Below are 55,675 nucleotides of genomic sequence, written 5' to 3' on the forward strand. Positions count from 1 at the left end.
TGAGAAAATGGTTTTTCACCGAATTCAGCTTGGAGATGTCCTCTCTAACCTTCTTCAAATCATTTCGGACGGTGATCTCAATACAAACAACGCTTCCGTCTTGAAGGTCTATAAATCCATCAAGGTCGACTCCGGCGATGTGCTGTTTGCTGCAAGGGCGGCCAAATACCACGCTAGCGATATCGCGAACTTGGTTCTCGAAGTTGGTCCATTCCTTTTTCATAAAACGAGATTAGCCCCACCGAGCGTACACGCAAGCCTTTGAGTCATTGCTCCTGAAAACCCGAGAAGAGAGAGGCGTGTTTACTCCGCCGCCTCAGTCTCCCGAACCTTCCCCAGCAACGGCGCGAGATACTTCCCCGTGAAGCTCCGCGGTTCCTTCACCACCTCTTCCGGCGTGCCCTGGGCGACGATTTCGCCGCCCTTGACGCCGCCCTCGGGACCCAGATCCAAAATCCAGTCGGCGGTCTTGATGACGTCGAGATTGTGCTCGATCACCACTACGGTGTTGCCCTGCTCGACCAGCGCGTGGAGCACTTCGAGGAGCTTGCGGACGTCCTCGAAATGGAGGCCGGTGGTGGGCTCGTCCAAAATATACAGCGTGTTGCCGGTGGCCCGCCGTGCCAGTTCCTTTGCCAGTTTCACCCGCTGCGCCTCGCCGCCCGAGAGCGTCGTCGCCTGCTGGCCGACCTTGACGTAGCCCAGGCCGACCTCGGCCAGCATCGCCATCTTGTCGCGGATCGGCGGGACCGCCTTGAAGAACTCGACTGCGTCCTCGACGGTCATGTCGAGTACGTCGGCGATGCTCTTGCCCTTGAACTTCACTTCGAGGGTTTCGCGGTTGTAGCGCTGGCCGTGGCAGACGTCGCAGGTGACATAGACGTCGGGCAGGAAGTGCATCTCGATCTTGAGCACGCCGTCGCCTTGGCACGCCTCGCAGCGGCCGCCCTTGACGTTGAAGCTGAAGCGGCCCGGCTTGTAGCCGCGCGCCTGCGCCTCGGGCAGGCCGGCGAACCAGTCGCGGATGCTGGTGAAGGCGCCGGTGTAGGTCGCCGGGTTCGAGCGCGGGGTGCGGCCGATCGGCGACTGGTCGATGTCGATCACTTTGTCGAGATGCTGGAGGCCGGTGATCCGGTCGTGCTTGCCGGCGAGCAGGCGGGCGCCGTTCAATTGGCGCGCGGCGGCGGCATAGAGCGTGTCGATCGTGAAGCTCGACTTGCCCGAGCCCGAGACGCCGGTGATGCAGGTGAAGGTGCCGAGCGGGATGCTCGCGGTGACACCGCGCAGGTTGTTGGCGGTGGCGTTCTCGACCGTGAGCTTCTTGCCGGTGCCCTTGCGGCGCTTGGCCGGGACGGGAACCTCGCGGGTGCCGTTGAGATAGTCGGCGGTGACCGAGCCCTTGGCGGTGAGGATCTCGTCGAGCGTGCCGCGCGCGACGACTTCGCCGCCATGGACGCCGGCGCCGGGACCCATGTCGAGGATATAGTCGGCGGTGCGGATCGCGTCCTCGTCATGCTCGACGACGATCACGGTGTTGCCGAGGTCGCGCAGGCGCCGGAGGGTGGCGAGCAGCATGTCGTTGTCGCGCTGGTGGAGGCCGATCGAGGGCTCGTCGAGGACGTAGAGCACGCCCGACAGGCCGGAGCCGATCTGGCTGGCGAGGCGGATGCGCTGGCTCTCGCCACCGGACAGGGTGCCCGAGGTGCGGTTGAGGTTGAGATAGTCGAGGCCGACATTGTTGAGGAAGCCGAGCCGCTCGTCGATCTCCTTGAGGATCGCGCGGGCGATCTCCTTCTGCTGCGGGGTGAGCGTGCCGGGCAGCTTCTCGAACCAGCCGAGCGCGTCGACCACCGAGAGGCGGGTGGCGTGGCTGATGTCCTCGCCGGCGATCTTGACCGCCAGCGCCTCGGGCTTGAGGCGGGCGCCGTCGCAGACTTCGCAGGGGTGGGCGGCCTGGTACTTGCTGAGCTCCTCGCGCATCCAGGCGGACTCGGTCTGCAGCATGCGGCGGTTGAGGTTGCCGATCACGCCCTCGAACGGCTTCTTCACGTCGTACGACTTCTTGCCGTCGACGAAGGTGAGGGTGACGGGCTTGCCGCCGGTGCCGTGGAGGATGATCAGCTGGACCTCGCCCGGCAGGTCGCGCCAGGGCGTGTCGAGGCTGAAGCCGAACTCGCGGGCGAGCGACCCGAGCACCTGCATGTAATAGGGCGAGGGCGGGTTCGACTTGGCCCAGGGCACGATCGCGCCCTTCTTGATCGTCAGGTCGTGGTTGGGGACGACGAGGTCCTCGTCGAACACCAGCTTCTCGCCCAGGCCGTCACAGGCCGGGCAGGCGCCCTGGGGGGCGTTGAACGAGAAGAGGCGGGGCTCGATCTCGGGGATGGTGAAGCCGGAGACCGGGCAGGCGAACTTCTCGGAGAAGACGATGCGGTTGTCCGGGATGCCGGCGCCCTTGAGCTGGCCGCCGACTGCATTCCCCTCCCGCTTGCGGGAGGGGTCAGGGGAGGGCGTGTCGCCTTCCACTTCGAACGTCGCGCGTGCTTCCCGGACAGCCCCTCCCCCGGCCCCTCCCGCAAGCGGAAGGGGAGCGATTGCGGCCACCGTCGTATCCACCAGGTCGACATAGGCCAGCCCTTCCGCGAGCTTGAGCGCGGTCTCGAACGACTCCGCCAGGCGGGTGCCGATGCTGTCGGACACGACGAGGCGATCGACCACCACTTCGATGTCGTGCTTGTACTTCTTGTCGAGGGCGGGGGCTTCCTCGATCAGATAGGTCTCGCCGTCGATGCGGACGCGCTGAAAGCCGGCGCGCTGCCATTCGGCGAGCTCCTTCTTGTACTCGCCCTTGCGGCCGCGCACGACCGGGGCGAGGAGGAGCAGGCGGGTGCCTTCGGGCAACGCCAGCACGCGATCGACCATCTGCGACACGGTCTGCGCGCTGATCGGCAGGCCGGTGACCGGCGAATAGGGCACGCCGACGCGCGCCCAGAGCAGGCGCATGTAATCATAGATCTCGGTGACCGTGGCGACCGTCGAGCGCGGATTGCGCGAGGTCGTCTTCTGCTCGATCGAGATGGCGGGGCTGAGGCCCTCGATATGATCGACATCGGGCTTCTGCATCAGCTCGAGGAACTGGCGGGCATAGGCCGAGAGCGACTCGACATAGCGGCGCTGGCCCTCGGCATAGATGGTGTCGAAGGCGAGGCTCGACTTGCCCGAGCCGGAGAGGCCGGTGATCACCGTGAGCGTGTCGCGCGGGATGTCGACATCCACGCCCTTGAGATTGTGCTCACGCGCGCCGCGGACGGAAATGGTGGTAAGTGCCATGCCGGAGGTTCTAGCTTTGTTCTGATTGGGTTTCTAGTGGGATGTAGGAACGCCCGGACGGAAGCGCCAGTTGCGCGGGCCGGTCGATTGCCGGTCGAGCGTCGCGTGGCTAGGGTCCGGGCTGATTTTGAGCGGGGACTGATTTTCGAATGCCGATCTTGCAGTGGATGACGCGCGACCGCGACCTGAAAGCAGCGGACACCGTGCCCTATCGCCTGCTGGAACGCGACGCGGCGCTTTCCGTTGGCGAAGCAGCAAGTGGCAACATGCTGATCCAGGGCGACAATCTGGAAGCGTTGAAGAGCCTGCTGCCATATTATCGCGGCCAGGTGAAATGCATCTATATCGATCCACCGTACAACACGCGCAGCGCCTTCGAGCATTATGACGACAGCCTGGAGCATAGCGAATGGCTGGCGATGATGTACCCGCGGCTAGAATTGCTGCGCGAGTTGCTCGCCGAGGGTGGCAGCATCTGGGTGTCGATCGATGACAATGAGGGGCATTACCTTAAGGTCTTGATGGATGAAGTGTTCGGCCGGGCGAATTTTATCGATACAATCATCTGGGAGAAGGCGGATTCTCCGCGCAATTCAGCTCGGCAATTTTCATCGGATCACGATTTCATATTGGCGTATTCGCGCCAAAGTGCGTGGCAACCTTTTCGTCTGCCTAGGACAGAGGCGGCCAATTCGATCTATTCAAACCCCGATGACGATCCCCGGGGTCCTTGGTTGCCCGGCGATCCTTTCGCCAACAAACCATACTCAAAAGGGCTCTATACAATCGTGGGTCCTACCGGACGTAGCTTCAAGCCACCGGAAGGGAGATATTGGCGGATTTCCGAGGAGCGCCTGAGAGAACTAGATAGTGACGGAAGAGTGTGGTGGGGGCCTAATGGATCGGCCCGTCCGAGCCTAAAACGTTATCTCGCCGAGGTCTCTGACCTTGTGCCGCGAACGCTGTGGAAGCGAGACGAAGTGGGAAGCAACCGTACGTCTAAGAATGAGATGCGCTCTCTATTCCCTGATGAGGCTTCGTTCGACACACCCAAACCCGAAGCGGTAATCCAGCGTGTGTTGCAAGTAGCGAGCCGTCCCGGCGACCTCGTTCTCGACTCCTTCCTCGGCTCCGGCACCACCGCCGCAGTTGCCCACAAGATGGGTCGGCGCTGGATCGGCATCGAGATGGGGGATCATGCAGTCACGCATTGCGCGCCGCGGCTGCGCAAGGTGATCGAAGGCGAGCAGGGCGGTATCAGCAAGACCCTGGGCTGGCAGGGTGGCGGTGGCTTCGACTTTTATCGGCTCGGCGACCCTGTGTTCGATACAGACGGGACGATCGCGGCGGACATCGGCTTTGCCACGCTGGCGGCGCATATCTGGTTCTCCGAAACCGAGGTGCCTTCCCCGGCTGGTGGTGCGGAGTTCGGCGCTTCGCCGTTTCTCGGCGCATATGACGGCGCGGGGCTGGCGCTGTTGTACAACGGCATCCTGGGGGACAAGCGGGTTTCTGGCGGCAATGTGCTGACGCGGACGACGCTGGCGATGGTGCGCGCGGCGGCAGGCGACTTCGCGGGGCCGATCACGATCTATGGCGAAGCCAATCGCCTGGGCGCGGATACGCTGAAGGCCGAGCGGATCACCTTCAAGCAGACTCCGTATGATGTGAGGGCGCGCTGATGCTGCTCAAGAATTATCAGCGCGAGACGCTGGATATGCTGGCGCGCTTCTTCGAGGAGGCGCGCCTGCGCGGGGCGCAGGCCGCCTATGAGGCGCTCACCCGCGAGCCGGAACAGGCCAAGCGTCTCCATGGCTGGGGCGGGAAATATGCGCCGCTGCCGGGCCTCGAGGATGTGCCCTATGTGTGCCTGCGCCTGCCGACGGGCGGCGGCAAGACGCTGCTGGCGGCGCATGCGGTGAAGATCGCGGCGGACAAATGGATGGATTCGCCCGCGCCGCTGGTGCTGTGGCTGGTGCCGACCAAGACGATCCGCCGGCAGACCGTCGAAGCGCTCAACAATCCCCGGCACCCCTATCGCCAAGCGCTTGCCGAAGCGTTCGGCGAGCCGGTGCGCGTGTTCGACATGGGCGATTTCGCGCGGATGCAGGCCCAGGATCTCGGCCGGCACCCCTGCATTTTCGTGGGAACGATCCAGACGCTTCGCGTGGAGGACACCGAAGGGCGCAAGGTCTATGATCATCATGAGGCACTGGAGCCGCTGTTCGCCAAGGTGGACAAGCGCATGCCGGGCCTCGAGACGCTGGGCAGCGAGGTGGCGGAGAAGCTTGGTGCTGATCCAGCCGACATCCGCTACAGCTTCGCCAATCTGATGCACCTGCACCGCCCGCTGATGATCGTCGACGAGGCACACAAGGCAGTTAGCGGCCTGTCGCGCCAGGTACAGGGGCGCGTGAATCCCAGCGCGATCGTGGAATTCACCGCGACGCCCAATGCCAAGAGCAACATCCTGCATTCGGTGTCGGCGCTCGAGCTGAAGAACGAGCAGATGATCAAGCTGCCCGTGGTGCTGGCGGAGCATCGGAGCTGGGAAGGCGCGGTGACCGGCGCGATCGAGAAGCGCGCCGAGCTGGCCGACGAGGCAAGTCGCGACAAGGAAGGCTATATCCGGCCGATCGTGCTGTTCCAGGCCGAGGACCGCGACCGTGAAGTGACCGTGGAAGTGCTGAAGCAGCACCTGATCGATGTGCACCATATCGAAGCGAAGCGGATTGCCGTCGCCACAGGGGACCAGCGCGAGCTTGACGGGATCGATCTGTTCGATCCCAATGCCGACCCCTTGATCGACTTCGTGATCACCGTGGAGGCGTTGAAGGAGGGCTGGGACTGCTCCTTCGCCTATGTCTTCTGCTCGGTGGCCAACATCCGCAGCGCGACCGATGCGGAGCAGCTGCTGGGGCGTGTGCTGCGCATGCCCTATGCCACCCGCCGCCGATCGCCGATGCTCAACAAGGCCTATGCCCATCTGGTCAGCAAGGATTTCGCCGAGGCGGCGACCATGCTGAAGGACCGTATGGTCGCCAAGATGGGCTTTGAGGAACAGGAAGCCGAGGCGAGCATCGAAGCGCAGCCTGGCTTCGGCGAAGCGGATGAAGACGGGCTATGGGGTGAGAAGCGGCGGCCCAGGCCGTCAACGCGGATCGCAGTCGATGCGGGTATCGACGCGCTGGACAAAGCCAAGGCGGCGGTACCGGGAAAGATCGCGGTCGAGGCTGTGCAGGGCGGTCTGCCCGTGCTGCGTGTCACGGGATTCCTCCATGCGACGGAGATCGAGGCGGCGGCCCTCGCTCTTCCTGCCCCTGCCGCTACCCGTTTCCGCGAAGAGGTGGCCAAGTTTCACGCGGAGCATGCGCATCAGGCATCCCCGGCGGAGCGCGGCGAGACCTTCGTCGTGCCGGCACTGACCGCGCGGGTGCAGGGTGAGTTCGTCCTGGCGGACAGTGCGCGTTTTGCCGAGTATTTCGACTGGTCGCTCAGCGATGCCTCGGCCCAGCTCACGCCAGGCGAATTCGACGTTGCGGAGACATCGGACGGGTTCGTCATCGATCTGGACGGCGCGCGGCTGAAGGTGCAGCGCAGCGATCAGAGCGACCAGTTGATGCTGGACATTCCGGTGGCGGGCTGGACCGAATCGGGCCTGGTCGGTTTGCTATTCCAGCATGTGCGGGCGGAAGATGTCTCTGCTTCCGAGATGGTGAAATGGCTGGCCGAAGTGGTGGCCTGGCTCACTGGGCCGCGGCGGATCCCGCTGTCCGCGCTGATGCGCTGCCGGTTCGTGCTGGCGCGCCGGTTGAACGAGCGCGTGAAAGCGTTGCGCGAGGCGTCGCGCCGGCATGCCTATCAGACCTGCCTGTTCGCGCCCGATGCGGCAGTGGAAGTCTCGTTCGAACAAGGGTTTCGCTTCTTCGACGGGATGTTCGACGGCGTTCCCCGTTATCGCGGAAGCTATGGCTTCGCGAAACACTTCCTGGGCAACGATCGCATGCCGGCATTCGACGGTGACGAGGATGGCGAGGAGTTCAAGGCCGCGCAATTGATCGATGCGCTGGGCGAGGTGGAATATTGGGTGCGCAACGTTGCCAACCATCCCAATGCCTTCCGGCTCCCGGTGGCAGGTGGCTGGACCTATCCTGATTTCATAGTGAAGCTGAAGGACAGCCGGCTGCTCGTGGTGGAATATAAGGGTGAGCATCTGATCAAGGAATCCGCTGAGAAGCGTGCCGTAGGCGCCCTGTGGCAGGCCAGGAGCGGTGGGCGCGGGATCTATGTGCTTGCCGTCCGCAAGGATGACGACGGCCGCGACGTGCGCGATCAGGTGCGCGCGGCGCTGTAGGCCCGGCGCGGCGGGTCTGTGGTTGGAGGCCCCCTCCCTTTCCTTTCGCAAAGCTGCATGCACATTTCACACCCCGTTCAGCGGCGGAGGCGGAGATTTGCGGCATCATGCAGGAGGGAGCAGGGCGATGCGGTTCGAGAGGATGATCCGGCTTGCGATGCTGACCGGTGCGGCGCTGGTGCTGCCCGGGGCAGCGATGGCAGCAGGCGGGGTGGCGCCGGCGATAGCGAAGGCGGCGGGGCAGCAGGCTGCGGAGCAGTCGGCGGAAGATTATGCGTGGATCGACCGGGCCGATGCGCTGTGGGACGCAATCGGCGATGCGCCGCCCGACTTCGCCTTCTCCTTCGAGGGCGCCGAGCCCTGGGCGTGGCAGACCGCCGACGGCTATACGATCATCGTCGAGGATGCCGGCACGGGCGGGATCCGCAGTTATTATTTCGCGCCGGGCGCGCGCGGGCCGTTCCTGGCGGTCGAGCCGGGGATGAGCTTCGGCTATGACGCCGGGCGGCTGGCGATGGTCTATGACGCCGATGGCGAGGCCGCGCCGCGCGCCGAGTTCGCCGATTATGACGATCCCGCCGAGGATTTGTACGACCGCGGCGTACGGCTGCAGGACGCGCTGGCCGGGCGCGACTATCGCCCGGTCGATACCCAGGCGTGGATCGACGCCAGCCCCTATCTGTTCAGCTTCATCCAGGTCTGGGACGGCGGGTACAACCGCTATCCGGGCTGGGCGCGCTACCGGGCGCGGAGCGACGCGGCGGCCTGGCGCCACCGCTTCGACGGCGAGCAGCGCCGCCGCCGCGAGATGGCCGAGCGCTTCCGCCGCTGGCGCGAAGGCGGCTTCCAGGGCCCGCCGCCGGGCCGCTTCCATCATCCGGGCCGGCCCGACCGGCCGGGGACGGGGCCGGGGCGCCCGCACCAGCCGGGCTGGGGCTGGTCGAACCAGCCGGGCGGTGGCCGTCCGAACTGGCCGGGGCGGCCGGGACGGCCCGGGCCCGGAGGTACCGGTGCGCCGGGCAGCAATCCGCCGCGCCCGGGCGTGCCGAACGCTTCGCCCGATGGTCCGGCGGGCCCCAACAGGCCGCCGATGACGCGCCCGTGGAACGGCAATCCCGATGGTCCGCGCCGGCCGGGCGGCTGGGGCGGTGGACGGCCGGGGGCGCCGGGAACCGCGCCCGGCACCGACAACCCCGCGACTCCGCGCACGCGCCCGCCGCGGCCACGTCCTGATGGGAGTGGTAGCGGCTGGGGCAATGGTTCCGGCAATGGTTGGGGCCGGCCGAGGCCCCCCGTGCCGGGTGCGGTGACGCCGACACCTGCGCCGGTGCCGCCGGTGGTGACTCCGACGCCGCCCGCCACGGGCGAGGTTCCGCCGCCGCGCCCGGGCTGGTCGCGCCCGCCGCGGCCCGAAGGTGGCTGGGGGCGCCCGCGCCCGCCCGCAGCGGGGGAAGCGCCCGTGCGTCCCGATCGGCCGGAGGGCGGCTGGAACCGTCCGACGCCGCCGGGCGGTGCCGGTACGCCGGCCCCGATGCCGACGCGTCCGGTCCGGCCCGAAGGCGGGTGGCAGCGTCCGGTGCCGCCGGCTGGTGCAAGCAATCCGGCGCCGCCGCGGCCGTCGCGGCCCGAAGGCGGCTGGCAGCGTCCGACTCCGCCTGCGGCGAGCAGCCCGCCGCCGCAGCCGCGTCCTAGCTACACCCCGCCGGCCCAGCGCCCGAACTACACGCCGCCGCCGCGACCGAGCTACACCCCGCCCGCACCGCGCCCGGCACCGCCGCCGCGCGCACCCAAGATGAACCACGACATCGATTAGGCGGTGCGGAAGGGCAGCAGCGCTTCATAGGTGGCGAGCGGCGCGGCGCCGTGCAGGTCCGCGCCGCGCCGGAGCAGGAAGGCGTGGCGGATGATCTCGGCCTGCTGCTCGATGCCGTAGCGGGCGAACGGCCGGCCGGGCTCGAGCACATAGCCATAGCGGCAAAAGGGGTGGCGGCGGAGCGGCAGGAAGATGCCCGACTGGTGCTGCCAGACATGGGCCAGCTCATGGACGAACAGCCCCTGCAGCGCGAGCGGGGCGGTGGCGAAATCGTCGCGATAGAGACCCGAAGCCGGATTGAAATGGATCGTGCCGAGCGGCGCCATGGTGGTGTTGCGCGGCTGGAAGAACGCCCATTTGCGATTGGCAACCGCCGCGCGGGCGGGATCGAGCGCATCGCCGAACACGAAGCGGGCGAGCGCGGCTTCGCCTTGGGTGAGCGGGCGGGAGGCGGTCATGCGGGAGAAATGGCCATGATGGCGGTATTTGTCACGGGCGAGTCACGCGGCTGCGGATAGGTTGGGGCATGCCCTGGCTGCTTCCGATCGCCCTGCTCGCTGCCCCTGCCGTGAGCGTTACCCTCGCCCCGCATCGCTATGCGGTGATCCTGGCGGTGACCGTCGATGCCGAGGGCAGGCTGGTCGAGGTCAAGCTCTCCAGGGTGATCGATGCCGGCAGCGGCAGCACCGATGCAGTGAACGTGCCCGTACCGCCGCAATGGATGGACGCGGCGCGTGCCTGGCTCGCCAAGCGCGACCAGCCGCACGAGGCCAGCACCTATTACACCTATGCCTTTTACGATCCCGCCCGCCCGGGCGAGGTGCTGACCGGCAAGGACTGAGGCTTGTCATTCGCCTGCGCCTTCGCCAGATAGCGGGTTCCAGCATTCCCAGGGAGTTAGCCGCCATGCGCCAGGAAAAGACCATCGTTCGCCCGATCGTCTCGTTCTGCCCGCAGGTGCCCCATGTCCTTCGCAACCCTGGATATTCTTTCCGCCGCCACGCCTGAGGGCCGGCCGCTTTTCGACAATCTGACGCTGGCGCTGGGGCGGGAACGCACCGGGCTGGTCGGACGCAACGGTTCGGGCAAGTCGACCCTGTTGCGGATCCTCGCGGGCGAAGCGGCGCCGGCGGGCGGGAGCCTGGTGCGCACCGGCTCGGTCGGCGTGCTGCGCCAGGAATGGCCGGGCGAGTGGCGGGTCGACGAAGTGCTGGGCGTGCGCGTCGGGATCGAACGGCTGGCGCGGGTGCTGGCGGGCGCGGGCGACGAAGAGGATTTGGCCGAGGCCGACTGGACGCTGGAGGAGCGGGTGGTCGCGGCGCTGGCCGAGACCGGGCTGGACGACGTGGCACTCGATCGGTTGGTGGCGACGCTGTCGGGCGGCGAGCGGACGCGGGTGGGGATCGCCCGGCTGCGGATCGACGCGCCCGACCTGCTGCTGCTCGACGAGCCGACCAACAATCTCGATGCCGAGGGCCGCGCGGCGGTGACGGCGCTGATCGACGGATGGCGCGGCGGGGTGCTGGTCGCCAGCCATGACCGGGCGCTGCTCGAGCATATGGACCGGATCGTCGAGCTGACCCCGCTGGGCGCACGGGTGTTCGGCGGCGGCTGGTCGGGCTTTGCGGAGGCGCGCGAGGCGGAGCGGGGGCGGGCGGCGGCCGAGGTCGAGCGGGCAGGCGATGCGCTGCGCGGGGCCGAGGCGGGGGCCCAGCGCGCGCAGGAGCGCCAGGCGCGGCGCGACCGGGCGGGCCGCGCCTATGCGGCGAGCGGGTCGGCGCCGAAGATCCTGCTCGGGCGGCAGAAGGAGCGGGCGGAGAATTCCGCCGGGCGCGGCGCGGGCGTGGGCGAGCGGCTGGTCGGCGATGCCGAGGCGCGGCTGGCGGCGGCGCGCGAGGCAGTGGAGGTGATCACCCCGCTCACCATCGACCTGCCGCCGACCGGGCTGCCCGCCAATCGCCGGCTGCTGGCGTTCGAGGATGCGGCGCTGGTGCGCGGGGAGCGCGTGTTCGGGCCATGGCGGTTCGAGATCATCGGGCCCGAGCGGGTAGCGGTGATCGGGCCCAATGGCGCGGGCAAGACCAGCCTGTTGCGGCTGGCGGCGGGGGAGCTGGCGCCGGACCGCGGCGCGGTGCGGCGGGCCGCGGGGCGGGTGGCGATGCTCGACCAGCATATCGGGCTGCTCGATGCGGGCGCGACGGTGCTGGACAATTTCCGGCGGCTGCACCCCGGCGCCACAGAGCGCGAGGGATATGCGGCGTGCGCGCGCTTTGCCTTTCGCAACCGGGACGCGCTGAAGCAGGTGCGTGACCTGAGCGGCGGCGAGCGGCTGCGCGCGGGACTGGCCTGTGTATTGGGCGGCGCGGTGGTGCCGCAATTGCTGCTGCTCGACGAGCCGACCAACCATCTCGACATGGAATCGATCGAAGTGCTCGAGGCGGCGCTGGCGGGCTATGACGGGGCGCTGCTGGTGGTGAGCCACGACCGGGCCTTCCTGGAGGCGATCGGGGTGGCGCGGGAGATCGCGGTGGCTCGCTAGGCAACGGGCTGTCCCGCATTCGAGGCGTGTGACGTTTCTGTTACGACTATTCGATTGCCGGGGCCCTGCGCATGCCCCATAGCGCCCCATGACGACTCCCCCCGGCGACGGCGCCGCTCTCACACGGATTCAGGCAAACTGGCTGGCGCGACACGAACGGCGGCTGCTGATCTGGCTCTGCTCGAAGATGCCGGCCTCGGTGACGCCCGATAAGCTTACCGCGCTCGGGATGGTCGGTGCCCTTCTGGTCTTTGTCGGCTATGTGGCGAGCAACCTGTCCACCGCCTGGCTGCTGCTGACTTTGGCCGGCTATGCGGTGCAGTGGTTCGGCGACTCGATGGACGGCAGCCTGGCGCGGTTCCGCAAGATCGAGCGGCCCTCCTATGGCTATTTCATCGACCATAGCTGCGATGGTCTCGCCAATCTGATGATCGTCGCGGGGATCGGCCTGTCGCCCTTCGTGACGATGGACATCGCGATGGTCGCGCTGGCGGGATACCTGCTGATGTCGGTGCACGCCTTCCTCTCCGCCCGGGTGACCGGCGAGCTGCGGCTCTCCTATGTCGCCGCCGGGCCGACCGAGCTGCGCCTGATGCTGATCGCGATGACCGTGGCGATGCTGATCGTCGGGCCCGGCCGCGACCATATCGGCCCGGTGCCGGCATTCGACACCTTTGTCGGGGCGATCGCGGCGATCCTGATCACGCTGTTCGTCGTGCAGACCGCGATCATCGGCCGGCGGCTGGCGGTGTTGGAGAAGCGGTGAGCCCCGCCCTCAGGGCACGTACACCGCATAGATTGTGAGCATAGGCGGATCGGTGTCCGACAGCCGGGCGTGGAGTACGAGATCGCTTACCGGCTCGGCCACGGTAGTCAGATCGACGAGCAGCCGCCAATGGTTGTTCGCCCCGTCCCAGCTGTAGCAGGACCTTTCCCACACGGTCGGGTCCAGCGGTGCCAGCGTCTCGCCATAGGCGTCGATCGATTCCGCGATCCATTCCTGTGTCTCGGCATCGACCGGGGCGACGCCCTCGATTCCGCGCTCGAGGCCGAAATCCCCTTCCACGAACGCCGCCGCCACATTGGTGAGCAAGGGGCGCCATTCGAGGGGGATGGGATGTTCCGCGTCGTCTTTCTCAGCCATTGAGCGGCGGCTCGCCCAGGCCTTCCTGGACCATGTCGATCTCGCGGACGCCGCGGTTGCGGCGGGCGGTGTTGACCAGCTCGCGCAATTTCTCGCGGCGGACACGGGCCTGCGCCACGTCGCGGATCACCAGCGGCGCCTCGCGCGTCGTCTCGTCGGAGGAGGCGATGCTGATCGTGCCGATATCGGCGAGCTGGTTGACGATCGAGAAGTCGATGCGGACGTCCTTCACCCGGTAGAGCTCGATCTCGTCGATAGACTTCTGGAGGATGCCCTTGTGGAGGATCAGCCGGTCGTCGGTGATCTCATAGGCGATGCCGAGATTCTCGATCCATTTGAGGACCAGCACGACGATCGCGACGGCGAGCAGCAGCGGGGCGACCCAGGCGGCGCCGACCAGCGTGCCCTGCGCCAGGAAATAGAAGGTGCCGACCAGCCCGAGCAGGAAGAGCAAGCAGGTGCCCCAGCCGGCGAGCGTGCCGATCAGCCAGCCGAGCGTGGAGGAACGGAAACGGTCCAGGACTTGCGGCATTCGGGCACTCCCCACGGCGATGTGCCGGGAGGATAGCGCGGATCGCCGCGGCGGCAACTCACGTCGTATATTTGTCGCAGGTCGAGCGGGTCGCGGCGGGCGAGGGATTGTAGAGCTGGGCGAAGTCGCGGCGGTCGCGGACGATGAACGAGGCGACGTAATGGAGCTTCACCGGCGCCATGAAGGTGGAGCCGAACAGCCGCTGATAATCGTAATTCACTTCGACGAAGATCAGCCCCGAGCCGCTGGGGGCGGTGACGACCGCGCCGGGATCGCCCATGCCGGTGACGGTGGTGCCGGCATTGGCCTTGGTCGCGTCGGTCCCCGCGCTGGCGCCGGTGGTGCCATAGCTCGAATCATAGCCGGTGCCGTTCTTCAGCCCGAAGCAGCGCTGCCAGTGGATGCGCATCACCGGGGCGGTGTCGTAGCTCTGCTGGACATATTCGAGGCTCGACAGGATCACCCGGGCATTGGTGCCGATGCCGAGCGAGCTGCCCTGCAGGCGGGTGGCCTGGAGCGCGTTGTTGATGTCGATCTCGCGCAACTGGACGGTCGAGGACGAGCCGCTCATCAGGCCGAGGCGCGAGCCGTTGTCGGCGAGGTTCGAGGCGAGCTGGCTGACGCGCAGATTGGCGATGGCGAGGTTCGCGGTCTCGACGCCGTAGCAGCCGAGCACCAGCACCACCGGCAGCGCGAGCGCGAACTCGAGCATCGCAAGGCCGGACCGGTCGGCGGCGAGGCGGCGGAGCCGGGCGGGGATGGGCAGGCGCTTCATGTGCAGATCGTCGGCGGGGTGGGGATGTTCTGGGTGGCGTAGGGCTGGTTCATCAGCGTGGTGGTGGCGCTGAGCGTCGCGGTGCCCGGCCAGCCGAGCAGGCGCACCACGGGGAACAGGCGGGTATAGGTTACCGAGGCGGTGTAGACGGTCACGTCGTTGGCGCCGCCCTGGCCCGAGCGGCCGGCATCGGCATCCCATTGGCCGTTCCCGTTGATGTCGGTGTAGCACTCGCCCGCCTGGCGGGTGCCGTTGCCGTTGGTGTCGACAAAGGGCTCGGGCGCGACGGCGCTGAAGCTGGTGTAGCTGCGCCGCGCCGGATAGCCGTTGACGTAAGCGGCGGTGCGCGCGACGGCCTGGACCTGATTGAGCACCCGCGCGTCGATCGAGGCGGGCGTGGCGCCCTGGATGCCGCTGTCGCGCCCGGCCTTCTGCACCGCGCCGGTGAGCACCGACTGGACATAGGCCTGATAGCCGAGCTCGCACATGCCCATCATCAGGACGAGCATCACCGGCAGCACGATGGCGAATTCAACCACCGTTGCGCCGCGCCGGTCGCGGAGGAAGAGCAGGGCGTGCCGGATCACTGCGATACCCGCAGCATCGCCACCTGCTTGGCGATCGAGGCGAAGGCAGTCGCCAGGCCCGAGCCGGTGGTGGTGGCGAGCGCCTGGTTGGTGGTGGTGGCGCAGGACTTCATCTCGGTCGTGGCGCTCGAATCGATCGTCACCGTCCAGACCTGGATGTTGCGCGCCTTGGCCGCGCTGCACTCGGCGAGGAAGCGGGCGTTGTGATAGGCCTTGAGGTTGTTGAAGTCGCCGCCGCTGACCCGGCGGTCATAATATTCATTGCCGTACATGCCGTAGACGCCGGTGTTGGGCGCCATGTCACCGTCGGTGAGGAACACGATCACCCGGTTCGGCGCCTGGCGCGACGGCCAGGCGGCGGTGTCGGTGCCGAAGATGCCGGTGGGCGAGATCATGCGGGTGCCCCAGATCATGCCGGTATCGTGATAGGTGCCGCCGATCGGGCGGAAATCGCTGGCGTTGACATAGTTCGACACCTGGGTGCGCGTCATCACCGCCAGCCGCGAGACCGGCTTGCCGCACGAGACATAGCCCGCCTGGAAATAGGGGGTGGTGCCGATGTTCGGATGGCTCGAGCTGTCGCCGGTCGAGGTCGCGCTGCTCGTGCTGCCGTAATTGTTGCGGGCGTAGAACAGCTCCGGCCACATCGGCTTCCACTGGGTGTCGATGTTCGAATTGGGCACCAGGTCCGGATCGAGATCGGGCGGCAGCGCCGACTGGCTGAAGCTCGACGTGCCGGCGGTGGTGGCGCGCTCCTCGATGCAGCCGGTCCAGCGATTGGTGGCACCGGTGGTCTTGCTCGGATCGGTGACCGCGGTGCCGCTCACGAAGTTGCGGACGTCGAAGCTCTGCTGCTGGTAGCGCCAGGTCGGCTGGCCGTTGCTGGTGCCGGTCTGGTAGCGCGATTCATAGTTCCACTGGCTGTTCGCGCTGCCCGAGCCGCCGACCATATAGGCCGGCGACAGCGAGACGATCGCCTTTCCGGCGTTCACCGTCGAGGTGTAGGTGACGAAGCCGTAGCGGATATGGGTGGACGGATCCGCCGCAGAGGCCATCGTATCGTAGAAGCTCAGCACCGCCGAGCGCAGCGCCGCGATGCGCGAGCCGCTCTTCTCGGGTACGTAATAAGCGGTGCTGCCGGGATAGCCGGCGACGCTGTCATTGCCGCTGCCGGTGCCGTCCGCGGGGCGGCTGTAACTGGTGGTGCCGGCCGAGCCGACATAGTTGTTGCAGGTATTGTCGTCGTCGTTCGGCAGGCAGGCCATCGAGCCGGTGGTGTCGAGCACGAAGATCACGTCGGTATCGGCGACGTCGTAGCTCGCCTCGCAGGTGACGGTGAGCGTCTGGCTGGGCACGCCGAACATCGACATGATCGTCATCGGCACGGTCGCAGTGGCAGTGCCGGCGACCTGGGCGTTCGAAGTCTTGCTGGGCGTGAAGGTGGCCGCGGTGGTCTTGAACCAGCCGGTGCGGAAATTGTTGGCGAAGAAGGTCTGGGCCTGGGCGCTTGCGGTCGAATCGAGCGTGGTGTTGTTGAGCGAGCTGTCGGTCATGAACTTGCGGCCGGCGAGCACGCCGGCGTCGCAGGCCTGCTGCAGCCGCGTCTTGACGACATAGAGGCGTGCCGCATCGACGGCGCAGCCGCAAAAGGCGGCGAGCGGGACCAGCATCGCCGCCATCATCGCGAGCGTGTTGCCACGACGGTCCCGCGCGAGGCGGGTCATGAACCGCGATTCTTCCCGACCTTGTTTCACGCGCGACCACTCCGACCCGCAACCCGACGCGGGTCACCCATTGTCTGGGCTTTGCACCAATATGGGCGAGGAGTAGTTTACGGAGGGTTACGGTGAACTACGCATCCGTGCGATTACAGAGGCTTAACCTGTCCTGCCGTTCATAATCCGGGCTCAGCTGCCGGGTGCGGGATCGCCCGCGCCGACCACATTCGCCTCGATCCGCAACGTCTTGCCGCTGGCGAAGGACAAGGTGAGGGGGATCTTCTGCCCGGACTTCACCGCGGGGCCGATCGAATGGAGCATGACGTGACGGCCGCCGGGCGCGAATTCGAGCTTGCCGCCGGCAGGGACGGCGACGTCCTTGAGCGGCGCCATCGCCATCATGCCGTGATCGCCCTTCATGCTCTCGTGCAGCTCGGCCTTGAGCGCGGCGGGCGTGGAGACGGCGAGCAGCGTATCGGCGGCCGCGCCGCCCTGCACGGTGAAATAGGCGGCACCCGGCTGGCCGGAGACGGCGGGCAGGCGAACCCAGGCATTGCTCGCGGAAAGCTCACCCTTGGGCGCGCAGGCGGAAAGTGCCGCCACCGTAACGATCGCTGAAAACCGCCGCATCCTGCATACTCCCATTTCGGGAAAGCCCGTAGAAGGCCGTGCTTCTTGCGGCAAGCGCCAGCGCACCTATATCCGGCGACGTGATCGGTTCTCCGCGCTGCCTCCTAGCAGGGGCGTTGGGGGCCAAGTGTTTGAATTTTACTGGGGGCCAACGAGGGACCATGGCTAAAGTTATCGGTATCGACCTGGGGACGACCAACAGCTGCGTCGCAGTGATGGAGGGCGGCAAGCCCAAGGTCATCGAGAATGTGGAAGGTGCGCGTACCACGCCTTCGATCGTCGCCTTCGCCAAGGACGGCGAGCGCCTGATCGGTCAGCCGGCCAAGCGCCAGGCAGTGACCAACCCGGACAACACGGTTTTCGCGGTGAAGCGCCTGATCGGTCGCCGCTTCGACGACCCCGTCACCAAGAAGGACACCGAGCTGGTGCCCTACACCATCGTGCGCGGCTCCAACGGAGACGCCTGGGTGCAGGCGGGCGGCGAGGATTATTCGCCGTCGCAGATCTCGGCCTTCATCCTGCAGAAGATGAAAGAAACCGCCGAGGCCTATCTCGGCGAGAACGTGACCCAGGCGGTCATCACGGTTCCGGCGTACTTCAACGACGCGCAGCGCCAGGCGACCAAGGACGCCGGCAAGATCGCGGGCCTCGAAGTGCTGCGCATCATCAACGAGCCGACCGCCGCTGCGCTGGCGTACGGCCTCGAGAAGAACGACGGCAAGACGATCGCGGTCTATGACCTTGGCGGTGGCACGTTCGACATCTCGGTGCTCGAGATCGGCGACGGCGTGTTCGAAGTGAAGGCGACCAATGGCGACACCTTCCTGGGCGGCGAGGACTTCGACGCCAAGCTGGTGCAGTTCCTGGCCGACGACTTCAAGAAGGCCGAAGGCATCGACCTCACCAAGGACAAGCTGGCGCTGCAGCGCCTGAAGGAAGCCGCCGAGAAGGCGAAGATCGAGCTTTCGAGCGCGCAGACCACCGAAGTGAACCTGCCCTTCATCACCGCCGACGCCAATGGGCCGAAGCACCTGGTGAAGACGATCAACCGCGCCGAGCTGGAGCGCCTCGTCGAGGACCTGATCCAGCGCACGCTCGAGCCGTGCCGCAAGGCCCTCGCCGATGCCGGCGTCAAGGGCTCGGCGATCGACGAAGTGGTGCTGGTCGGCGGCATGACCCGCATGCCGAAGGTCCGCCAGATCGTGAAGGAGTTCTTCGGCAAGGAGCCGCACACCGGCGTGAACCCGGACGAAGTCGTCGCCATCGGCGCGGCGATCCAGGCGGGCGTGCTCCAGGGCGACGTCAAGGACGTGCTGCTGCTCGACGTGACGCCGCTGTCGCTCGGCATCGAGACGCTGGGTGGCGTGTTCACCCGTATGATCGACCGCAACACCACGATCCCGACCAAGAAGAGCCAGGTCTATTCGACTGCCGACGATGGTCAGCAGGCGGTGACGATCCGCGTCTTCCAGGGCGAGCGTGAAATGGCGGCGGACAACAAGCTGCTCGGCCAGTTCGACCTGGTCGGCATCCCGCCGGCGCCGCGCGGCGTGCCGCAGATCGAAGTGACCTTCGACATCGACGCCAACGGCCTGGTCAATGTGTCGGCCAAGGACAAGGGCACCGGCAAGGAGCAGCAGATCCGCATCCAGGCCTCGGGCGGTCTTTCGGACAGCGACATCGAGCAGATGGTCCGCGACGCCGAGAGCTTCGCCGAAGAGGACAAGAAGCGCCGTGCCGCGGCCGAGGCGAAGAACAACGCCGAGAGCCTGATCCACACGACCGAAAGGCAGCTGGCGGACAATGGCGACAAGGTCGATGCCGGCCTGAAGGCCGAGATCGAGGCGGCGCTGGCCGAGGCCAAGGCGGCGGTCGAGAGCGGCGACGCCGACGACATGCAGGCCAAGAGCCAGAACCTCGCCCAGGTGGCGATGAAGCTCGGCCAGGCGATCTACGAGAAGCAGCAGGCTGCCGAGGCTTCGCCTCAGGCGGGCGCGGCTGCCGGGAACGAGGCGGGCGGCGAGGAAGTCGTCGACGCCGAGTTCTCCGAGGTGGACGACAACAAGGCGTAACTACATGTCTTTCCCCGGCATTCCTGACAGCGTGTTTGGAATGCCGGGTGAAGGCGGGGGCCAGTGTTTTAAATGACCACCGAAGTCGATTATTACGAGCTGCTCGAAGTCGAGCGCACCGCGGACGAGGCCACCCTCAAGTCCGCCTTCCGCAAGCTCGCGATCAAGTATCACCCCGACAAGAATGCCGGGTGCAAGGACCATGAGGCCAAGTTCAAGGCGATCAACGAAGCCTATGACTGCCTGAAGGATCCCCAGAAGCGCGCAGCCTATGACCGGTTCGGCCATGCCGCCTTCAAGAACGGCATGGGCGGCGGGGGCGGTGGCGGCCAGCCCGATTTCGGCGCGTTCAGCGACATCTTCGAAAGCGTGTTCGGCGAGTTCATGGGCGGCGGACGCGGCGGCCAGCGCCAGCAGCGCCGCGGCGCCGACCTGCGCTACGACATGGAGATCACGCTCGAGGACGCGTTCGACGGCACGACCACCGAGATCACCGTCGACGTCTCCGGGCACTGCGACAGCTGCGAGGGCACCGGTGCCAAGCCGGGGACCAAGGCGACCCAGTGCAAATATTGCGGCGGGCACGGCAAGGTGCGCGCGCAGCAGGGCTTCTTCGTGGTCGAGCGCGCCTGCCAGCATTGCCACGGCGCCGGCGAGATCATCGACGAGCCGTGCCGCGATTGCCGCGGCGAGGGCCGGACCGACAAGACCAAGACGCTCAAGATCAACGTGCCGCCCGGCGTGGACGAAGGCACGCGGATCCGCCTGCAGGGCGAGGGCGAGGCGGGCGCGCGCGGCGCACCGGCTGGCGACCTCTACATCTTCCTTCACGTCAAGAAGCACGCGATCTTCGAGCGCGAGGGGACGAACCTGTTCGCCCATGCGCCGATCAGCTTCACCACCGCGGCGCTGGGTGGCGAGATCGTCCTGCCCGGGCTCGACGGCGAGAAGCATGTGATCAAGATCGCCCCCGGCACGCAGAGCGGCCGCGAGGTACGCCAGCGCGGCGCCGGCATGCCGGTGCTTCAGGGCCGCGGGCGTGGCGACCTGGTCGTCGAGCTGGTCGTCGAGATGCCGACCAAGCTCACGTCGAAGCAGCGCGAGTTGCTCGAGGAATTCCGCGCGACCGAGACGGGCGATGAATGCCCACAGGCGACCGGCTTCTTCGCCAAGCTCAAGGCGGCCTTGGGCTGAGGCCTGGATCAGCTGCTGAAGGATGGAGCGCCCTCTTCGCCACGTGCGGGGAGGGCGTTTGCTTTGATACGCCTCCCGGGGAGGTGCTAGAGTTGGACTACATTGGCACGCTAACATCGACCGAAATGAGGATTACATCTCCGTTCAAACGGCTATAAATGGGCGCCGATTGTCTCTGAAAATAGAAAGCGACGACGCCTATTTCTCCGAGAACCGTGAAGCCCCGTTGGCGTAATTTTGTCGATAATTGAGCCGCGATTTCGTTTGATCTTGTTCCGCCAACGCCTTCAATTTCGATTGGTATATTAGGCCATCTGGCATTTAGTTCGGTCGAAAATTGATCGATGATTTCGTCGGTTAATTCGAATCGCTGTTGTCCAAGCTGGAGTTTGTCGACGCGACCAAAGGTGTAACCGCCGGGGGCACCATGCACATTATAGGTATCTCCCAGGCGGTCCCCTTCCAGTTGCTTCAGCTTGTGATTGCACAAGATTAGACCAGTAAACCACAGCAAAAACACGGTGCAGGTAATCGGCCAGAAGAGTCCATTGCTGGATATGGCCACTAGCCGATCGAAACATCGCACGAGCCATGGTTTGTATTCTGGGAATGCCTGCGCAAACCCAAGGCCAGCGGTGAAGATGAAGCCGATGAGTGGGAAAAAGCTTATGCCCACCCATTTGAGTGTGTCGTGAAAGATCTTCCAAACCATTGAGGCTGATGTGCCGCCTTTTGAAGCGGTTGTGGAGTCCCTCTCGCCCTGTTTTATCTGCCGACTAGCCGCGACCACCAAGTCCGCGTCAGTGGTGAGACCTCATTAGATGCAGCACCCAGTTAACGTGAACGTCAGCTGCAAACCCAGTTCAGCATCGCCTCAGTGCGACTCGCATAGAAGAGCCTCATCCCCGGTGCCCAGGCACCGGCCAGAAGAGGAGTTGAGAACATGAAGAAGATGCTTCTGGGCCTTGCGGCCATGGCCGTTGCCCTTCCCGCCCTGCCTGCCACTGCGAGCGCGCAGGATTATTATGGCGGATATCGCGACCATGGCCGCTATGCCCGCGACTATCGCGACCGCGGCTATGACCGGGGTTACAACGACCGCGGCTATTATAACGGCCCGACCTGGCGCGGGCGTGACGGCCGCCGCTATTGCCGCCGTTCGGACGGCACGACCGGCCTGCTGCTCGGCGGCGTCGCCGGTGCCCTGGTCGGCCGCAGCATCGACCGCTACGGCGACCGCACCCCCGGCACCCTGCTCGGTGCGCTCGGCGGCGCGCTGGTCGGCCAGGCGATCGACAAGGACAATGGCGGTCGTCGCTGCCGCTAAACCCTCGGTTCGAGGAGGCAAGGGGCCCGGTGGAAACGCCGGGCCCTTTCCTTTTGCGCTCAGGCCGGCAGGCCGTAGCCGTCGATCCGCTCGACCGCGAGCCGGGTGATTTCGGGCGGGGCGGTGATGCGCGCGGGCAGGTCCTGCTCGAACGCCTTGAACGCGGGCAGGCCGGTCACGGCTTCGCTGCTGTCCTCGGCGGTGTTGAGGAAGACATGGATGAATTCGTCGCCCTGACGGAACAGGCCATAGGCGATGTGTTCGGGGCTGGTGGCATGGACCTCACCGAACGCCGCTTTGGCCAGGCGGACATTCTCCTCGGCGGCCTCGGGCTTCACGGTGTAGCGGACCATCGTCAATCGGGGCATCTGCTTTCTCCTTCCGCCAGCCATGACGGTGCGGAGGGCGAAAAGGATTCGGCGTCCGCGAATCTTTTTCGAGCGCCGCATCGTCTATCGTGCGGATCACGATAGGAGAGGCCGATGACCCCCGAGACCCTGGCCGCGCTGCGCCCCGCGCTGCACCGCTATTGCGCGCGGATGATGGGATCCGCCTTTGACGGCGAGGACGTCGTGCAGGAGGCGCTGGCCAAGGCGAGCGCGGCGCTGGCGGGCGGGGCGGTCATCAAGGAGCCCCAGCGCTGGGCGTTCCGCATCGCCCACAACGCCGCGCTCGACGCGATCCGCAAGCGGCGGCGCGAGGCCCATGCCGAGTTGGACGCGGAGGCGCCGGGCGGTGCCCCGGCGGACAGCCGCGCGGCGGCGACGGCGGCGCTTTCGACCTTCCTCGCGCTGCCGCCCGGGCCGCGTGCCGCGGTGGTGCTCGCCGATGTGCTCGGCCATTCGGGCGAGGAAGTCGCCGCGATCCTCGACACGACACTGGCGGCGGTCAAGGCGGCGCTGCATCGCGGCCGGGCAAGGCTGCGCGAGATCGCCGAGGCGCCGGTGCGGCTCGATCCCGCCGAGCGGGCGCGGCTGGAGGACTATGCGGCGCGGTTCAACGCGCATGACTGGGATGCGCTGCGCGGGCTGCTGGCGGAGGATGTCCAGCTCGACCTGGTCGCGCGGACCCGGCTGGCCGGCGCGGAGAGCGTCGGGGTCTATTTCACCCGCTACCGCGAAAATCCGGTGTGGCGGATGGAAGTGGCGCTGGCCGAGGGGCAGCCGGTGCTGGTCGCATATCCGCGGGACGGCGGCGCGCCGGCGTTCGTCGTGCTGCTCGAATGGCGCGAAGGGAAGATCGCGGGAATCCGCGACTTCCACTTCGCGACCTATGTGATGGACGGGCTGGTGCTGGGCTGAGGCGGAAGCCGGGGCTCCCGCCTCGATCCCCTCAGGCGAAGGCGCGGCGGAACAGCGACAGGCCGTGGAATTCCAGCGCGGCGAGTCCGGCCACCGCCATCGCCTGGACGGTGAGGAAAGCGATGCCGAGCGGGTTGGGTGCGAGTAGCGCGATCACCGCGAAGCTCGCCGCGGTCCAGCCGAGGTTGAGCCAGGCGACGGCGCGGACCGGCCATTCGAGCCGATCGGTGTGGCGCGCGGCCCAGAGCATGAATGCCGCCGAGGGGAAGAGCAGCAGGCCCGCCTCGAACAGCAGGGCGGCCGGCAGGCCGAGCAGGCCGGCGAGCGGTCCCGCGGCGGCGGCGAGCAGCGCGCCCATCGCCAGGCAGGTAGCGGCGTCGACGGTCAGCACGGTGCGGAGGAACTGGATCGGGTTGGTCATGATGCATCTCCCTTGCTGGTTGATGGCCCAAGGCTGACGCGATCGATGCGCCGGGTCGATTACGCGCGAGGTAATGGAAACGCGCGGGCGATCGGGGCAGGGTCGGGGCGAAGGAGATTTGCCCGTGCAGCCAGCCGTCCGCCCGCTCGGCGACCAGATCAAGGAATGGCGCCGGCGACGCCGGCTGAGCCAGATGGACCTCGCGCTGGATGCCGAGATCTCGACCCGGCACCTGAGCTTCATCGAGACCGGGCGGACCCGGCCGAGCCGCGAGATGGTGCTGAAGCTGTCCGACCAGCTCGAGCTGCCGCTGCGCGAGCGCAACGCGCTGCTGCTCGCAGCCGGGTTCGCGCCGCTCTATGCCGAGCGGGCGCTCGACGACCCGGCGCTGGCGGCGGCGCGGCGGGCGATCGACCTGGTGCTGAAGGGGCACGAGCCCTGGCCGGCGCTGGCGATCGACCGGCACTGGCATTTGGTCGCGGCCAATGCGGCGGTGGCGCCGTTGCTGGCGGGCTGCGCACCGCATCTGCTCGAAGGGCCGGTCAATGTGCTGCGGCTGAGCCTGCATCCCGAGGGGCTGGCGCCGCGCATCCGCAACCTGGCCGAGTGGCGGGCGCACCTGCTCGACCGGCTGCGGCGCCAGGCGCTGACGACGGGCGATGAAGGGCTGGACGCGCTGGCCGCCGAGCTGGCGGCTTATCCCTTTCCGGACGGTGCGGGGCATGCCGAGGATTTCGGCGGGGTGGCGATCCCGCTGCGGCTGGCGACGCCGCTTGGCGAGCTCAGCTTCATCAGCACCACCACCGTGTTCGGTACCCCGCTCGACGTGACGCTCGACGAGCTGGCGATCGAGGCCTTCTACCCGGCCGATGCGATCACCGCCGAGCGGCTGCGGGCGCTGGGGTAGCGCCCGCAACACTTGGGGATCAGGCGGCGCGGGCGGCCTTGAGCGCGTTGCCCCACCAGGCGATCTCGTCGAACAGGGTGGTGCGCGACGCGGCGAGATAGGGATAGTCGTCGAGCGTCTTGCCCTGCTGGAGGATGCCGAGGAACGGCTCCATGCCGATATTCACCTCGGCCTTGATCGGCGCCATGTGGAGCTCGATCGCGACGCCGCGCAGCTGTTCGATCGCGCGGGCACCGCCGACGCCGCCATAGCCGACGAACGCCACGGGCTTGCGGCGCCATTCGAAGGTGGCCGAATCGAGCGCGTTCTTCAGCACCGCGGTGGGGCCGTGATTATACTCGGCGGCGGTGATGATGAAGCCGTCATATTTGCCGATCTTCTGGCGCCATTCCTCGGCCAGCGGATTGGAATAGACGCCCTGGGTCCAGGCCGGGGCGACCGGCTCTTCGAACAAGGGCAGGTTCTGGTCGCGCAGGTCGAGGATATCGAGCGCGAAATCGGTTCGCTCGGCGGCGCCGGCGGCGATCCACTGGGCAGGCACGTCCGCGAAACGCTGGGGACGCGTGCTGCCGATGATGAGTGCGAGGTTGAGCATGGAAATTTCGACCCTTTCCGGTTACGAATCGTAACAGGGGATCAAATGATGCGGTGGCCGCATCCCCACAAGGAGGCACATTTCTGGAACCCAGGCACACGCATGATAGCTGCATCCCGGTCCGCGCGATGCTCGCCAAGATCGGCGACAAGTGGAGCATCCTGACGATCATGATGCTGAGCGACGGGACCAAAAGGTTCAGCGAGCTGCAGCGCGGGATCGACGGCATCTCGCAGCGGATGCTGACGCTCACCCTGCGCGGACTCGAGCGCGACGGGCTGGTGACGCGCGAGGTGTTCCCGACGATCCCGCCGCGCGTGGAATATACGCTGACGCCGCTCGGGCGCTCGCTGCAGGTGCCGGTGAAGGCGCTAGGCGAGTGGGTGGTGAAGAATCTGGCGGAGCTGGATGCGGCGCGGCGGCGGTTCGATGCGATGGGGGAGGGCAGCGATTAAATTCCTCCCCGAGCTTGTCTCGGGGAGGGGGACCATTCGCGCAGCGAATGGTGGAGGGGCTAGCGGAGGAGCGGCGCCTAGCGCCGCACCCCTCCACCACGCCCTGCGGGCGCGGTCCCCCTCCCCCAGCAAGCTGGGGGAGGAATTTGGCTTACCGCCCGTCGTCGCTCCAGTGCGGCGGGTCGCTGAGCAGCTTGATCAGCCCGTAGCCCGCGCCGAGCTTGTGGAGATCGGCGTTGGTCTCGCCCGAACGGGGCGCGCCGATCTCGCGGGTCTTGCCCTGCTTGTCCTTGATCTTGAGCGTGCCGGTCCAGGAGATCGTCATGTCGATCGCGCGGCCCTCGATATGGCGCGAAGTGAGCGAGGGCTCGTAGGCGATCTGGAAGAGGTTCACCATCTGCTGGGCGGCGGCCTTCGACTTGGCCAGGTCGCCATGGTCCCACTGGATGGCGAGGCCGGGCAGGGCGGGGACCTTGTTCGGGGCGACCGCGCCGTTCGCGACGCGCCAGCTGTAATGCATCAGATGCGCCCGGGTGGCGTTGCGGCGGGTGGAGGAGATGGCGACGCTGGCGCCGGCATCCTTCAGCAGCTTGAGGAAGGCGGTGACATTGTCGCGGAACGGCTGGACCAGGTCGGCGACCGCGGCGCTGTTGGGGTATCTCGCCTGGTTGGCGTTCCACCAGTCGGCGCCCGAGAGCGGCGGGCGGGCGCCCTGGCCGGCGGCGAGCGCGGTCCAGGTCTTGCCGGCGGGAGAGATCAGTCCGTCGGGCTTGGCGGCGGCGAGCACCTTCGCCTGGTAGCCGCTGATCGCGGCGATGGTCAGCGACCCGCATTCGCCGGTGGTGGGGAGCAGCTTCTGGCCGGTATAGCCGAGCCAGTCGTTGAGCAGATGCTGGACGACCAGCACGTCCGCCAGGTCGTTGACGCCGCCCTTGCCCACCGATGCACCGATCGCCATCCGCCCGTCTCCCTGTTCGAGTCGGGGATGGCGTATCCGGCGAAATCCTACTTTGCCAGCAGGTCGGCGACGGCGCGGGAGATGCTGGCGAGGGTGTAGGGTTTCTGGGTGACCATCGCGTCGGCATGCTCGGGCGGAAGCTTGAGCTGCTCGCCATAGCCGGTGGCGAAGAGGAAGGGCACGCCGGCGGCGGCAAGGTCGGCGGCGAGCGGCAGGCTGGTCTCGGCGCCGAGATTGACGTCGAGCACCGCGGCCTCGAACGCCTCGCGGCCGATCTCGTCGCGTGCCTGGGCGAGGCTGCCGGCGGTGACGACGCGGCGCGCGCCGAGTCTGGTGAGGATGTCCTCTGCGTCCATCGCGATGATCAGGCTGTCCTCGACCAGCAGCACGACGCCCGAGAGCAGCTTCGCCTCGGGCGCGCCGGGGGCGGGCTCGGGCGCCGGGGCAGGGCGGGCGGCGCGGCGGGAATCGACTTCGATATGGCGCGCGGGCACGCAGAAATCGGCTTCGAGCCCGGTGAGCGGGTAGCGGACCTCGGCGCGGCCGCCCAGGTCATAGGGGATCGAGCGGGTGATGATCGTGGTGCCGAAGCCCTGGCGCTTGGGCGGCTGGACCGCGGGGCCACCCTGCTCGCGCCATTCGATCTGGAGGTCGCCCTCGCGGTCGAGCGACCAGCCGACCAGGACCGCGCCATTGTCCGACAGCGCGCCATATTTGGCCGAATTGGTCATCAGCTCGTGCAGCACCAGCGCCAGCGTCGAGAAGGCCTGGGGGTGGAGCATCACCGCCGGGCCGTCGATCGCCACGCGATCGGCCTTGCCGCCGAGATAGGCCGCCGCCTCGGTCTCGATCAGGCGCGAGAGCGGTGCGGCGGACCAATTGTCCTGGGTAATCTGGTCGTGCGCGCGGGCGAGGCTCTCGATCCGGCCTTCGAGCAAATGGATGGTCTCGCGCGCATCGGCCTCGGGATCGAGCGACTGGCGGACCAGCCCGCGGATCAGGCTGAGGATGTTGCGGACGCGGTGGTTGAGCTCGGCGATCAGCAGCTCCTGCCGCTCGGAGAAGCGGCGGCGCTCCTCCTGGGCATCGTCGCTGAGGCGCAGCACGACTTCGATCAGCGAGGCGCGCAGCATCTCGGCGACGCGCAGCTCGACGTTCGAAAACAGTTCGGAGCGGCCACGGACTTCCTGCGACCACAGCTCGAAGCTCTTGCGGGGCGTCAGGCGCGGGCCGTTGGGGCCGAGCTGGGCAGGCTTGTGCGGATCGCCGGCCCATTTGACCGTGCGGATCCGCTCCTGGCGGAACAACAGGACATAGTCGCGCGGGCGGCGCGAGATCGGGATCGCCAGCATGCCCGCGGCGACATCGTCATATTCCGCGGCGGCGGGGAGGGTATCGGCGAGCCGGTCGGTCGCGAAGATCTTGCCGGCGGCCATGGCGTTGAGGCGGCGGGTGATCGTGGAGATCGCGTCGGGCGGCGGTGTCATGCCCGAATAGCCGACCTTGCCGTCGATCCAGATCGCGATGCCGTCGCACGGCACGGTCTCGCGCAGCATCGTGCCGAGCCATTCGGGATTGTCGAGCAGGCTGGCATCGCCGGCGACGGCGGCGAGGAGGCGGTCGCTGGAGAAGCGCGCGGCCATCTCGTACGCGGCCAGTTCCTTGCGCTCGCGGCTCTCGAGCTTGAGCGCGAACATCTGGCCGAACAGCTCGGCGATCGAGCGGCGCTCGAAACTGGGGCAGCGCGCCGAATAATGGTGGCAGGCGAACAGGCCCCAGAGCTGGCCCTCGACGATGATCGAGATCGACAGCGAGGCACCGACGCCCATGTTCTTGAGATATTCGATATGGATCGGCGAAACCGAGCGCAGCACAGAGAGCGACAGGTCGATCGGCGCGCCGCTCTCGTCGAGCCGCGGGAGGACCGGCACCGGATCGGCGTTGACGTCGGCGATAATCCGGAACGGCGTGCGGACATAGAGCTTGCGCGCCTGTTGCGGGATGTCGCTGGCCGGATAGCGCAGGTCGAGGAAGCTGCCGATGCCGGCGCGGGCGGCCTCGGCCACCACCACGCCCGAGCCGTCGCGATCGAAGCGATAGACCATGACGCGGTCGAAGCCGGTGAGCGCGCGGACCTGGCGGGCGCCTTCGCGGTAGAAGCTCGCGGCATCGTTGGTCTCGTCGAGCCGGGCCATCATCGCGCGGATTGCCGAGCCGACATCGGTGGTCGCCTCGTCGCGGCTCTCCTCGCCTTCCAGCACGATCGTGTCGCCGATCATGTGGAGCGCGAAATCGAAGCTGCGGCCGCTGGCGATCTTCAGCCCGAAGACGCGCTCGACCGCATCATTGCCGCGCAGCATCGCCAGGCGGTTGCGCAGAGTGTGGACGGCATGATCGCCGAGCAGCACTACTGCGGAGGTGCCGAGCAAATCGTCGGCGGATTTCTCGAGATACTGCTCGGCATTGGCCGAGACGCGGCGGATCAGCCAGTCGACCGACAAGGCGAGCAGGAAGCCGAAGGGCTGGACGGCGCCCAACTCATGAATCGGCTCGCGATCGCAATTGGTGAGATCGACCTCGAAGTTACCGTCCGTCGCCAATCCCGACCTTTCGCCAATCTGCCGCCGAACGTTCGAACGCCGCGAAAGTGGCAAGCGCCGCGGCAAGGCCCGTCTCCAGCGCAGCGGGGTCGCGCAGGAGACTGTCGATAACCGTCAGTAGTTGCTGCCACTTTTCGGCGCGCTGATCTGCATCAAGATAGGCGCGGGGAAATCCGGCGGGGAGACGACGCGAGAGGAATTTGCCGCCGAGACGAGAGCCTTCGAGGACGTAGAGGGTGCCGGCGATGGCTGCCGGGCTGTCGAAATTCCAGCCGTCATCCCCGCGAAAGCGGGGACCCATCTCCTCACCGTGCGGCGAGGAGGACAGTGCGGGAGATGGGCCCCCGCTTTCGCGGGGGTGACGTAAAAACGCCAAGTCTTCCCTCAGCAGCGCGCCGCGCTTGCGGCTCTCCCAATCCGCCACCACCCGCTCGCCCGGCAGCGCCGCTTCCAGCGGCCACACCACATCGGCATGGGCGGCGAGGAAGCGGGCATAGCTGTCCCGGTCGGTCAGGTCGAAATCGGCAAAGGCCGCGTCCACCCGGTCGTGCGCCTTGGCCGTGGCATCGCGCAGCGCCTTGTGGACGGGGTTCCTCAAGCGAAGACGCGGTCGAAGATCGTGTCGACGTTCTTGAAGTGATAGCCGAGGTCGAACTTGTCCTCGAGCTCCTCGACCGAGAGCGCGGCGGTGACTTCGGGATCGGCCTTGAGCAGCTCGAGCAGCGACAGCTGGCCGTCCGATTCCCACACCTTCATCGCATTGCGCTGGACCAGCCGGTAGCTGTCCTCGCGGCTGACGCCGGCCTGGGTGAGGGCAAGAAGCACGCGCTGCGAATGCACGAGGCCGCCCATTCGATCCAAATTCTTCTGCATGCGCTCGGGATAGACGAGCAGCTTGTCCATCACGCCGGTGAGGCGGGCGAGGGCGAAATCGAGCGTGATCGTCGCGTCCGGACCGATGTACCGCTCGACCGAGGAGTGCGAGATGTCGCGCTCATGCCACAGCGCGACATTCTCCATCGCCGGGATGGTGGCGCTGCGGACCATGCGGGCGAGGCCGGTGAGGTTCTCGGTGAGCACCGGGTTGCGCTTGTGCGGCATTGCCGACGAACCCTTCTGGCCGGGCGAGAAATACTCTTCCGCTTCCAGAACTTCGGTGCGCTGCAGGTGGCGAACCTCGACGGCGAGGCGCTCGATCGAGGAGGCGATCACGCCGAGCGTGGCGAAGAACATCGCGTGGCGATCGCGCGGGATGACCTGGGTCGAGACCGGTTCGACCGACAGGCCGAGCTTCTCGGCGACATGCGCTTCCACGCGCGGATCGATATTGGCGAAGGTGCCGACCGCGCCCGAGATCGCGCAGGTGGCGATGTCCGCACGCGCGGCGAGCAGGCGCTCCTTGTTGCGCTTGAACTCGGCATAGGCCTCGGCGAGCTTGAGGCCGAAGGTGACCGGCTCGGCATGGATGCCGTGGCTGCGGCCGATCGTCGGGGTGAGCTTGTGCTCATAGGCGCGGCGCTTGAGCACTTCGAGCAGCGCATCGAGATCGGCGAGCAGGATGTCGCTGGCGCGGGCGAGCTGGACCGCGAGGCAGGTGTCGAGCACGTCCGAGCTGGTCATGCCCTGGTGCATGAAGCGCGCTTCGTCGCCGACCTGCTCGGCCACCCAGGTGAGGAAGGCGATGACGTCGTGCTTGGTGACGGCCTCGATCGCGTCGATCGCGGCGACGTCGATCGCCGGGTTGGTCGCCCACCAGTCCCACAGCGCCTTGGCGGCGCTCTTCGGCACCACGCCGAGTTCGGCCAGCGCCTCGGTCGCGTGCGCCTCGATCTCGAACCAGATGCGGAAGCGCGCTTCGGGCGACCAGAGCGCGGTCATCTCGGGGCGCGAATAACGGGGGACCATTGCAAGCCTTTCGCCGGGGGGAGTCGGGGTGCCCCTAGCAAGCGGGGGATAGGGGGGCAACCAAGCGGCGGGCGTTGCTGCCGGGCCACAGCGCAAATGAAATGCGATGAAATGGCGCGGGATGGCGTTGGGTAGAGGCTTGGATGGGAAAAGCGCGGAACATCACTGCAGGATTGTCGGTTGGTTGCCTGAATGTATCTGAAGATAATCACTCGGACCCTCAGAAATAAGGTCTGAAGTACAACAAGGAGATTGCTGATGCTGAAGCCTATGCTTCTTGCCACTTCTATGATGTTCGCTGTTCCGGCCTTGGCGCAGGAGACGCCGAAGCCGGACAATAGCCAGTCGGCCCAGACTACGCCGGTTCAGGATCAGGCCGCGAAGCCGGTGACGGACGACAAGGCGCCGGGCGTGCAGGAAGAGCCGCAGGATGCGGCGGCCACCGCCCAGGCGACTCCGCAGCCGACCCAGCCGGCCCCGGCGCAGGGCGTGGCACAGGCCACGACCGAGGCTTCGCCTGCCGCTACCGCTTCGGCGGCGCCTGCTGCGCAGCCGGGTGCCCAGCCCGCCACGGCGACCGCTGCCGTCACTCCGGCCGCCACGCCCGCGGCTTCGCAGGAGCAGGTCGCCCAGGCGGTCGGCCGTGACTTCGGCAGCTATGACAAGGATGCCGACGGCAAGCTGAGCAAGACCGAGTTCGCCGACTGGATGGGCTCGCTGCGCAAGGCCGCGGAGCCGGGCTTCCAGCCGGGTTCGGCCGAGGCGACGACCTGGTCCAGCCAGGCCTTCACCAATGCCGACACGGACAAGAACGCCGCCGTGAACAAGCAGGAGCTGACTGTGTTCCTGACGCCCAAGCAGCCGGGTTAAATATTTCGTCGCGCCGGATACGCATGGCGCTACTCCCGAACGGTCGCCGGACTTGCCTCCGGCGGCCGTTTGGTTTGTCGGCCTCCGCGATTCCAGCGTTCGGTTTGTTGGTTTCCCCGATTCCGGCGCATTGCTCATCCGGGTCCGCTGCGTCATCCCGGCCCTACAGCCGTCATCCCGGCGAAAGCCGGGATCTCAGGCGAAGGCGCCGGGAAGGAGCCGCACGAGATCCCGGCTTTCGCCGGGATGACGGAATATGCCTGGATGACGGTTAGGGCCGTGATGACGATTGCGCGTCAAGGCGACAGTACAGCGTAGCGCTGTTCTCAGAGCAGCCCCTGTCCCCTGAGCGAGGCATGGCCGTCGCGGCCCATGATGATATGGTCGTGCACCGCGATCCCCATGCCCTTGCCCGCGGCCATGATTTGGCGGGTGATCTCGATATCGGCGCGGCTTGGGGAGGGATCGCCGGAGGGGTGGTTGTGGACCAGGATCAGCGCCGCCGAGCCGAGGTCGATCGCCCGGCGGATCACTTCGCGGACATAGACCGCAGCCTCGTCGATCGTGCCTTCGCCCATCAGCTCGTCGCGGATCAGCATGTTCTTCGAATTGAGGTGGAGGACGCGGAAGCGCTCGATCACATGATGCGCCATGTCGGCGCGGAGATAGTCGAGCAGCGCCTGCCAGTTGGCGAGCACCGGGCGCTCGGCGACTTCGGCGCGGAGCAGGCGGAGTGCGGCGGCGTGGGCGGCCTTCAGCGCGGCGACGCTGGTCTCGCCCATGCCCTTCACCCGGGCAAGCGCCTCGGCATCGGCGGTGAGAAGTCCCGCGATCCCGCCGAACTCATGGAGCAGCGCCTTGGCCAGCGGCTTGGTATCCTGGCGGGGAATCGCCAGCGCGAGGAGGTATTCGACCAGTTCGTGATCGAGCAACGCGTCCGGCCCGCCCTCGAACAGGCGGCGGCGCAGGCGCGCGCGGTGGCCGCTATTGTCGGGGGCCTCGGACATGCCCGATTTGTTCCTGCAAACGCCGCTTTATTCAAGGCGAGGATTTCGCCGATTTGGCGATAGAGTTGACTCGTCCCGCGAGCATTCCTAAAGCGGCGGCGCATCAGGGGCCTTGGCACAGGATGCCACGTGTCGCCGGCACCTGCGCGGCGGCTTTTTCATATCTGGATCGCACGAACCTTGTCCGACGACCGCAATCCCGACGACCTCGATCGCCGCATCAAGGATGCGAAGGCAGAGCATGCGCGCGGCGTGACCAACGCCGAAGGCAAGGCGGAAACCCGTGGCTGGGCGATCGGCATCGAATTCGTCGGTGCCGTACTCGTCTCGGGCTTCATCGGCTGGCTGATCGACAATTATGCCGGCCTCGGCACCAAGCCCTGGGCGATGGTGGTGATGCTGCTGCTCGGCTTCGCCGCCGGCGTGCGCCGCGCGATGCAGACCTCCGCCGAATTCGACGCCGATCCCAACACCGATAGCAAGGAATAACCGACCACCATGGCCGGCCCGATGGAACAGTTCGCAGTCAAGGTGCTCCACCCGATCAACGCGGGGGGCTATGACCTGTCGTTCACCAACTCGTCGCTGTGGATGGCGATCGCGCTGGCCGCGGTCTCGATCTTCCTGTTCGTCGGCACCGCCCGTCCGCAGCTCGTCCCGGGCCGCTGGCAGGCCGCGGTGGAATATGTCTACGATTTCGTACGACGCATGCTGGACGAGAATGTCGGCCCCGAAGGGCGCCGCTTCGCGCCGCTGATCTTCGCGATCTTCATCTTCGTGCTCGCCTGCAACCTGCTGGGCCTGATCCCCTGGGTGGGCGCGTTCACGCCGACCAGCCATATCTCGGTGACGCTCGGCCTCGCCATGCTGGTGTTCATCACCGTCTGCATCGTCGGCTTCGCACGCCACGGCCTGCACTTCTTCAGCCTGTTCTGGCCGAAGGACGCCAATATCGCGCTGGGCCTGTTCGTGTTCATCATCGAGGTGCTGAGCTTCCTCAGCCGCCCGTTCACGCTCGCCATCCGACTGTTCGCCAACATGACCGCCGGCCATGTGCTGCTGAAGGTGTTCGGCACCTTCGTCGTGTCGCTCGGCTCGTTCGGCGCGCTGCCCTATGTCTTCGGCATCCTGCCGCTTTCGGTGAACGTCGCGCTTTCCGCGCTCGAGGTTCTGATCGCGGTGGTGCAGGCCTATGTCTTCGCGCTTCTGGCTTCGCTCTACCTGAACGACGCCATCAATCTCCACTAATTCGACTTAGTCTCAAGGAAGGGAATATCATGGACGTAGCAGTTGCAGCCAAGATCGGTGCCGGCCTCGCTGCCATCGGTGCTGGCCTCGCCGCCATCGGCGTGGGCGCCATCTTCGGTCTCTACCTGCAGGGTGCGCTGCGCAACCCGGCGGCTGACGCCAAGATGGGCGGCCGCCTGATCTTCGGTTTCGCCGTGACCGAGGCGCTCGGCCTGATCGCCGCCGTCGTCGCGCTCGCGCTCGCCTTCTCGTAAGAAAGACGGGGCCAGCCGGCCATGCCACAGTTCGATTTCGCCAATGTCTTCCTGCCGCAGCTGGTGTGGCTCGCGATCTTCTTCGCGGTCCTCTACTTTGCGGTCGTCCTGCCGACGCTGCCCAAGCTGGGCCGCACGATGCAGGCGCGCGAGGACCAGGTGACCGGCGACCTTGACGCCGCCGAGGCTGCCAAGGCGTCGGCCGACAAGCTCGCCGCGGACTATGACGCCGGCGTGGCCGAGGCTCAGGAATCGGCGCGCGCGGCGCTCAACGCCGCGCACGCCAAGGCGACCAAGTCGCTCGAGACCAAGCTGGCCAAGGCCGATGCCAAGCTCGCCGAGCGGGTGGCAGCGGCCGAGGCCGAGCTGACCGAAGCCCGCACCAAGGCGCTGGGCGAGGTCGAGGCGATCGCCGCGGACGTGGCGAGCGACCTGGTCGAGCAGCTGACCGGCAAGCGCCCGACCGCTGCCGACGCCGCCAAGGCGGCGCGCGCGGTGGCGGGCTGAAGGACCTGACATGAGTGCACATACTCCCGCCGACCAGACCGTCGCGCTTACCGAAGCCGATGGCGGCGCGCACCATGAAGGCCCCACGCTGCTCGGTCTCGGTGCCGAAGGCTGGGTCTATGTCGGGCTGACCATCTTCATCCTGCTGGCGATCTTCGTCGGCAAGGCCCCGAAGAAGATCGCCGAGGCGCTGGACAAGCGCATCGCCGACACCCGCGCCGAGCTGGACCGCGCCCGCGCGATCCGCGAGGAGGCCGAGAAGCTGCTCGCCGACGCCAAGGCGCGCACCGCGGCGAGCGCCAACGACGCCGCAGCGATCGTTGCCCATGCCGAGCAGGAAGCCACCGCGCTGATCGCCAAGGCCGAGGCGGACGCCAAGCTGCTCACCCAGCGGCGCACCAAGATGGCCGAGGACAAGATCGCCGCCGCCGAGCGCGCTGCGATCGCCGACGTCCGTGCCAAGGCTGCCGATGCCGCTGCCGCTGCTGCTTCCGCGATCATCGCGGAGAAGCATGGTGCCGGGGCGGACAAGCCGCTCGTCGACAAGACGATCGCGGGGCTGGGCCGGCTGAACTGATCCTCTGCTTCGGCGGCAGGTTGAACGAAAAGGGCGCGCTGCCTCCGGGCGGTGCGCCCTTTTCGCGTTCAGGGCGCAGGCAAGGCGGCCGGCTGGCGGGAGCGGCCCGGGCCGGCTAGGGTCGCCGCATGACCACCCAACGCTGGCTCCAGCTCGCCACCGCGCTCACCGCCGCCCTGCTCGTCCTGATGATCGCAGTCGCATGGCACAGCGTCGTGGAGGAGCAACGCCGCGCCGGCGACATCGGCACGCGCACGCAGGAGACGATGGAGCAGATCGAGGCGCGGGCCAATGCGCTGGAGAATGAAGCGGGTCGGTGAGGGGGCGGGGTAGGGGCTAGGCGCCGCGCCGCAGCTTCTTCGCTGCCTTTTCCAGCCCGGCGCGCTGCACGAGCGCCTTGATCCCGGCTACGCCGCGGTTGAACCCGCCCAGCGCTGCCATGGTCACCCGGTTGGCGAGCGACGGGCGCAGCAGGAACAGGTCGACGCAGGCGACGCCGCCGGTGGCGAACTGGCGCTTGTGCTGGCCCTCGCCCTCGGTGAAGTCGAAGCGGGAGAATTTCCCTTCCTCGAACAGGTCGCGCATCGCCTCGAGCTGGAGCACCGCGCCGGGGGACAGGTCGTTGAACGCCGGGTCGTGGCCGACATAGGCGTAGATTACCACGCCGCCCTCGATCACCGGGCAATAGAGATAGGCCGCCGGCTCGCCCGCGATGTAGAGCAGCCAGGCGCGGACCTGATCGGCGGCGCCCTGCGCCAGCATCGTCGCGATGAATTCGGGGCTGTCGGGCAGACCCGAGCCGAGCAGGCGCTCCTGATAGGTCCTCAGCGAGATCCGCCGGGCGACGTCGTGGAAATCCTCCAACTCCTGCGGCCCGCGAAAGGCGCGCACGTCGAGCTCGCCGCCGCTCTCGGCCGCGATCTTCTTCGCCTTGCGCTTGATCCCCTGGCGGGCGTTGGACGACAGCCCGTTCCACCACGCATCGAAGCCCGGCCCGAACTCGGTGAAATAGCGGGTGTAGCGCTGGCGGATGAAGGGCAGCATGTCGCCCGAGGCCTTGACCAGCCCCGGCACCAGATGCTCGGGCAGAGAGGTGACGACATAGCCATGCGCCTCGCGCGGCAGCGGCGCCAGCCCCGGCAGCCGGTCCGCCCGCGCCTCGTCCAGCGTCAGCGGCAGGCGCACCAGGGAGCGCTGGATCGTGGCGAGCGTGCGCGCGCCGATCTCGAACTTCAGGCTGGTCGGCTTGGCCTGGGGCAGCTCGGCGGTGACCTCGCTCATGGCGTTCACGCGGCGCGCTCCTCGACCAGGTTCGACCAGAGCTGCTCGGCCTGGCGCCAGCGCGTGCGGAGCAGGCTCGGCCCCAGCGGCGCATCGTCCTGCCCGAGCGGCATCTTCGGCCGGTCTGCGAAATGTTCGGTCACCAACACCCCCCGGCGGCTGGCCAACATGCGGCACAGCGCGTGGAAGCGCCGTACGTGCACGGCGTTAGGCCGCGTCCCGGCGCGATTTGCAAGCTCGAAGCCGTGGCTGACGATCGTCACGGCCGAATGGTTGCGCACCACGGCATGGTCGAGCGCGGCGCGCATCTCGCCGGCCGAGAGCGCGCAGATCTGGAAATGGCGCAGATGCCCCGCGCGATCCTCGATCAGCGTCACCGGCACTTCGATCAGCCCGCGATGCGCGACGGGCGCGATCTGGCGCGGCTCCAGGTTGATCGCGCTCGGCCAGGGATGCTCGGAGCCGTTGTGGCTGGAGTCATATTCGAAGCCGAGCTGCGCCAGCGCGCCCAGCGTGTCGTCGCTCGCCGAATAGGATCCGGAGCGGAAGGCGATCGGCTCAGGCGCTCCGCAGGCGACCAGCATGTCGGAGGCGCCGGCCAGCAGCTCGACCTGCTCGTCGAAGCTGTAGTCGATCAGCTCGAAGGCGCCGTACGTCGCGCCCTTGTCGTCCGCATGCGCCCCGGTCCAGTTGGGGTGGAGGTGCAGCTGCACTTCCTGCCCGGCCTCGAGGATCGCGCCGACCACCCGCTTGATCGGGTCGAGGCCATAGACCAGGGCCGGCATCGGATCGACGAAGAAACAGGCCTTGAGCCCGTGCCGGGCCAACTGCTCGAGCTGCCAGCCGACGCCCACATTGGCGGGCTCCAGCGAGCGCTGGACGATCGTCTCGACATCGAGACCGGCGACATGGTGCCGCCACATGATCTCGGTGTCGATCGTGATGAAGACCCGGGTAGCCATGCTGCCCCCTTAAAGCAGGGGCGTGAAGAAAAGGCGAATGGCGCCTCGATATCGTCACCCCCGCTTGCACAGGGGTGACGCTCCGGGCGTTACGGCTTGATCCCGTATTTCGCATAATCCTCGTCGATGCGCGGCGAGATCATCCGGGCGGCGGCGAGATCGTCCGCGGCATCGGGCACGCCGCTCTTCGTCTTGACCACCCCGCGCATGAACAGGCTTGCCGCCATGCCCGGTACCTGATCGAGCGCCGCGTCGAAATCGGCCAGCGCGTCGTCCATCCGGCCCAGCCGGAAATAGACCAGCCCGCGGCTGTCGAGGATCGACGCCGAGGAGTCGCTCAGCTCGATCGCCTTGGTGCAGTCCTTGAGCGCGGTATCGAGCGCGACGTTGAGCGTGCCCTTGATCCAGCAGCGCTGGTTGAGCAGCGAGGGGTTGCCCGGCGTCGCCTTGATCGCCCCGTCGATCGCCGCCACCGCCTCGGTCGTCTTGCCGGCATCGCCGAGCAGGCTCGACTGGAGCATCAGCAGGTCGTTCTTGTCCTTGCCGGCGGTCTTGAGCCGCTCGGCGACCAGCGCCAGCGCCTCGTCGGCGCCGCCATGATCGGCGCGCAGCCGGGCATAGCCGTCCAGCGCCGTTGCCGAGCCTGGCTCGAGCGTGCGCGCCTTCTTCATGTCCTCCAGCGCCTTGACGTCGTCGCCCAGCGCGATGCGCACTCGCGCGCGCCACAGATAATTGTCGGCGGTCGGCGCCAGCGCGATCACCTTGTCGATGTCGACGAGTGCCGCCTTGCGGTCATAGATGCCCTCGAGGAAGCTTGCGCGGGCCGAATAGCCCTCCACTTCGTTCGGCTTGGCGGCGATGCGCTTGGCATAGACCGCCAGCACCGGATCGAGCAGCTTGCCCGCTCGCGCCGGCGCGATCAGCTTCCAATAGGGCGGGGTGTTCTCGGGCGCGTCGAGCTTGAGCAGCCGCAGCTTGGCCGCATCGACCTGCGCGCGCACCGCGGGAATGTCGGCCGGCGCGATCTCGCGCACGCCGGTGGTCGCGCGGTCCTCGACGGTGACCCATTCGCCGGCGAGCTGGACGTTGCGGCTCAGCGCCGCCCCGGCCAGGCTGGCGGGCAGGGTCTGGTCGCCTTCGAGCACGAAGCCGGCGCCGCCACCGGGCAGGCGGATGCGGGTGCGGATCCGCGTGCTGCCCGGGTCGCCGCTGCTCACCGGGATCGCCGCCCATTCGGGCTTGCTGCGATCGGGGGCGAATTCGACGCTGTTCACCGCGGTATCGAGGTCCAGCCGGTAGCGGCCATCCTCCTTCGACCAGCCCGGCGAGGCAATGCCCGAGGCGGTGAGGATCGTCGTGCCGCTCGCCTCGTCATAGCGGACGTTGCGCTCGCTGACCTGGGCGTTGGCGACATATTGGCCGACGGTGAGGTCCGCCATGTCGGCGGCCTTCTCCTTGCCCATCTGGTTGGAGAGGCGCAGCGTCATCGCGCTCGCTCCGCGCAGCTCGGCACGCAGCGTGAAGGGGGCGGGCAGGTTGACCCCGGCGCGCCCGTCCAGCTCGACATCGACCGAGGCATCGGGCCGGCTGTTGGCGCGCAGCGGCATCTTCTCGAGCCCGGCCCCGGCCGGACGCAGCGGCAGCGCGTTATGGAAGGGCGGCACGTCGTCGAGATCGGCCTGGCGGCTGCCCAACTGGGTGCCGTCGAGCCACAGCACCTGGCCGCCGATCGTCGCGCGGACGATCACATGGTCGAACGCCGCCGGGGCGGGTATCCGGTTCGGCACATTGTCGCCCAGCGTCGCGTTGACCAGCGCCGGCTCCGCCTCGATCCCCAGCGCGCGCAGCATCGCGGTCAGCAGCAGCGTCTTCGCCTTGCAGTCGCCATAGCGCAGCGTCCAGGTCTGTGCCGGGGTCTGGGGCACGTAATTGCCGCCGTCCATGCCGCGATAGAGATAGCGGACCTGCTCCTGCACCAGCTGCAGCGCCATCGCCGCCCGGGTGCGTGGATCGCTGGAAGCCGCCGCGATCTTCGCCACTTCGGCGGCGATCGGCCCGTCGGGCGCGATCGCACCGTCGGTCTGGTAGAGCGGCGCCATCGTCCGCGAGACTTCCTCCCAGTTCGCGAAGGTCGTCGCCTCGAACACCGGCAGCGGGCGGAAGCGCAGGGGCGCGTCGCCCGGCATGTCCGCCGGCTCGGGAAGCGGCATGTTCACGCCGATCTCGCGGAACCCGCCATGGCTCACCGGCACGAAGGTGTCGGGCAGATACTGGGCCTTGAAGTTCATCTTCAGCGCCTCGGGCCAGATCACCCGGAGATGGGCATATTTGACCGGCGCCGGCGCGGCGACCAGCGGCGCGATCGTCTGCAGGCGGCCGCCCAGCGCCGGATCGCGCCGCACGGTCGAGACGACGACGCGCAGCACGTCGCCGACGCGCAGCCCCTCCACCGCCATGGTCGCGGTGAGCAGCCCGTTCATCTGCGCGCGCTCGAGCATCTGCTCGCGGCGCAGCACGGTGAATTTCTGCCCCGCCTTGAGCACGTCGATCGTCTCGCCGCCGCGCAGAATCTCGACGCTATGGACGATCAGGTCGCCGCCGGTCGGCTCCCAGGGGAATTGCAGCGTGCCCGCCTGGGTCAGCACTTCCGGCGAGGAGATGTTGAGCATCATGTCGGCATAGGCCCACACTTCGTCGCCCTGCAGCCGCTGCTGCTGGTCGACGCGCAGGAAGATGGGATCGTCGGCGGTCACCGTCTTGATGTCGAGCGCGGGGACCGGCTGCACCCAGTCGGGCGCGGGCTTGTACAGCGGCTGGTCGCCGGCATGGGCAGTGCCCGCCAGCAGGGCGAGCGCGACGGACGGCAGAATGATACGCAAAGAGGATCCCCCGAATTTGGCGGGAAATCTAGCGCCCCGCCATGCCGCCACAAGCGAGGAGATGGGGATTATCTGTGCAGAAATGGTGCTTTAGTGTTTCCAGCTCAGCGCGCGTGGAAATAATCATAGACCTGCTGCGCGACACCCGCGCTCACCCCCGGTGCCTTTTGCAGGTCCTCCAGGCTTGCCGCGCGCACCGCCCGCGCCGTGCCGAAATGCATCAGCAGCGCCTTTTTGCGGGCCGGGCCGATGCCGGGCACCTCGTCGAGCGGGCTCGCCCCGATCGCCTTGGCCCGCTTCTCGCGGTGCGCGCCAATGGCAAACCGATGCACTTCGTCGCGTAGCCGCTGGAGGTAGAAGAGAAGGGGCGAATTGACCGGCAGCATCAGCTCGCGCCCGTCCATCAGGTGGAACACCTCGCGCCCGTCGCGCCCGTGATGCGGACCCTTGGCGACGCCGACCATGCAGACATCCTCGATGCCGAGATCCTCAAGCACCGCCCTCGCGGCATTCAACTGCCCGCGCCCGCCGTCGAGCAGCACCAGGTCCGGCCAGGTGCCGCCCTGGCGATCGGGGTCCTCCTCCACCGCGCGAGCGAAACGGCGGGTGAGCACTTCGCGCATCATGCCGTAATCGTCGCCCGGCACGGTCTCGGCGCGCTTGATGTTGAACTTGCGATACTGGTTCTTCTGGAAGCCCTCGGGGCCCGCGACCACCATCGCGCCGAGCGCATTGGTGCCCTGGATGTGGCTGTTATCGTACACTTCGATCCGCTCGGGCGGCTCTGGCAGCTCGAACAGGTCGGCGACTTCGGCGAGCAGCTTGGCCTGGGTCGTGCCCTCGGCCAGCCGCCGGTCGAGCGCCTCGACGGCATTGCGTTTGGCCTGGTCGAGCAGCCGGCGGCGCGGTCCGCGCTGCGGCACGCCCAGCGCGACCTTGTGCCCGGCGCGTTCCCGCAATGCCTCGGCGAGCAGCGCGGCTTCCTCCAGGTTGCGATCGACGAAGATCGTCCGGGGCGGCGGCACTTCCTCGTAGAATTGCATCAGGAAGGCGGCGAGCACCTCGTCTTCTGACACGTCATTGGTGTGCGCCGGGAAGAAGCTGCGATGCCCCCAATTCTGGCCGCCACGGATGAAGAAGGCCTGGATGCCCATCACGCCGCTCTTGTTGGCGAGCGCGAAGATATCGGCATCGCCGACGCCCTCGGCATTGATGGCCTGGCTGCCCTGGATGAAGGTCAGCGCCTTCAGCCGGTCGCGCAGGATCGCCGCCAGTTCGAAGTCGAGATTCTCTGCCGCCGCCTGCATCTGCGCGCCGAGCTTGGCCTGTACCTTTGTCGACTTGCCCATCAGGAAATCGCGCGCGTCGTCGACCAGCTCCTCATAGGCATCGGGGGTGATGCGATCGACGCAGGGCGCCGAGCAGCGGCGGATCTGGTAGAGCAGGCACGGCCGGTCGCGGGTGTTGAAGAAGCTGTCGGTGCAGCTGCGCAGCAGGAACAGCTTCTGCAGCGCGTTGAGCGTCTTGCGCACCTGGCCGGCGCCGGCGAACGGCCCGAAATAATCGCCCTTCGCCTTGCGCGCGCCGCGGTGGAGCTGGATGCGCGCGAAATCATGGTCGCGGCGCAGCAGAATGAACGGGAACGACTTATCGTCGCGCAGCAGCACGTTATAGGGCGGGCGGAAGCGCTTGATCAGCTGCGCCTCGAGCAGCAGCGCCTCGGCTTCGTTGTTGGTGGTGACGATCGTCATCGACCGGGTCTGCGCCACCATCCGCTGGAGCCGCTTCGACAGGCGCATCACCTGGGTATAGTTGGTCACGCGATTTTTCAGCGCGCGTGCCTTGCCCACGTAAAGCACGTCGCCGCGCGCATCCTGCATCCGGTAGACGCCCGGGCGCACCGGCAGCGTCTTCAGCACGTTGCGGATCGCCGCGACGCCCGCTTCGAGGTCGGGCGCATCGGCGCCGCGCACGGCATAGGTGGCGGTCTCTTCGTTGAAGCGGTTGGGCGAATTGGGATCGGACATGTGGCGCTGATGTAAGCGCATAGCGCCGCACAAACTACCCGTCACCCCGGCCTTGGGCCGGGGTCCACGCCGCCGCCAGTTCAGTCTTTCGAACCTCTTGTCCAGCGCCTGCCGCCCGGTGGACCCCGGCACAAGGCCGGGGTGACGGGGCGGGGAATTGATGCGATGCTCTGCGGATAATCCGAGGAGAGTCGTCCCCATGAAGCTCGCCCTTTCCGCCGCGCTGCTCGCGCTGGCCGCACCGCTCGCCGCCCATGCCCAGACCGTCCCTGCGCCGATCACCGCCGCGCTCGGCGATTCCAGCCGTCCGCAGGCGGACAAGGACCGCGACGCGTCGCGCCATGCCGGCGAGATTCTCGCCTTTGCCGGCATCGCGCCCGGCCAGGAGGTCGCCGACTTCATCATGGGTGGCGGCTATTGGACGCGCATCCTTGCCGGCATCGTCGGGCCCAAGGGCAAGGTCTATGCCTATCAGCCCGCGGAGTTCATTAAGTTCCGGGCTGCCTATGCCGATGAGCAGAAGGCCGCGGTGGAGGGCCGCGCAAATGTCGTGGCGTCAAGTGAGAGCCTGCAGAGCGTCGCCTTTCCCGACCCGCTCGATGCTATCGTGACGGTGCAGAACTGGCACGACCTGCACCTCAAGGCGTGGCCCGCTGGTTCCGCCAAGGCGATCGCGCAGAAGCTCTATGATTCGCTCAAGCCGGGCGGGGTGCTGCTGGTGATCGACCATGCCGCCAATCCCGATCCGGACTTCGCCCTGCCGCAGACGCTCCACCGCATCGATCCCGCCGCCGCCCGTGCGGAGATCGAATCCGTCGGCTTCAAGTTCGACGGCGAGCTGCCGCTGCTCCGCAACCCGGCGGACCCGCACACCGCCAACGTCTTCACCCCGGAGATCCGTGGCAAGACCGACCAGTTCATCTACCGGTTTCGCAAGCCCCGGGGCTGAATTCCCAAGCCCGGCGCGGGGAGCCTATATAGCGCCCCATGCATCTCCGCGCCGAAGCCATCATCCTCTCCGTCCGCGCCCATGGCGAGCATGGGGCGATCGTGCGGGCGTTCACCGAGGAGGATGGCGTGCAGCCGGGCTATGTCCGCGGCGGCCATGGCCGGACGCTGCGGCCGGTGCTCCAGCCGGCGAACCTGGTGCAGGGCGAGTGGCGCTCGCGGACCGAGGATGCGCTGGCGGGGCTGACGGTCGAGTTGCTCCACAGCCGCGCGGCGATGTTCTCCGAGGCGCTGCCCGCCGCCGCCTTCCAATGGGCGACCGCGCTCACCGCCTTTTCGCTGCCCGAGGGGCTGCCCTATCCGCGGCTGTTCACTGCGCTCGACGGCGTGCTGGCGGCGATCGAGGCGGCGCCGGCGGCGCGGGGGTGGGCGGTGGCTATGGTACGATACGAATTGCTCCTGCTCGCCGAGCTGGGTTTCGGGCTCGACCTCGAGCATTGCGCGGCTACCGGTCGCAACGACGACCTCGCCTATGTCAGCCCCAAGAGCGGCATCGCGGTCAGCCGGCTCGGCGCCGAGGGCTATGAGAACCGGCTGCTCCGCCTGCCGCGCTTCCTGGTCGAGGGCGGAGAGGCCGGATGGGACGATATCCTCGACGGGCTCAGGCTCACCGGCCATTTCCTTGAGCGCGACCTGCTGATCGGAAAGGGCGCCGAGCTGCTCGCGGCGCGTGCCCGGCTGGTCGATCGGTTGAAGCGCGCTGTTGCGTGACGGCCACAACAGCGGCAAAGCGGGCAGCGAAGACGTGGGGAGCATGAATTGCCACTGATTGCTGTTCTGCCCGGTGACGGGATCGGGCCTGAGGTTACGCGCGAGGCGCGCCGGGTTCTGGAAGCTCTGGCCCTGGGCCTGGACTTCGAGGAGGCGCCCGTCGGGGGCGCAGCCTATCTGCTGACCGGGCGTCCGCTGCCCGAGGAGACGCTCGCGCTCGCCAAGAAGGCCGATGCCGTGCTGTTCGGCGCGATCGGCGATCCGCGCTTCGAGGCGCTGGAGCGCCGGCTGCGTCCCGAGGCGGCTTTGCTCGGCATCCGCCGCGAGCTCGGCCTGTTCGCCAATATCCGCCCGGCGACGCTGTTCCCGGCGCTGGCCGACGCCTCGCCGCTCAAGCCCGAAGTGGTGGCGGGTCTCGACCTGGTCATCGTCCGCGAGCTGGTCGGCGACGTCTATTTCGGCGAGAAGGGCCGGCGCCATGACGCCGAAGGCTTGCGCCAAGGCTTCGACATCATGAGCTACAACGAGGCCGAAGTGGAGCGTATTGCCCGCGTCGGCTTCGAAATGGCCCGGCGCCGCAAGAAGAAGCTGTGCTCGGTCGACAAGGCGAACGTGCTCGAGACCTCGCAGCTGTGGCGCGATGTCGTGAACGAGCTGTCGACCGAATATCCCGACGTTCACCTGACGCACATGTATGTCGACAATGCCGCCATGCAGCTGGTGCGCGCGCCGTCGGCGTTCGACGTGATCGTCACCGGCAACCTGTTCGGCGACATCCTGTCCGACCAGGCGAGCATGTGCGCCGGCTCGATCGGCATGCTGCCCTCGGCCTCGCTGCGCGCGTGGAGCGGGGACAATGGCATGTACGAGCCGATCCACGGCTCGGCGCCTGACATTGCCGGCACCGGCAAGGCGAACCCGTGTGCGGCGATCCTGTCGGCGGCGATGCTGCTGCGCCACTCGCTCGGCAACGAGGAAGCGGCGCTGAAGGTCGAGGCGGCCGTCGCGGCGGCGCTCGCCGGCGGTGCGCGGACGGCGGACCTCGGCGGCTCGATGTCGACGACCGAGATGGGCGACGCGGTGCTCAAGGCGCTCGCGTGATTCCGGACCAGCTCGAGCTTGCGGTCGTCATCCCGACGTTCAACGAGCGGGCGAACGTACCGCTGCTGATCGAGAAGCTCGATGCGGCGCTGGCGGGGCGGAACTGGGAAGCGATCTTCGTCGACGACAACAGCCCGGACGGGACGGCGGATGCCGCCCGCGAACTGGGCCGTCGCGACCCCCGCGTGCGGGTGATCCAGCGGATCGGCCGGCGTGGGCTGTCGAGCGCGTGTATCGAAGGCATGTGCGCGACCGCCGCGCCGTTCGTGGCGGTGATCGACGGCGACCTGCAGCATGACGAGACCTTGCTGCCCAGGATGCTCGACGCGCTGGAAGGCGATTCCACTCTCGACGTGGTGATCGGCTCGCGCTTCGTCGATGGCGGCGGCACGGGCGAGTGGGACCGGGAGCGGGTGGCCAAGTCGGCTTTCGCCACCAGGCTGTCGCGCCGGGTGCTCAAGGCGGACCTGTCCGACCCGATGAGCGGCTTCTTCACGATGCGCACCCAGATCGTCCGCGACCTGGTGCCGACGCTGTCGGCGATCGGCTTCAAGATCCTGCTCGACATCATGACGGCGTCGCCCAAGCCGCTGAAGTTCCTCGAGCTGCCTTATGTGTTCCGTACCCGGGCGCTGGGCGAGTCCAAGCTCGATTACGTCGTGGCGATGGAATATCTGATCGCGCTGTACGACCGGATGTTCGGCCGGGTCGTTCCGGTGCGCTTCGTGATGTTCTCGGGCATCGGCGCACTCGGCGCGGGCGTGCATTTCCTGATCCTCGGCCTGTTCTTCCGCGGGCTGAACTGGCCGTTCGTCGGCGCGACCATCCTCGCCACCGCGGCGGCGATGACCTTCAACTTCTTCCTTAACAACGCGCTGACCTATCGCGAGCAGCGGCTGAAGGGGGCGAAGGCGATGCTCGGCGGCTGGGTGTCGTTCTGCCTGGTGTGCAGCATCGGCGCGGCGGCGAATGTCGGCGTCGCGGCGTTCCTCCACAATGTCCAGCATGGCGACTGGCGCTTCGCGGCGCTCGCGGGGATCGCGGTGGCGGCGGTTTGGAACTTCGCGCTGTCGTCGCGCTTCGTGTGGGGGCGGTACTGACAAATAGCCGTCATCCCGGCGAAAGCCGGGATCTCAGGCGGAGACGCGGGGAAGGAGCCGCACGAGATCCCGACTTTCGTCGGGATGACGGTGTGGGGCGCAGGATGACGATATGGGTGGGACGGCGGTCTGGGGCCTACCGCCAGCTGCCGATCCACATCCAGTGGAGGAAGCCCTGGCTGTCGGTTAGCGGCGCCCCCGAGAGGATCGGATAGAAATAGCCGAACATCAGCAGCGAGAGCGCGGTGAACCACTCCTCCCAGCCGCGGTTCCGGCCCTTGTCGAAGTGGAGGAAGGCGACCGGCAGCGCCATGCACAGGAAGATGCTGCTCGGGTAATAGTAATAATAAAAGCCGATCGACTTGGGGATCACGACATAGATCGCCAGGCTGGCCGTCCATAGCAGCGCCATGGCGAGCGGCCGGATCGCCTTGTCCTTCACCCATGCCCAATAGCAGGCGAGCACCGCGAGCAGCCCGCCCCACATGATCAGCGGATTGCCGATCAGCAGCACGCCGCGCTGGGCGCCGCGGTCCCATTCATAGAAATACCAGATCGGCCGCAGCATCAGCGGCCAGCTCCACCAACTCGACTGATAGGTGTGGTGCGGCAGTATCTGGGTCTGCATCTGCCACATATGGAGCTGCTGGGCGAACAGGCCGGGCAGGCTCAGCGGATCGGTGGCGTAGAAGAAGGCGGGGAGGAAGGTGAGGAAATAGGTCACCACGCTGACCATGCCCATCGCCAGCAGCGCCGGGATCGCGGGCAGGCCGGGCCAGTGGGGCTGGTCCCTGCCCGAGAGCGCGGCGAGGACCGGCTTCTTCGCCCGGCGCGCATCGCGGATGCGGATGACGAGGAAGGCCAGGCCCGCCAGCACGATATAGGGCACGCCCGCCCATTTGACCGCGGTGGTCATCCCGAGCAGCACGCCGACGGCCAGCCAGCGCCACCAGACCTGCCGGCCGCCGCTCTTCATCGACCACAGGCCCATCACCAGCGCCCAGACCAGGAAGCAGCCGAGGAACACATCGAGCATGCCGGTGCGCGCCTGGACGTACACGGTCTGGTTGAGCAGCGTCAGCAGCGCGCCGACCAGCGTTGCGCGCATGCTGCCGGTAAGCAGCCAGAGAAAGGCGAAGACGCCGAGCACGGTGGCGGTGCCGGCGATCGTCGAGGCGATGCGCCAGCCGAACGGATTGTCGCCGAGCAGCGCCATGCCCGCCGCGATCAGCTCCTTGCCGAGCATCGGATGTTCGACATTGCGCGGGCCCGACAGGTCGAGCAGCGCCTGGGCGGCGGGGAGATAGTGGATCTCGTCGAACATGATCACGCTGGGCTGATCGAGATGGATCAGGAACAGCGCCTCGGCGATGACGGCGAGAAGCAGGGCGACGGTCCAGGGACGGTCGCGCAGGGCCTTGAGGCGATCGAACATGGCGGGTGGGATAGCCGACCGTTTCGTGGCCGTCATGCCCCCAAAAGATTCTCCCTCGCGAAGCGGGGAGGTGGCGCGCGCAGCGCGACGGAGGGGGCCTCGCCGCGCACGATTTCCCTTGCGGCGAGGCCCCCTCCACCACCGGCTTCGCCGGTGGTCCCCCTCCCCCGCTTCGCGAGGGAGGATTTTTTGTTTGGTTGACGTGGGCGCCGCCTACGCCGCAAAGCATCCCGCACTATGAAGCGTCGTACAGGCCAAGACCGCAGCGTCACCCGCAACTGGAAACCCGCCACCCAGGCCGTGCGCGGAGGTACCGCGCGTTCCGAATGGGGCGAGACCAGCGAGGCGATGTTCCTCACCTCCGGCTATGCGTATGACTGCGCCGGCGACGCCGCCGCGCGGTTCGCGGGCGAGCAGGTCGGCATGACCTATTCGCGCCTGCAGAACCCGACGGTGGAGATGCTCGAGGAGCGGATCGCGCTGCTCGAAGGCGCCGAGGCCTGCCGCACCATGGCGACCGGCATGGCGGCGATGACCGCGGCGATCCTCTGCCAGGTGAGCGCCGGCGACCATATCGTCCAGGGCCGCGCCGCCTTCGGCTCGTGCCGCTGGCTGACCGACAGCCTGTTGCCGCGCTTCGGCGTCGAGACCACGATCGTCGATGCGCGCGACCCGCAGCAGTTCGAGGATGCGATCCGCCCGAACACCAAGGTGTTCTTCTTCGAGACCCCCGCCAACCCGACGATGGACGTGGTCGACCTCGAAGCCGTCTGCGCGATCGCGCGGAAGCACGGCATCACCACCGTGGTCGACAATGCCTTCGCGACGCCGGCGCTCCAGCGCCCGCTCGAGTTCGGCGCGGACGTGGTGGCCTATTCGGCGACCAAGATGATGGACGGGCAGGGCCGCGTGCTCGCCGGTGCGGTCACCGGCTCGTCGCAGTTCATCAACGAGGTGCTTCTGCCCTTCACCCGCAACACCGGCCCGACGCTGTCGCCGTTCAACGCCTGGGTGGTGCTGAAGGGGATGGAGACGCTCGACCTGCGCATCCGCCGCCAGAGCGAGAATGCGCTGAAGGTCGGCAGCTTCCTCGAGAAGCGCGTGCCGAAGATCAACTTCCCGGCGCTGCCCAGCCATCCGCAGCACAATCTGTTCATGCGCCAGATGGAGGCCGCCGGGCCGATCTTCTCGTTCGAGGTCGATGGCGGGCGCAAGCAGGCGCATGCGCTGCTCGACGCGCTGGAACTGGTCGATATCTCGAACAATATCGGCGATTCGCGTTCGCTGATGACGCACCCGGCTTCGACCACCCATTCCAGCGTCGCCGAAGAGAAGCGCTTGGAGATGGGCGTGACCGAGGGCATGCTGCGGCTCAATGTTGGGCTGGAGGACGCGGACGACGTGATCGCCGATCTCGACCAGGCGCTGAGGGCCGCCGGATTGTGATGGACGCATTGTTCACCGATGCGGAGGAAACGCGCGGGATCACCGTGCGCGTGTCGGTGAGCTATCTGCCCGAGCAGAGCGAGCCCGATCGCGGCCGCTGGTTCTGGGCCTATCACATCCGCATCGAGAATAGCGGGCCGATGACGGTGCAGCTGCTCACTCGCCACTGGATCATCACCGACGGGCGCGGCGCGCGTCATACGGTGGAGGGCGAGGGCGTGGTCGGCGAGCAGCCGATGATCGCGCCGGGGGCGAGCTTCGACTATGTCTCGGGCTGCCCGCTCAGCACGCCGACGGGGAATATGCAGGGCAGTTATCACATGATCGGCGAAGACGGTTCGGCGTTCGACGTCGGCATCCCCAAATTCGCGCTGACCGCGCCGGCGGTGGCGGAATGAGCGGAAATTATCGTCATCCCGGCGAAAGCCGGGATCTCAGGCCACGAGCCGTGCGCCTGCCGCACGAGATCCCGGCTTTCGCCGGGATGACGGACGTCGCATGAAGCGGACCCATCTCCCCCTCAACGGCCTGCGCGTGCTCGATGCCGCGGCGCGCCATCTGAGCTTCACCCGCGCCGCGGACGAGCTGGCGGTGACCCCCGCCGCGGTCGGCCAGCAGATTCGCGCGCTCGAGGACACGCTGGGCGTTGTGCTGTTCCGCCGCACCACCAAGGGGCTGGAGCTGACGCCCGAGGCCGAGGCCGGCCTGTCGGCGCTGCGCGCGGGCTTCCTCCAGTTCGAGGAAAGCGTGCGGGCGATGCAGGCGGGGCAGTCGTCCAAGTCGCTGACCATCGCCGCGCCGCGCGACCTGACCGCCAAATGGCTGATGCCGCGGCTCGCCGAGATCGCCCGGGTCGACAGTGACCTGCGCTTCGTGCTGGTGCCCGCCGACGACGCGCTCGACTTCACCGAGGCCAATCTCGATCTCGCCATCCGCTGGGGCGAGGGCCCGGGCGAGCATGAGGGCGAGGCGCTGGAGAGCGACGGCATGGTCACGGTCGAGCGGCCGGGCGGCAGCATCGACGTGCGCATCTCCTGGCCCGGCTGCATGGCCGAGGATGCCGGATCGCTGGTCCGCGTCGCCGATGCCGGCCTCGCGCTCGATGCCGCGGCCGAGGGGCTGGGCCGGGCGACCGTGCCCGAGCTGCTTGCGCGCAGCGACATCGCCAGCGGCCGGGTGGTCGTGGTCGGCGAGCCCAAGAGCTCGAAGCTCGGCTATTGGCTGGTCGCGCCGCTGCCGCAGTGGCGGCAGAAGAAGGTGAAGTCGCTGGTCGACGCGCTGGCGTCGTGAACCCGGCCGGACCGGTGCCGCGCGAGACGGTGGTGCTGGAGACCGGACGGCTCCGCCTGCGTCCGCGCGTGCCCGGCGACGCCGCAGCGCTGTTCCCGAGCCTGTCCGATCCCGAGCTGATGCATTTCTGGTCGGGCCCGCCGCATGAGAATGTGGCGCAGACGCATGCGGAGTTCGCCCGCGAGGCGCCGGGCTGGCGCTGCTGGGCGATCACGCTGAAGGGCGACGATAGCGCGATCGGCTTCGTCGCGGCGGGCGAGAAGCGGCAGGGCGGCGTGTCCGAGATCGGCTATATGCTCGCCCGGGCGCATTGGGGCGGCGGCATCGCCGCCGAGGCGGTCAGCGCGGTGATCGACCGGCTCTTCGCCGAAGGGCAGCGCCGCGTCTTCGCCGATACCGATCCGGACAACCGAGCGTCGCGCGGGCTGCTCGAGCGGCTGGGCTTCAGGCTCGAGGGGGTGCTGCGCGCCGAATGGGAAACCCATATCGGGGTGCGCGACACTGCGCTCTACGGCTTGCTGCCGTCCGACTGGAGAAGCTAGGGTCCGCTCCGCAACAGGAGTGCACCGAACATGCCGCAGAGCCCATGGACCCACAGCCGAAACGCCGGCATCTCCGACGACATCGATTTCGAGATCAAGGGGCAGGAGCTCCAGTTCGTCGAGATCGAGCTCGATCCCGGCGAAAGCGCGGTGGCCGAGGCGGGCGCGCTGGTGTGGAAGGACGCGGCGGTGGGGATGACCACCGTGTTCGGCGACGGCAGCGGCCAGCAGGGCGGCGGCTTCATGGGTGCGCTGCTCGGCGCGGGCAAGCGGCTGGTGACCGGCGAGAGCCTGTTCACCACGGTCTTCACCCATAACGGCTCGGGCAAGGCGCGCGTGGCCTTCGCGGCGCCGGTGCCGGGTGCGATCGTGCCGCTCAAGCTCGACAGCGTCGGCGGCACGTTGATCTGCCAGAAGGACGCGTTCCTCTGCGCCGCCAAGGGCGTGTCGATGGGCATCGCCTTCCAGCGCCGGGTTATGACCGGCCTGTTCGGCGGCGAGGGCTTCATCATGCAGAAGCTCGAAGGCGATGGCTGGGTGTTCGTTCAGTTCGGCGGCATGGTCGTGGAGCGCGAACTTGCCCCGGGCGAGGAGCTGCACGTCGATACCGGTTGCCTTGCCGCCTATACCCCGTCGGTCGAGTTCGACCTGGTCACCGCGGGCGGGGTGCGCAGCGTGTTCTTCGGCGGCGAGGGGCTGTTCTTCGCCCGGCTGCGCGGGCCGGGCAAGGTGTGGATCCAGTCGCTGCCCTTCTCGCGCCTTGCCGGGCGGATGATGGCGGCGGCCTCGTCCTATGGCGGGCAGAATCGCGGCGAGGGCTCGGTGCTCGGCGGGCTGGGCAATTTCATCGGGGGCAACAACTGAGGCGGAACTAGCGTGCGGGCGGAGCGGTCAGCTCCGCCGCCTTGCCGATCAGCGAGGCGAAGCGGCCTTCATCGACCGCCTTTTGCACATCGTTCCAGCTGCCGGTGACGACATACCAGTCGCCATTCTGCGCCTGGAGCAGCAGCGTCATGTTCATCACGCCCGGCTCCGATCCGCCCTTGTAGCCGATCCATTGCCACTTGGCCCGGACATCGGGGCTCACGCCGGGATTGACCGACAGCACCCTGCGCGCCTCGGCGCCTGCAGGCCCCTCGGTATGGCGGCGCAGCCAGTCCATCACCCGGACCAGGTCGCTCGGGCTCTCGAACCATTCGAGCGTGTCGATCCGGTTGGGAACCTTCCTGGTGAAGCTGGTCACGTCGATCAGGATCGGCGGGATGGTGGCCACCTCGCCGTCGAGCAGCGCACGCCGCCCGGCTTCGTCGAGCGCCAGATAGCGACCGGCCAGCCCGGCGACGCCCTTCAGCCGGAACAGGTCGAGCGTGCCCAGGAAGGGGCGGTTGCGCGCCGGATCGGCGATGCCGAGCACCGGCATCATCGCCTCGACCTTCTTGCGGCCGAGCGTGTGGAGCAGGATATCGGTCGCGCTGTTGTCGCTGATCGAGATCATCTGGGTGGCGAGCTCGCGCAGCGTCACCTGCGTGCCCCTGGGCTTCTGGGCATAGACGCCGCCCGGCAGCATGCCGCCGTCGAGCGTCACCAGGTCATCCCATTCCCGCTCGCGGGCATTGGTGACGCGGACCAGCTCGGCGAGGATCACCAGCTTGAAGGCGGAGCCGATCGCATAGGGCCGGTCGGCATTGCGCCCGGCCAGCAGCTGCGGCTTGTCCGTGCCCAGCTTCGCGATCGCATAGCCCACCTCGCCAGGGAGCGCGGCAAAGGCGCTCTCGACCGCGGGCAGGGTCTTCTCGGCGCTCTCGAAGCCGCGGACGAGCAGCCCGCCGACCTGATGCGGCGCCACCGGATCGGCGACGAGCAGGACGTTGGCGACGGCCTTCTCATACTGGACGCGCACGTTCGCGCGCCACGGCGTCTCCTGCGCCACGCTGAGGATCTTCAGCGGCTTGCCATTGCCGGCGATCAGCTGGGCGGTGACCGCCTGCAAGGTCGCCTGGGGCACCTGGGCCTGGAAGGCGGGGGTGAAATAGCCGGCATAGTCGCCGCCGCCGTTCAGGATCGCGATCAGCCCATCGAGCCGCGTCTGGAAAGCGGGATCGGCCTGGGCGGGCTGGGGCACGACCGGAGCCGGCGGCGCGGTCTGCGCGGTTGCGGGGGCGGCGATCAGGAAAGCGGCGAGATACGGGAGCAGGCGCATCGGTGCCTCATCGGCTGTGGATGCGCTGCTTCTACGGGAGATAAATTATGATATCAACATTTATCGCGACACCTGCGTGTCGCCCATTACCGTCATCCCCGCGAAGGCGGGGATCCAGGGTTACTCTGCCCGGCCCGTCCTGCTTGACTCTGGATCCCCGCCTGCGCGAGGATGACGGAGTATAGAAGGAGTGACGGCCCGCCCGATCACGCGTCGATCACTTCCTCGTCGAGCCGCGCCGCATTCTCCTGGATGAAGGCGAAGCGGTGGGCCGGGTTGTTGCCCATCAGCCGATCGACCAGGTCCTTCACCCCGGCGCGCTCTTCATATTCCTGGGGCAGGGTGATGCGCAGCAGGCCCCGGGTCGCCGGGTCCATGGTAGTTTCCTTGAGCTGGTTCGGGTTCATCTCGCCTAGACCCTTGAACCGGCTGACCTCGACCTTCTTGCCCTTGAACGCAGTGCTCTCGATCTCGAGCCGGTGCGCATCGTCGCGAGCGTAGAGGCTCTTCGAACCCACCGTCAGGCGATAGAGCGGCGGCTGGGCGAGGTAGAGATGCCCCTGGCGGACCAGATCGGGCATTTCCTGGAAGAAGAAGGTCATCAGCAGCGTGGCGATGTGCGCGCCGTCCACGTCTGCGTCGGTCATGATGATGATCCGCTCGTAGCGGAGATTCGACGGATCGCAGTCCTTGCGGGTGCCGCAGCCCATGGCGAGGATCAGGTCGGCGATTTCCTGGTTGGCCAGGATCTTGGCCGAGGTGGCCGACGCGACATTGAGAATCTTGCCGCGGATCGGCAGGATCGCCTGGGTCTTGCGGTCGCGCGCCTGCTTGGCGCTGCCGCCTGCCGAATCGCCCTCGACGATGAACAGCTCGGTGCCGGCCGGATCATCTGCGGAACAGTCGGTGAGCTTGCCGGGCAGGCGCAGCTTGCGCGCGCTGGTCGCGGTCTTGCGCTTGACCTCGCGCTCCTGCTTGCGGCGCAGGCGGTCGTCCATCCGCTCGAGCACATAGCCGAGCAGCGCCTTGCCGCGGTCCATATTGTCGGTGAGGAAATGGTCGAAATGGTCGCGCACGGCCTTTTCGACCAGCGCGGTGGCCTCGGGCGAAGTCAGCCGGTCCTTGGTCTGCGACTGGAATTGCGGCTCGCGGATGAACACCGACAGCATCAGTTCGCTGCCTGTCATCACGTCGTCCGCGGTGATGTCCTTGGCCTTTTTCTGGCCGACCAGCTCGGCAAAGGCGCGGATCGAACGCGTCAGCGCCTGCCGCAGGCCCTGTTCGTGGGTGCCGCCATCGGGCGTCGGAATGGTGTTGCAATACCAGCTGTACGAGCCGTCGCTCCACAGCGGCCAGGCGACCGCCCATTCGACCCGGCCATTATTCTCGCCCGGAAAGTCCTGTCGCCCGGCGAAGAAGTCGGCCGTGGCGCATTCGCGGGTGCCGATCTGCTCCTTCAGGTGATCGGCGAGGCCGCCGGGAAACTGGAACACCGCTTCGGGCGGGGTCTCGTCGCTGATCAGCTCGGCATCGCACTTCCAGCGAATCTCGACGCCGGCGAAGAGATAGGCCTTGGAGCGGACCAGCTTGTAGAGGCGGGTCGGCTTGAACAGCATCTCGCCGAAGATCTCGGTATCGGGAATGAAGCTGACCGAAGTGCCGCGCCGGTTGGGCGTGCCGCCGACATGCTCGAGCGGCCCCAGCGTCTTCCCCTGGCTGAAGCGCTGGCGATAGAGCTGCTTGTCGCGCGCGACCTCCACCGTGGTGTCGATCGACAGCGCGTTGACCACGCTGATGCCGACGCCGTGCAGGCCGCCCGAGGTCGCATAGGCCTTGCCCGAGAATTTGCCGCCCGAGTGGAGCATCGAGAGGATGACCTCGAGCGCCGACTTGTCGGGGAATTTCGGATGCGGGTCGATCGGCATGCCGCGGCCATTGTCGGTGATGGTGATGCGGTTGCCCGCCTCCAGCAGCACCTCGATGCGGTTGGCATGGCCGGCGACCGCCTCGTCCATCGCATTGTCGAGAATCTCGGCGGCGAGGTGATGCAGCGCGCGCTCGTCGGTGCCGCCG

The 55,675-nt window shown here is 67.5% G+C and carries 53 protein-coding genes (2 of these 53 cut by a window edge); 28 read left to right on the top strand and 25 right to left on the bottom strand.

Going from position 1 to position 55,675, the window contains the following annotated elements:
- Positions 1-223 carry the 5' end (the start) of a hypothetical protein gene (locus tag J2W22_RS18320; protein ID WP_307119718.1) on the bottom strand. It extends 2,009 nt beyond the left edge of the window, so only the first 223 of its 2,232 coding nucleotides appear in the window; the start codon lies at positions 221-223; its stop codon lies off the left edge, out of view.
- Positions 224-303: 80 nt separating this feature from the next.
- The gene (gene uvrA, locus J2W22_RS18325; RefSeq protein ID WP_307119719.1) at positions 304-3,330 is read right to left on the bottom strand and encodes an excinuclease ABC subunit UvrA; all 3,027 of its coding nucleotides are present in this window, start codon (positions 3,328-3,330) and stop codon (positions 304-306) included.
- A 149-nt stretch (positions 3,331-3,479) separates the two neighbouring features.
- Between uvrA and J2W22_RS18330 the strand changes: the two genes are divergently transcribed.
- The 3 genes from J2W22_RS18330 to J2W22_RS18340 all read left to right on the top strand — a co-directional run bounded on the left by J2W22_RS18330 (position 3,480) and on the right by J2W22_RS18340 (position 9,497).
- Positions 3,480-5,012, top strand: a complete 1,533-nt coding sequence (locus J2W22_RS18330) for a site-specific DNA-methyltransferase (RefSeq protein WP_307119720.1) — start codon at positions 3,480-3,482, stop codon at positions 5,010-5,012.
- Positions 5,012-7,684, top strand: a complete 2,673-nt coding sequence (locus J2W22_RS18335) for a DEAD/DEAH box helicase (RefSeq protein WP_307119721.1) — start codon at positions 5,012-5,014, stop codon at positions 7,682-7,684. Before J2W22_RS18330 ends, J2W22_RS18335 begins: the two co-directional genes overlap by 1 nt.
- 127 nt (positions 7,685-7,811) lie before the next feature.
- On the top strand, positions 7,812-9,497 hold the full coding sequence (locus J2W22_RS18340; RefSeq protein ID WP_307119722.1) for a hypothetical protein: 1,686 nt from the start codon (positions 7,812-7,814) through the stop codon (positions 9,495-9,497).
- On the opposite strand, the gene J2W22_RS18345 is transcribed toward J2W22_RS18340, so the two are convergent.
- Positions 9,494-9,955, bottom strand: coding sequence for a vgr related protein (locus J2W22_RS18345; RefSeq protein ID WP_307119723.1), 462 nt, complete (start codon positions 9,953-9,955; stop codon positions 9,494-9,496). The two genes, J2W22_RS18340 and J2W22_RS18345, sit on opposite strands and share 4 nt — an antisense overlap.
- A 68-nt stretch (positions 9,956-10,023) precedes the next feature.
- Between J2W22_RS18345 and J2W22_RS18350 the strand changes: the two genes are divergently transcribed.
- From J2W22_RS18350 to J2W22_RS18360, 3 genes are all read left to right on the top strand, one after another.
- Positions 10,024-10,338 (top strand): hypothetical protein, encoded by a 315-nt coding sequence (locus tag J2W22_RS18350; RefSeq protein ID WP_307119724.1) that lies wholly within the window; start codon positions 10,024-10,026, stop codon positions 10,336-10,338.
- A 123-nt stretch (positions 10,339-10,461) separates the two neighbouring features.
- On the top strand, positions 10,462-12,036 hold the full coding sequence (locus J2W22_RS18355; protein ID WP_307119725.1) for an ABC-F family ATP-binding cassette domain-containing protein: 1,575 nt from the start codon (positions 10,462-10,464) through the stop codon (positions 12,034-12,036).
- 88 nt (positions 12,037-12,124) lie between these two features.
- Positions 12,125-12,802, top strand: coding sequence for a CDP-alcohol phosphatidyltransferase family protein (locus J2W22_RS18360; RefSeq protein WP_307119726.1), 678 nt, complete (start codon positions 12,125-12,127; stop codon positions 12,800-12,802).
- 9 nt (positions 12,803-12,811) lie between these two features.
- Here the strand turns inward: J2W22_RS18360 and J2W22_RS18365 are convergent, their stop codons facing one another.
- From J2W22_RS18365 to J2W22_RS18390, 6 genes are all read right to left on the bottom strand, one after another.
- The gene (locus tag J2W22_RS18365; RefSeq protein ID WP_307119727.1) at positions 12,812-13,180 is read right to left on the bottom strand and encodes a DUF7668 domain-containing protein; all 369 of its coding nucleotides are present in this window, start codon (positions 13,178-13,180) and stop codon (positions 12,812-12,814) included.
- A complete protein-coding gene (locus tag J2W22_RS18370) occupies positions 13,173-13,712 on the bottom strand; it encodes a PH domain-containing protein (RefSeq protein ID WP_307119728.1) in 540 nt (179 codons plus the stop codon). The genes J2W22_RS18365 and J2W22_RS18370 overlap by 8 nt, the downstream gene beginning before the upstream one ends.
- Before the next feature lie 58 nt (positions 13,713-13,770).
- Positions 13,771-14,487, bottom strand: a complete 717-nt coding sequence (locus J2W22_RS18375; protein ID WP_307119729.1) for a TadE/TadG family type IV pilus assembly protein — start codon at positions 14,485-14,487, stop codon at positions 13,771-13,773.
- Positions 14,484-15,074, bottom strand: coding sequence for a TadE/TadG family type IV pilus assembly protein (locus tag J2W22_RS18380; RefSeq protein WP_307119730.1), 591 nt, complete (start codon positions 15,072-15,074; stop codon positions 14,484-14,486). The genes J2W22_RS18375 and J2W22_RS18380 overlap by 4 nt, the downstream gene beginning before the upstream one ends.
- Positions 15,071-16,798, bottom strand: a complete 1,728-nt coding sequence (locus J2W22_RS18385; protein ID WP_307119731.1) for a TadE/TadG family type IV pilus assembly protein — start codon at positions 16,796-16,798, stop codon at positions 15,071-15,073. The genes J2W22_RS18380 and J2W22_RS18385 overlap by 4 nt, the downstream gene beginning before the upstream one ends.
- 183 nt (positions 16,799-16,981) lie before the next feature.
- Positions 16,982-17,422, bottom strand: a complete 441-nt coding sequence (locus tag J2W22_RS18390) for a copper chaperone PCu(A)C (protein ID WP_307119732.1) — start codon at positions 17,420-17,422, stop codon at positions 16,982-16,984.
- 161 nt (positions 17,423-17,583) lie between these two features.
- On the opposite strand from J2W22_RS18390, the gene dnaK reads away from it, so the two are divergent.
- Both dnaK and dnaJ read left to right on the top strand, forming a co-directional pair.
- A complete protein-coding gene (gene dnaK, locus J2W22_RS18395) occupies positions 17,584-19,494 on the top strand; it encodes a molecular chaperone DnaK (protein ID WP_307119733.1) in 1,911 nt (636 codons plus the stop codon).
- A 72-nt stretch (positions 19,495-19,566) separates the two neighbouring features.
- Complete coding sequence (gene dnaJ, locus J2W22_RS18400; RefSeq protein ID WP_307119734.1) at positions 19,567-20,688, top strand: molecular chaperone DnaJ; 1,122 nt, start codon at positions 19,567-19,569, stop codon at positions 20,686-20,688.
- 97 nt (positions 20,689-20,785) lie between these two features.
- On the opposite strand, the gene J2W22_RS18405 is transcribed toward dnaJ, so the two are convergent.
- A complete protein-coding gene (locus J2W22_RS18405; RefSeq protein ID WP_307119735.1) occupies positions 20,786-21,400 on the bottom strand; it encodes a hypothetical protein in 615 nt (204 codons plus the stop codon).
- Positions 21,401-21,631: 231 nt separating this feature from the next.
- On the opposite strand from J2W22_RS18405, the gene J2W22_RS18410 reads away from it, so the two are divergent.
- Positions 21,632-22,015 (top strand): glycine zipper 2TM domain-containing protein, encoded by a 384-nt coding sequence (locus J2W22_RS18410; protein WP_307119736.1) that lies wholly within the window; start codon positions 21,632-21,634, stop codon positions 22,013-22,015.
- 59 nt (positions 22,016-22,074) lie between these two features.
- On the opposite strand, the gene J2W22_RS18415 is transcribed toward J2W22_RS18410, so the two are convergent.
- Positions 22,075-22,383 carry a hypothetical protein gene (locus J2W22_RS18415; RefSeq protein WP_307119737.1) on the bottom strand — a complete coding sequence of 103 codons (309 nt, stop codon included), beginning with the start codon at positions 22,381-22,383 and terminating at the stop codon, positions 22,075-22,077.
- Positions 22,384-22,497: 114 nt separating this feature from the next.
- Between J2W22_RS18415 and J2W22_RS18420 the strand changes: the two genes are divergently transcribed.
- Positions 22,498-23,316, top strand: coding sequence for a sigma-70 family RNA polymerase sigma factor (locus J2W22_RS18420; protein ID WP_307119738.1), 819 nt, complete (start codon positions 22,498-22,500; stop codon positions 23,314-23,316).
- 31 nt (positions 23,317-23,347) lie between these two features.
- Here the strand turns inward: J2W22_RS18420 and J2W22_RS18425 are convergent, their stop codons facing one another.
- Complete coding sequence (locus J2W22_RS18425; RefSeq protein ID WP_307119739.1) at positions 23,348-23,737, bottom strand: hypothetical protein; 390 nt, start codon at positions 23,735-23,737, stop codon at positions 23,348-23,350.
- Positions 23,738-23,861: 124 nt separating this feature from the next.
- Between J2W22_RS18425 and J2W22_RS18430 the strand changes: the two genes are divergently transcribed.
- Positions 23,862-24,644, top strand: coding sequence for a helix-turn-helix domain-containing protein (locus J2W22_RS18430; protein ID WP_307119740.1), 783 nt, complete (start codon positions 23,862-23,864; stop codon positions 24,642-24,644).
- Positions 24,645-24,663: 19 nt separating this feature from the next.
- Here the strand turns inward: J2W22_RS18430 and J2W22_RS18435 are convergent, their stop codons facing one another.
- Entirely contained in the window at positions 24,664-25,239 is a 576-nt protein-coding gene (locus J2W22_RS18435) for an NADPH-dependent FMN reductase (protein WP_307119741.1), read from the bottom strand.
- A gap of 128 nt (positions 25,240-25,367) precedes the next feature.
- On the opposite strand from J2W22_RS18435, the gene J2W22_RS18440 reads away from it, so the two are divergent.
- Positions 25,368-25,694: a winged helix-turn-helix transcriptional regulator gene (locus J2W22_RS18440; RefSeq protein ID WP_307119742.1), complete on the top strand. Its 327-nt coding sequence runs from the start codon at positions 25,368-25,370 to the stop codon at positions 25,692-25,694.
- A 151-nt stretch (positions 25,695-25,845) separates the two neighbouring features.
- Here J2W22_RS18440 and J2W22_RS18445 read toward each other — a convergent pair whose 3' ends face one another.
- From J2W22_RS18445 to purB, 4 genes are read right to left on the bottom strand one after another with little or no spacing between them, the layout of a single operon-like run.
- Positions 25,846-26,652 carry a hypothetical protein gene (locus tag J2W22_RS18445; protein WP_307119743.1) on the bottom strand — a complete coding sequence of 269 codons (807 nt, stop codon included), beginning with the start codon at positions 26,650-26,652 and terminating at the stop codon, positions 25,846-25,848.
- Between the two features lie 47 nt (positions 26,653-26,699).
- A complete protein-coding gene (locus J2W22_RS18450; protein ID WP_307119744.1) occupies positions 26,700-29,252 on the bottom strand; it encodes an HWE histidine kinase domain-containing protein in 2,553 nt (850 codons plus the stop codon).
- Positions 29,236-29,850, bottom strand: coding sequence for a biliverdin-producing heme oxygenase (locus J2W22_RS18455; RefSeq protein WP_307119745.1), 615 nt, complete (start codon positions 29,848-29,850; stop codon positions 29,236-29,238). The genes J2W22_RS18450 and J2W22_RS18455 overlap by 17 nt, the downstream gene beginning before the upstream one ends.
- The gene (gene purB, locus J2W22_RS18460; RefSeq protein WP_307119746.1) at positions 29,847-31,157 is read right to left on the bottom strand and encodes an adenylosuccinate lyase; all 1,311 of its coding nucleotides are present in this window, start codon (positions 31,155-31,157) and stop codon (positions 29,847-29,849) included. Before purB ends, J2W22_RS18455 begins: the two co-directional genes overlap by 4 nt.
- 258 nt (positions 31,158-31,415) lie before the next feature.
- On the opposite strand from purB, the gene J2W22_RS18465 reads away from it, so the two are divergent.
- A complete protein-coding gene (locus J2W22_RS18465; RefSeq protein ID WP_307119747.1) occupies positions 31,416-32,027 on the top strand; it encodes a hypothetical protein in 612 nt (203 codons plus the stop codon).
- A 326-nt stretch (positions 32,028-32,353) separates the two neighbouring features.
- Here the strand turns inward: J2W22_RS18465 and radC are convergent, their stop codons facing one another.
- The gene (gene radC, locus J2W22_RS18470; RefSeq protein WP_307119748.1) at positions 32,354-33,034 is read right to left on the bottom strand and encodes a RadC family protein; all 681 of its coding nucleotides are present in this window, start codon (positions 33,032-33,034) and stop codon (positions 32,354-32,356) included.
- Positions 33,035-33,214: 180 nt separating this feature from the next.
- On the opposite strand from radC, the gene J2W22_RS18475 reads away from it, so the two are divergent.
- The 6 genes from J2W22_RS18475 to J2W22_RS18500 all read left to right on the top strand — a co-directional run bounded on the left by J2W22_RS18475 (position 33,215) and on the right by J2W22_RS18500 (position 35,940).
- Positions 33,215-33,523 carry an AtpZ/AtpI family protein gene (locus J2W22_RS18475; protein ID WP_307119749.1) on the top strand — a complete coding sequence of 103 codons (309 nt, stop codon included), beginning with the start codon at positions 33,215-33,217 and terminating at the stop codon, positions 33,521-33,523.
- A gap of 21 nt (positions 33,524-33,544) precedes the next feature.
- Positions 33,545-34,282: a F0F1 ATP synthase subunit A gene (locus J2W22_RS18480; RefSeq protein WP_373422999.1), complete on the top strand. Its 738-nt coding sequence runs from the start codon at positions 33,545-33,547 to the stop codon at positions 34,280-34,282.
- Positions 34,283-34,311: 29 nt separating this feature from the next.
- Complete coding sequence (locus J2W22_RS18485) at positions 34,312-34,536, top strand: F0F1 ATP synthase subunit C (RefSeq protein ID WP_307119751.1); 225 nt, start codon at positions 34,312-34,314, stop codon at positions 34,534-34,536.
- 21 nt (positions 34,537-34,557) lie between these two features.
- On the top strand, positions 34,558-35,043 hold the full coding sequence (locus J2W22_RS18490; RefSeq protein WP_307119752.1) for a F0F1 ATP synthase subunit B family protein: 486 nt from the start codon (positions 34,558-34,560) through the stop codon (positions 35,041-35,043).
- Positions 35,044-35,053: 10 nt separating this feature from the next.
- On the top strand, positions 35,054-35,620 hold the full coding sequence (locus J2W22_RS18495) for a F0F1 ATP synthase subunit B family protein (protein ID WP_307119753.1): 567 nt from the start codon (positions 35,054-35,056) through the stop codon (positions 35,618-35,620).
- Between the two features lie 128 nt (positions 35,621-35,748).
- Positions 35,749-35,940, top strand: a complete 192-nt coding sequence (locus J2W22_RS18500; RefSeq protein WP_307119754.1) for a hypothetical protein — start codon at positions 35,749-35,751, stop codon at positions 35,938-35,940.
- Positions 35,941-35,956: 16 nt separating this feature from the next.
- On the opposite strand, the gene J2W22_RS18505 is transcribed toward J2W22_RS18500, so the two are convergent.
- The 4 genes from J2W22_RS18505 to uvrC form a co-directional block, all read right to left on the bottom strand.
- Positions 35,957-36,901, bottom strand: coding sequence for a GNAT family N-acetyltransferase (locus tag J2W22_RS18505; RefSeq protein ID WP_307120682.1), 945 nt, complete (start codon positions 36,899-36,901; stop codon positions 35,957-35,959).
- 5 nt (positions 36,902-36,906) lie between these two features.
- Positions 36,907-37,863 carry a polysaccharide deacetylase gene (locus J2W22_RS18510; protein ID WP_307119755.1) on the bottom strand — a complete coding sequence of 319 codons (957 nt, stop codon included), beginning with the start codon at positions 37,861-37,863 and terminating at the stop codon, positions 36,907-36,909.
- 89 nt (positions 37,864-37,952) lie between these two features.
- Complete coding sequence (locus tag J2W22_RS18515) at positions 37,953-40,742, bottom strand: DUF3857 domain-containing protein (RefSeq protein ID WP_307119756.1); 2,790 nt, start codon at positions 40,740-40,742, stop codon at positions 37,953-37,955.
- Between the two features lie 104 nt (positions 40,743-40,846).
- Complete coding sequence (uvrC, locus tag J2W22_RS18520) at positions 40,847-42,769, bottom strand: excinuclease ABC subunit UvrC (protein WP_307119757.1); 1,923 nt, start codon at positions 42,767-42,769, stop codon at positions 40,847-40,849.
- A 199-nt stretch (positions 42,770-42,968) separates the two neighbouring features.
- Between uvrC and J2W22_RS18525 the strand changes: the two genes are divergently transcribed.
- The 4 genes from J2W22_RS18525 to J2W22_RS18540 are packed head-to-tail and all read left to right on the top strand — an operon-like array spanning position 42,969 to position 46,689.
- Entirely contained in the window at positions 42,969-43,718 is a 750-nt protein-coding gene (locus J2W22_RS18525; RefSeq protein WP_307119758.1) for a class I SAM-dependent methyltransferase, read from the top strand.
- A 38-nt stretch (positions 43,719-43,756) separates the two neighbouring features.
- Positions 43,757-44,488 (top strand): DNA repair protein RecO, encoded by a 732-nt coding sequence (recO, locus tag J2W22_RS18530; RefSeq protein WP_307119759.1) that lies wholly within the window; start codon positions 43,757-43,759, stop codon positions 44,486-44,488.
- A 48-nt stretch (positions 44,489-44,536) separates the two neighbouring features.
- Positions 44,537-45,589 carry a 3-isopropylmalate dehydrogenase gene (gene leuB, locus J2W22_RS18535; protein WP_307119760.1) on the top strand — a complete coding sequence of 351 codons (1,053 nt, stop codon included), beginning with the start codon at positions 44,537-44,539 and terminating at the stop codon, positions 45,587-45,589.
- On the top strand, positions 45,586-46,689 hold the full coding sequence (locus J2W22_RS18540; RefSeq protein WP_373423000.1) for a glycosyltransferase: 1,104 nt from the start codon (positions 45,586-45,588) through the stop codon (positions 46,687-46,689). Before leuB ends, J2W22_RS18540 begins: the two co-directional genes overlap by 4 nt.
- 136 nt (positions 46,690-46,825) lie before the next feature.
- Here the strand turns inward: J2W22_RS18540 and J2W22_RS18545 are convergent, their stop codons facing one another.
- Positions 46,826-48,124, bottom strand: a complete 1,299-nt coding sequence (locus J2W22_RS18545) for a glycosyltransferase family 39 protein (protein ID WP_307119761.1) — start codon at positions 48,122-48,124, stop codon at positions 46,826-46,828.
- Between the two features lie 237 nt (positions 48,125-48,361).
- Between J2W22_RS18545 and J2W22_RS18550 the strand changes: the two genes are divergently transcribed.
- The 5 genes from J2W22_RS18550 to J2W22_RS18570 all read left to right on the top strand — a co-directional run bounded on the left by J2W22_RS18550 (position 48,362) and on the right by J2W22_RS18570 (position 52,266).
- Positions 48,362-49,570 (top strand): trans-sulfuration enzyme family protein, encoded by a 1,209-nt coding sequence (locus J2W22_RS18550; RefSeq protein WP_307119762.1) that lies wholly within the window; start codon positions 48,362-48,364, stop codon positions 49,568-49,570.
- Entirely contained in the window at positions 49,570-49,968 is a 399-nt protein-coding gene (gene apaG, locus J2W22_RS18555) for a Co2+/Mg2+ efflux protein ApaG (RefSeq protein ID WP_307119763.1), read from the top strand. Before J2W22_RS18550 ends, apaG begins: the two co-directional genes overlap by 1 nt.
- A 100-nt stretch (positions 49,969-50,068) precedes the next feature.
- Positions 50,069-50,860 (top strand): LysR family transcriptional regulator, encoded by a 792-nt coding sequence (locus J2W22_RS18560; RefSeq protein WP_307119764.1) that lies wholly within the window; start codon positions 50,069-50,071, stop codon positions 50,858-50,860.
- Positions 50,857-51,402, top strand: coding sequence for a GNAT family N-acetyltransferase (locus tag J2W22_RS18565; protein WP_307119765.1), 546 nt, complete (start codon positions 50,857-50,859; stop codon positions 51,400-51,402). Before J2W22_RS18560 ends, J2W22_RS18565 begins: the two co-directional genes overlap by 4 nt.
- A 30-nt stretch (positions 51,403-51,432) precedes the next feature.
- Positions 51,433-52,266 carry a TIGR00266 family protein gene (locus J2W22_RS18570; RefSeq protein WP_307119766.1) on the top strand — a complete coding sequence of 278 codons (834 nt, stop codon included), beginning with the start codon at positions 51,433-51,435 and terminating at the stop codon, positions 52,264-52,266.
- Between the two features lie 7 nt (positions 52,267-52,273).
- Here J2W22_RS18570 and J2W22_RS18575 read toward each other — a convergent pair whose 3' ends face one another.
- Positions 52,274-53,602, bottom strand: coding sequence for a serine hydrolase (locus J2W22_RS18575; protein WP_307119767.1), 1,329 nt, complete (start codon positions 53,600-53,602; stop codon positions 52,274-52,276).
- Positions 53,603-53,808: 206 nt separating this feature from the next.
- Positions 53,809-55,675, bottom strand: partial view of a DNA topoisomerase IV subunit B gene (gene parE, locus J2W22_RS18580; protein WP_307119768.1) — the 3' portion only. 116 nt of this gene lie beyond the right edge of the window; 1,867 of the gene's 1,983 nt are visible here — the last part of the coding sequence; the start codon falls outside the window, past its right edge; the stop codon is at positions 53,809-53,811.

The sequence above is a fragment of the Sphingomonas kyeonggiensis genome, assembly GCF_030812785.1.
GTDB lineage: Bacteria > Pseudomonadota > Alphaproteobacteria > Sphingomonadales > Sphingomonadaceae > Sphingomonas > Sphingomonas kyeonggiensis_B.

Coding starts and splice junctions, on each gene's coding strand:
- J2W22_RS18500 (WP_307119754.1), top strand. CDS start 35,749: ATGACCACCCAACGCTGGCTCCAGCTCGCCACCGCGCTCACCGCCGCC.
- J2W22_RS18330 (WP_307119720.1), top strand. CDS start 3,480: ATGCCGATCTTGCAGTGGATGACGCGCGACCGCGACCTGAAAGCAGCG.
- dnaJ (WP_307119734.1), top strand. CDS start 19,567: ATGACCACCGAAGTCGATTATTACGAGCTGCTCGAAGTCGAGCGCACC.
- J2W22_RS18495 (WP_307119753.1), top strand. CDS start 35,054: ATGAGTGCACATACTCCCGCCGACCAGACCGTCGCGCTTACCGAAGCC.
- J2W22_RS18510 (WP_307119755.1), bottom strand. CDS start 37,863: ATGGCTACCCGGGTCTTCATCACGATCGACACCGAGATCATGTGGCGG.
- J2W22_RS18490 (WP_307119752.1), top strand. CDS start 34,558: ATGCCACAGTTCGATTTCGCCAATGTCTTCCTGCCGCAGCTGGTGTGG.
- purB (WP_307119746.1), bottom strand. CDS start 31,157: ATGGTCCCCCGTTATTCGCGCCCCGAGATGACCGCGCTCTGGTCGCCC.
- J2W22_RS18335 (WP_307119721.1), top strand. CDS start 5,012: ATGCTGCTCAAGAATTATCAGCGCGAGACGCTGGATATGCTGGCGCGC.
- J2W22_RS18570 (WP_307119766.1), top strand. CDS start 51,433: ATGCCGCAGAGCCCATGGACCCACAGCCGAAACGCCGGCATCTCCGAC.
- J2W22_RS18405 (WP_307119735.1), bottom strand. CDS start 21,400: ATGGTTTGGAAGATCTTTCACGACACACTCAAATGGGTGGGCATAAGC.
- J2W22_RS18485 (WP_307119751.1), top strand. CDS start 34,312: ATGGACGTAGCAGTTGCAGCCAAGATCGGTGCCGGCCTCGCTGCCATC.
- J2W22_RS18445 (WP_307119743.1), bottom strand. CDS start 26,652: ATGGCGATCGGTGCATCGGTGGGCAAGGGCGGCGTCAACGACCTGGCG.
- J2W22_RS18370 (WP_307119728.1), bottom strand. CDS start 13,712: ATGCCGCAAGTCCTGGACCGTTTCCGTTCCTCCACGCTCGGCTGGCTG.
- J2W22_RS18550 (WP_307119762.1), top strand. CDS start 48,362: ATGAAGCGTCGTACAGGCCAAGACCGCAGCGTCACCCGCAACTGGAAA.
- recO (WP_307119759.1), top strand. CDS start 43,757: ATGCATCTCCGCGCCGAAGCCATCATCCTCTCCGTCCGCGCCCATGGC.
- J2W22_RS18365 (WP_307119727.1), bottom strand. CDS start 13,180: ATGGCTGAGAAAGACGACGCGGAACATCCCATCCCCCTCGAATGGCGC.
- dnaK (WP_307119733.1), top strand. CDS start 17,584: ATGGCTAAAGTTATCGGTATCGACCTGGGGACGACCAACAGCTGCGTC.
- J2W22_RS18525 (WP_307119758.1), top strand. CDS start 42,969: ATGAAGCTCGCCCTTTCCGCCGCGCTGCTCGCGCTGGCCGCACCGCTC.
- J2W22_RS18545 (WP_307119761.1), bottom strand. CDS start 48,124: ATGTTCGATCGCCTCAAGGCCCTGCGCGACCGTCCCTGGACCGTCGCC.
- J2W22_RS18465 (WP_307119747.1), top strand. CDS start 31,416: ATGCTGAAGCCTATGCTTCTTGCCACTTCTATGATGTTCGCTGTTCCG.
- uvrA (WP_307119719.1), bottom strand. CDS start 3,330: ATGGCACTTACCACCATTTCCGTCCGCGGCGCGCGTGAGCACAATCTC.
- J2W22_RS18560 (WP_307119764.1), top strand. CDS start 50,069: ATGAAGCGGACCCATCTCCCCCTCAACGGCCTGCGCGTGCTCGATGCC.
- J2W22_RS18410 (WP_307119736.1), top strand. CDS start 21,632: ATGAAGAAGATGCTTCTGGGCCTTGCGGCCATGGCCGTTGCCCTTCCC.
- J2W22_RS18435 (WP_307119741.1), bottom strand. CDS start 25,239: ATGCTCAACCTCGCACTCATCATCGGCAGCACGCGTCCCCAGCGTTTC.
- J2W22_RS18350 (WP_307119724.1), top strand. CDS start 10,024: ATGCCCTGGCTGCTTCCGATCGCCCTGCTCGCTGCCCCTGCCGTGAGC.
- J2W22_RS18385 (WP_307119731.1), bottom strand. CDS start 16,798: ATGACCCGCCTCGCGCGGGACCGTCGTGGCAACACGCTCGCGATGATG.
- uvrC (WP_307119757.1), bottom strand. CDS start 42,769: ATGTCCGATCCCAATTCGCCCAACCGCTTCAACGAAGAGACCGCCACC.
- J2W22_RS18360 (WP_307119726.1), top strand. CDS start 12,125: ATGACGACTCCCCCCGGCGACGGCGCCGCTCTCACACGGATTCAGGCA.
- J2W22_RS18420 (WP_307119738.1), top strand. CDS start 22,498: ATGACCCCCGAGACCCTGGCCGCGCTGCGCCCCGCGCTGCACCGCTAT.
- J2W22_RS18390 (WP_307119732.1), bottom strand. CDS start 17,422: ATGCGGCGGTTTTCAGCGATCGTTACGGTGGCGGCACTTTCCGCCTGC.
- apaG (WP_307119763.1), top strand. CDS start 49,570: ATGGACGCATTGTTCACCGATGCGGAGGAAACGCGCGGGATCACCGTG.
- J2W22_RS18505 (WP_307120682.1), bottom strand. CDS start 36,901: ATGAGCGAGGTCACCGCCGAGCTGCCCCAGGCCAAGCCGACCAGCCTG.
- J2W22_RS18340 (WP_307119722.1), top strand. CDS start 7,812: ATGCGGTTCGAGAGGATGATCCGGCTTGCGATGCTGACCGGTGCGGCG.
- J2W22_RS18480 (WP_373422999.1), top strand. CDS start 33,545: ATGGAACAGTTCGCAGTCAAGGTGCTCCACCCGATCAACGCGGGGGGC.
- J2W22_RS18425 (WP_307119739.1), bottom strand. CDS start 23,737: ATGACCAACCCGATCCAGTTCCTCCGCACCGTGCTGACCGTCGACGCC.
- J2W22_RS18355 (WP_307119725.1), top strand. CDS start 10,462: ATGTCCTTCGCAACCCTGGATATTCTTTCCGCCGCCACGCCTGAGGGC.
- J2W22_RS18345 (WP_307119723.1), bottom strand. CDS start 9,955: ATGACCGCCTCCCGCCCGCTCACCCAAGGCGAAGCCGCGCTCGCCCGC.
- J2W22_RS18575 (WP_307119767.1), bottom strand. CDS start 53,602: ATGCGCCTGCTCCCGTATCTCGCCGCTTTCCTGATCGCCGCCCCCGCA.
- J2W22_RS18375 (WP_307119729.1), bottom strand. CDS start 14,487: ATGAAGCGCCTGCCCATCCCCGCCCGGCTCCGCCGCCTCGCCGCCGAC.
- J2W22_RS18440 (WP_307119742.1), top strand. CDS start 25,368: ATGCTCGCCAAGATCGGCGACAAGTGGAGCATCCTGACGATCATGATG.
- J2W22_RS18415 (WP_307119737.1), bottom strand. CDS start 22,383: ATGCCCCGATTGACGATGGTCCGCTACACCGTGAAGCCCGAGGCCGCC.
- radC (WP_307119748.1), bottom strand. CDS start 33,034: ATGTCCGAGGCCCCCGACAATAGCGGCCACCGCGCGCGCCTGCGCCGC.